53 protein-coding genes are annotated in these 54962 nt (G+C 60.9%); 24 read left to right on the top strand and 29 right to left on the bottom strand.

Annotated elements, in window-relative coordinates:
• Positions 1-62: 62 nt before the first annotated feature.
• The 4 genes from NA8A_RS06055 to NA8A_RS06040 form a co-directional block, all read right to left on the bottom strand.
• Positions 63-278 (bottom strand): cold-shock protein, encoded by a 216-nt coding sequence (locus NA8A_RS06055; RefSeq protein ID WP_009449766.1) that lies wholly within the window; start codon positions 276-278, stop codon positions 63-65.
• Between the two features lie 504 nt (positions 279-782).
• Positions 783-995, bottom strand: coding sequence for a cold-shock protein (locus NA8A_RS06050; RefSeq protein ID WP_009449764.1), 213 nt, complete (start codon positions 993-995; stop codon positions 783-785).
• A 144-nt stretch (positions 996-1139) separates the two neighbouring features.
• Positions 1140-1580 (bottom strand): DUF1284 domain-containing protein, encoded by a 441-nt coding sequence (locus NA8A_RS06045; protein WP_040671885.1) that lies wholly within the window; start codon positions 1578-1580, stop codon positions 1140-1142.
• The gene (locus NA8A_RS06040) at positions 1577-2173 is read right to left on the bottom strand and encodes a biotin transporter BioY (RefSeq protein ID WP_009449761.1); all 597 of its coding nucleotides are present in this window, start codon (positions 2171-2173) and stop codon (positions 1577-1579) included. Before NA8A_RS06040 ends, NA8A_RS06045 begins: the two co-directional genes overlap by 4 nt.
• A gap of 301 nt (positions 2174-2474) precedes the next feature.
• Between NA8A_RS06040 and NA8A_RS06035 the strand changes: the two genes are divergently transcribed.
• Positions 2475-4046, top strand: coding sequence for an OpgD/OpgG family glucan biosynthesis protein (locus NA8A_RS06035; RefSeq protein ID WP_009449760.1), 1572 nt, complete (start codon positions 2475-2477; stop codon positions 4044-4046).
• Between the two features lie 19 nt (positions 4047-4065).
• On the opposite strand, the gene NA8A_RS06030 is transcribed toward NA8A_RS06035, so the two are convergent.
• Complete coding sequence (locus tag NA8A_RS06030; RefSeq protein ID WP_009449759.1) at positions 4066-4731, bottom strand: GntR family transcriptional regulator; 666 nt, start codon at positions 4729-4731, stop codon at positions 4066-4068.
• 121 nt (positions 4732-4852) lie between these two features.
• Here NA8A_RS06030 and NA8A_RS06025 point away from each other — a divergent pair, with 121 nt between their 5' ends.
• Together NA8A_RS06025 and NA8A_RS06020 are read left to right on the top strand one after the other, a co-directional pair.
• Positions 4853-5407, top strand: coding sequence for a helix-turn-helix domain-containing protein (locus NA8A_RS06025; protein ID WP_009449758.1), 555 nt, complete (start codon positions 4853-4855; stop codon positions 5405-5407).
• Positions 5408-5413: 6 nt separating this feature from the next.
• Positions 5414-5965, top strand: coding sequence for a GNAT family N-acetyltransferase (locus NA8A_RS06020; protein ID WP_009449757.1), 552 nt, complete (start codon positions 5414-5416; stop codon positions 5963-5965).
• On the opposite strand, the gene NA8A_RS06015 is transcribed toward NA8A_RS06020, so the two are convergent.
• The 3 genes from NA8A_RS06015 to NA8A_RS06005 are packed head-to-tail and all read right to left on the bottom strand — an operon-like array spanning position 5946 to position 8259.
• Complete coding sequence (locus tag NA8A_RS06015; RefSeq protein WP_009449756.1) at positions 5946-7292, bottom strand: sensor histidine kinase; 1347 nt, start codon at positions 7290-7292, stop codon at positions 5946-5948. The genes NA8A_RS06020 and NA8A_RS06015 overlap by 20 nt on opposite strands.
• Positions 7289-7954, bottom strand: coding sequence for a response regulator transcription factor (locus tag NA8A_RS06010; RefSeq protein WP_009449755.1), 666 nt, complete (start codon positions 7952-7954; stop codon positions 7289-7291). The genes NA8A_RS06015 and NA8A_RS06010 overlap by 4 nt, the downstream gene beginning before the upstream one ends.
• Entirely contained in the window at positions 7954-8259 is a 306-nt protein-coding gene (locus tag NA8A_RS06005; protein ID WP_040671965.1) for a PepSY domain-containing protein, read from the bottom strand. Before NA8A_RS06005 ends, NA8A_RS06010 begins: the two co-directional genes overlap by 1 nt.
• A gap of 123 nt (positions 8260-8382) precedes the next feature.
• On the opposite strand from NA8A_RS06005, the gene NA8A_RS06000 reads away from it, so the two are divergent.
• Positions 8383-8670, top strand: a complete 288-nt coding sequence (locus NA8A_RS06000) for a PepSY domain-containing protein (protein ID WP_009449753.1) — start codon at positions 8383-8385, stop codon at positions 8668-8670.
• Entirely contained in the window at positions 8670-9260 is a 591-nt protein-coding gene (locus tag NA8A_RS05995) for a cytochrome b/b6 domain-containing protein (RefSeq protein WP_009449752.1), read from the top strand. The genes NA8A_RS06000 and NA8A_RS05995 overlap by 1 nt, the downstream gene beginning before the upstream one ends.
• Before the next feature lie 129 nt (positions 9261-9389).
• Here the strand turns inward: NA8A_RS05995 and NA8A_RS05990 are convergent, their stop codons facing one another.
• A complete protein-coding gene (locus NA8A_RS05990; protein WP_009449751.1) occupies positions 9390-9962 on the bottom strand; it encodes a DUF2239 family protein in 573 nt (190 codons plus the stop codon).
• 150 nt (positions 9963-10112) lie between these two features.
• Between NA8A_RS05990 and NA8A_RS05985 the strand changes: the two genes are divergently transcribed.
• Complete coding sequence (locus NA8A_RS05985) at positions 10113-10631, top strand: SixA phosphatase family protein (RefSeq protein ID WP_040671883.1); 519 nt, start codon at positions 10113-10115, stop codon at positions 10629-10631.
• 121 nt (positions 10632-10752) lie between these two features.
• On the top strand, positions 10753-13554 hold the full coding sequence (uvrB, locus tag NA8A_RS05980; protein ID WP_009449749.1) for an excinuclease ABC subunit UvrB: 2802 nt from the start codon (positions 10753-10755) through the stop codon (positions 13552-13554).
• Between the two features lie 254 nt (positions 13555-13808).
• Here the strand turns inward: uvrB and NA8A_RS05975 are convergent, their stop codons facing one another.
• Positions 13809-14915, bottom strand: a complete 1107-nt coding sequence (locus tag NA8A_RS05975; protein ID WP_143087879.1) for an autotransporter outer membrane beta-barrel domain-containing protein — start codon at positions 14913-14915, stop codon at positions 13809-13811.
• A gap of 357 nt (positions 14916-15272) precedes the next feature.
• Positions 15273-15509, bottom strand: a complete 237-nt coding sequence (locus tag NA8A_RS05970) for a hypothetical protein (RefSeq protein ID WP_009449747.1) — start codon at positions 15507-15509, stop codon at positions 15273-15275.
• A 249-nt stretch (positions 15510-15758) separates the two neighbouring features.
• Here NA8A_RS05970 and NA8A_RS05965 point away from each other — a divergent pair, with 249 nt between their 5' ends.
• The 4 genes from NA8A_RS05965 to NA8A_RS05950 all read left to right on the top strand — a co-directional run bounded on the left by NA8A_RS05965 (position 15759) and on the right by NA8A_RS05950 (position 19298).
• The gene (locus tag NA8A_RS05965) at positions 15759-16079 is read left to right on the top strand and encodes a BA14K family protein (RefSeq protein WP_009449746.1); all 321 of its coding nucleotides are present in this window, start codon (positions 15759-15761) and stop codon (positions 16077-16079) included.
• A 271-nt stretch (positions 16080-16350) separates the two neighbouring features.
• Positions 16351-17571: an NAD-dependent epimerase/dehydratase family protein gene (locus NA8A_RS05960; RefSeq protein ID WP_009449745.1), complete on the top strand. Its 1221-nt coding sequence runs from the start codon at positions 16351-16353 to the stop codon at positions 17569-17571.
• A gap of 24 nt (positions 17572-17595) precedes the next feature.
• Positions 17596-18405 (top strand): glycosyltransferase, encoded by an 810-nt coding sequence (locus NA8A_RS05955; RefSeq protein WP_009449744.1) that lies wholly within the window; start codon positions 17596-17598, stop codon positions 18403-18405.
• The gene (locus NA8A_RS05950) at positions 18402-19298 is read left to right on the top strand and encodes an NAD-dependent epimerase/dehydratase family protein (RefSeq protein WP_009449743.1); all 897 of its coding nucleotides are present in this window, start codon (positions 18402-18404) and stop codon (positions 19296-19298) included. The genes NA8A_RS05955 and NA8A_RS05950 overlap by 4 nt, the downstream gene beginning before the upstream one ends.
• A gap of 192 nt (positions 19299-19490) precedes the next feature.
• Here NA8A_RS05950 and NA8A_RS05945 read toward each other — a convergent pair whose 3' ends face one another.
• Positions 19491-20579, bottom strand: a complete 1089-nt coding sequence (locus NA8A_RS05945) for a zinc-binding dehydrogenase (RefSeq protein ID WP_009449742.1) — start codon at positions 20577-20579, stop codon at positions 19491-19493.
• A gap of 192 nt (positions 20580-20771) precedes the next feature.
• Here NA8A_RS05945 and NA8A_RS05940 point away from each other — a divergent pair, with 192 nt between their 5' ends.
• Positions 20772-21164, top strand: coding sequence for an acyl-CoA thioesterase (locus NA8A_RS05940; protein ID WP_009449741.1), 393 nt, complete (start codon positions 20772-20774; stop codon positions 21162-21164).
• Positions 21165-21186: 22 nt separating this feature from the next.
• Here NA8A_RS05940 and NA8A_RS05935 read toward each other — a convergent pair whose 3' ends face one another.
• The 6 genes from NA8A_RS05935 to NA8A_RS05910 all read right to left on the bottom strand — a co-directional run bounded on the left by NA8A_RS05935 (position 21187) and on the right by NA8A_RS05910 (position 27098).
• The gene (locus NA8A_RS05935; protein ID WP_009449740.1) at positions 21187-22482 is read right to left on the bottom strand and encodes a hemolysin family protein; all 1296 of its coding nucleotides are present in this window, start codon (positions 22480-22482) and stop codon (positions 21187-21189) included.
• A gap of 108 nt (positions 22483-22590) precedes the next feature.
• A complete protein-coding gene (locus NA8A_RS05930) occupies positions 22591-23451 on the bottom strand; it encodes an extensin-like domain-containing protein (RefSeq protein ID WP_009449739.1) in 861 nt (286 codons plus the stop codon).
• A 111-nt stretch (positions 23452-23562) separates the two neighbouring features.
• Positions 23563-24372, bottom strand: coding sequence for an extensin-like domain-containing protein (locus tag NA8A_RS05925; RefSeq protein WP_009449737.1), 810 nt, complete (start codon positions 24370-24372; stop codon positions 23563-23565).
• Positions 24373-24433: 61 nt separating this feature from the next.
• Complete coding sequence (locus tag NA8A_RS05920; protein ID WP_009449736.1) at positions 24434-24862, bottom strand: DUF3775 domain-containing protein; 429 nt, start codon at positions 24860-24862, stop codon at positions 24434-24436.
• A gap of 69 nt (positions 24863-24931) precedes the next feature.
• The gene (locus NA8A_RS05915) at positions 24932-25822 is read right to left on the bottom strand and encodes a DMT family transporter (RefSeq protein WP_009449735.1); all 891 of its coding nucleotides are present in this window, start codon (positions 25820-25822) and stop codon (positions 24932-24934) included.
• Positions 25823-25970: 148 nt separating this feature from the next.
• Positions 25971-27098, bottom strand: a complete 1128-nt coding sequence (locus NA8A_RS05910) for a PQQ-dependent sugar dehydrogenase (protein ID WP_009449734.1) — start codon at positions 27096-27098, stop codon at positions 25971-25973.
• A 277-nt stretch (positions 27099-27375) separates the two neighbouring features.
• On the opposite strand from NA8A_RS05910, the gene greA reads away from it, so the two are divergent.
• The 4 genes from greA to NA8A_RS05890 all read left to right on the top strand — a co-directional run bounded on the left by greA (position 27376) and on the right by NA8A_RS05890 (position 31408).
• The gene (gene greA / locus NA8A_RS05905; protein WP_009449733.1) at positions 27376-27852 is read left to right on the top strand and encodes a transcription elongation factor GreA; all 477 of its coding nucleotides are present in this window, start codon (positions 27376-27378) and stop codon (positions 27850-27852) included.
• An 11-nt stretch (positions 27853-27863) separates the two neighbouring features.
• The gene (locus NA8A_RS05900; RefSeq protein WP_009449732.1) at positions 27864-28946 is read left to right on the top strand and encodes a glycosyltransferase family 4 protein; all 1083 of its coding nucleotides are present in this window, start codon (positions 27864-27866) and stop codon (positions 28944-28946) included.
• The gene (locus NA8A_RS05895; protein ID WP_009449731.1) at positions 28946-29881 is read left to right on the top strand and encodes a glycosyltransferase family 4 protein; all 936 of its coding nucleotides are present in this window, start codon (positions 28946-28948) and stop codon (positions 29879-29881) included. Before NA8A_RS05900 ends, NA8A_RS05895 begins: the two co-directional genes overlap by 1 nt.
• 102 nt (positions 29882-29983) lie before the next feature.
• Positions 29984-31408 (top strand): glycosyltransferase, encoded by a 1425-nt coding sequence (locus NA8A_RS05890; RefSeq protein WP_240532743.1) that lies wholly within the window; start codon positions 29984-29986, stop codon positions 31406-31408.
• Positions 31409-31556: 148 nt separating this feature from the next.
• Here the strand turns inward: NA8A_RS05890 and NA8A_RS05885 are convergent, their stop codons facing one another.
• On the bottom strand, positions 31557-32033 hold the full coding sequence (locus NA8A_RS05885) for an Lrp/AsnC family transcriptional regulator (RefSeq protein ID WP_009449729.1): 477 nt from the start codon (positions 32031-32033) through the stop codon (positions 31557-31559).
• Between the two features lie 451 nt (positions 32034-32484).
• Between NA8A_RS05885 and trxB the strand changes: the two genes are divergently transcribed.
• Positions 32485-33456 (top strand): thioredoxin-disulfide reductase, encoded by a 972-nt coding sequence (gene trxB, locus NA8A_RS05880; RefSeq protein ID WP_009449728.1) that lies wholly within the window; start codon positions 32485-32487, stop codon positions 33454-33456.
• Positions 33457-33525: 69 nt separating this feature from the next.
• Complete coding sequence (locus NA8A_RS05875) at positions 33526-34416, top strand: LysR family transcriptional regulator (RefSeq protein ID WP_009449722.1); 891 nt, start codon at positions 33526-33528, stop codon at positions 34414-34416.
• Between the two features lie 259 nt (positions 34417-34675).
• Here NA8A_RS05875 and msrP read toward each other — a convergent pair whose 3' ends face one another.
• The 4 genes from msrP to NA8A_RS05855 all read right to left on the bottom strand — a co-directional run bounded on the left by msrP (position 34676) and on the right by NA8A_RS05855 (position 41023).
• The gene (gene msrP / locus NA8A_RS05870) at positions 34676-35653 is read right to left on the bottom strand and encodes a protein-methionine-sulfoxide reductase catalytic subunit MsrP (RefSeq protein WP_009449721.1); all 978 of its coding nucleotides are present in this window, start codon (positions 35651-35653) and stop codon (positions 34676-34678) included.
• A gap of 204 nt (positions 35654-35857) precedes the next feature.
• A complete protein-coding gene (locus NA8A_RS05865; protein WP_009449720.1) occupies positions 35858-37906 on the bottom strand; it encodes an elongation factor G in 2049 nt (682 codons plus the stop codon).
• A gap of 205 nt (positions 37907-38111) precedes the next feature.
• Complete coding sequence (locus NA8A_RS05860) at positions 38112-39647, bottom strand: putative bifunctional diguanylate cyclase/phosphodiesterase (RefSeq protein ID WP_009449719.1); 1536 nt, start codon at positions 39645-39647, stop codon at positions 38112-38114.
• A 173-nt stretch (positions 39648-39820) separates the two neighbouring features.
• Positions 39821-41023 carry a pyridoxal phosphate-dependent aminotransferase gene (locus NA8A_RS05855; protein ID WP_009449718.1) on the bottom strand — a complete coding sequence of 401 codons (1203 nt, stop codon included), beginning with the start codon at positions 41021-41023 and terminating at the stop codon, positions 39821-39823.
• 180 nt (positions 41024-41203) lie between these two features.
• Between NA8A_RS05855 and NA8A_RS05850 the strand changes: the two genes are divergently transcribed.
• Complete coding sequence (locus NA8A_RS05850; protein ID WP_009449717.1) at positions 41204-42160, top strand: EAL domain-containing protein; 957 nt, start codon at positions 41204-41206, stop codon at positions 42158-42160.
• 4 nt (positions 42161-42164) lie between these two features.
• On the top strand, positions 42165-43019 hold the full coding sequence (locus NA8A_RS05845; protein WP_009449716.1) for an EAL domain-containing protein: 855 nt from the start codon (positions 42165-42167) through the stop codon (positions 43017-43019).
• Positions 43020-43124: 105 nt separating this feature from the next.
• Here NA8A_RS05845 and NA8A_RS05840 read toward each other — a convergent pair whose 3' ends face one another.
• The 3 genes from NA8A_RS05840 to NA8A_RS05830 all read right to left on the bottom strand — a co-directional run bounded on the left by NA8A_RS05840 (position 43125) and on the right by NA8A_RS05830 (position 44912).
• Entirely contained in the window at positions 43125-43697 is a 573-nt protein-coding gene (locus NA8A_RS05840; protein ID WP_009449715.1) for a hypothetical protein, read from the bottom strand.
• Between the two features lie 152 nt (positions 43698-43849).
• Positions 43850-44071 (bottom strand): hypothetical protein, encoded by a 222-nt coding sequence (locus NA8A_RS05835; protein WP_177203368.1) that lies wholly within the window; start codon positions 44069-44071, stop codon positions 43850-43852.
• Between the two features lie 292 nt (positions 44072-44363).
• A complete protein-coding gene (locus NA8A_RS05830) occupies positions 44364-44912 on the bottom strand; it encodes a methylated-DNA--[protein]-cysteine S-methyltransferase (RefSeq protein WP_009449713.1) in 549 nt (182 codons plus the stop codon).
• 146 nt (positions 44913-45058) lie between these two features.
• Here NA8A_RS05830 and NA8A_RS25680 point away from each other — a divergent pair, with 146 nt between their 5' ends.
• The 3 genes from NA8A_RS25680 to NA8A_RS05815 all read left to right on the top strand — a co-directional run bounded on the left by NA8A_RS25680 (position 45059) and on the right by NA8A_RS05815 (position 47834).
• Positions 45059-45724 (top strand): lytic transglycosylase domain-containing protein, encoded by a 666-nt coding sequence (locus NA8A_RS25680; protein WP_009449712.1) that lies wholly within the window; start codon positions 45059-45061, stop codon positions 45722-45724.
• 272 nt (positions 45725-45996) lie between these two features.
• Positions 45997-47013: a daunorubicin resistance protein DrrA family ABC transporter ATP-binding protein gene (locus NA8A_RS05820; protein WP_009449711.1), complete on the top strand. Its 1017-nt coding sequence runs from the start codon at positions 45997-45999 to the stop codon at positions 47011-47013.
• Positions 47010-47834, top strand: a complete 825-nt coding sequence (locus NA8A_RS05815; RefSeq protein ID WP_009449710.1) for an ABC transporter permease — start codon at positions 47010-47012, stop codon at positions 47832-47834. Before NA8A_RS05820 ends, NA8A_RS05815 begins: the two co-directional genes overlap by 4 nt.
• Before the next feature lie 42 nt (positions 47835-47876).
• Here NA8A_RS05815 and NA8A_RS05810 read toward each other — a convergent pair whose 3' ends face one another.
• Positions 47877-49385, bottom strand: coding sequence for an ArnT family glycosyltransferase (locus tag NA8A_RS05810; RefSeq protein ID WP_009449709.1), 1509 nt, complete (start codon positions 49383-49385; stop codon positions 47877-47879).
• 302 nt (positions 49386-49687) lie between these two features.
• On the bottom strand, positions 49688-50308 hold the full coding sequence (locus NA8A_RS05805; RefSeq protein WP_009449708.1) for a cysteine hydrolase family protein: 621 nt from the start codon (positions 50306-50308) through the stop codon (positions 49688-49690).
• Positions 50309-50463: 155 nt separating this feature from the next.
• Between NA8A_RS05805 and NA8A_RS05800 the strand changes: the two genes are divergently transcribed.
• On the top strand, positions 50464-51477 hold the full coding sequence (locus tag NA8A_RS05800) for a GlxA family transcriptional regulator (protein WP_143087880.1): 1014 nt from the start codon (positions 50464-50466) through the stop codon (positions 51475-51477).
• Here NA8A_RS05800 and carB read toward each other — a convergent pair.
• A complete protein-coding gene (gene carB, locus NA8A_RS05795; RefSeq protein ID WP_009449706.1) occupies positions 51468-54962 on the bottom strand; it encodes a carbamoyl-phosphate synthase large subunit in 3495 nt (1164 codons plus the stop codon). The genes NA8A_RS05800 and carB overlap by 10 nt on opposite strands.

The following is a 54962-nucleotide window of genomic DNA, read 5'->3' as shown; positions in this document are numbered from 1 at the left end:
GGTAGTCGAAGTTGCCGCATTCGTGTCGCGGCAATGAGCCGCCGCCTTGGCGGCGTCGCCGATCAGGCGGTGACGGCCAGATTTACAGCCTTGGGGCCTTTGCCGCGTTTGTCCGGCTCGGTTTCAAACGTGACTTTCTGTCCGTCTTCCAGTCCCGCCAGGCCGGATGCCTGTACGGCGGAAATGTGAACGAAGATATCCTTCTGGCCATCATCCGGGGTGATAAACCCGTATCCCTTGGCCTGATTGAAGAATTTAACGGTACCACTCTGAGACATTAGAAGGAGTCCTTTCGCCCTTCATGCTGGTTTCGGCGGGCCACCTCTTTTCGGGTTCAGGCCCATGGCGTATCGGTCGTTTACTGGGGGAGAAGAAACAGTCAGCTTGCGTCACGAAGCCGAGACATGTGGCTGCAGAAGGAGCCCGCAACGGCATGTTTTTTTTCATCGGCCTCATCGCAACTTCCTGCAAATCCTTGAAATGCAAGGCTTTGCCAGGGCACGCCATTCCCGTCTCCGGGCCGGCAAATGCCCGAATGGACTAGACCTTCCCCGATTTTTTGAAGGTCGGCAAGCGAAAGTTTTATGAATGGGACGAATGGCTTATATCAAACAATCCGCAAATCCTGTCCGCGGAAAGAAGGCGCGGCGGCATTCGCGCCGCGCCTAGACGAGCCCACGCTCGTCAAGCAGAAATCAACGAGCCCAGGCTCGTCAAGCAGAAATCGACGAGCCTGGGCTCGTCAAACAGAGATCGGCGAGCCGGAGCTCGCCGAGCAGCAATCACATAGCCGAAAGGTTGACGGCCTTGGGGCCTTTGCCCATGCGGTCGGGCTCGACGTCGAAGGAGACCTTCTGGCCATCGTTGAGCGTGGTCATGCCGGAACGCTCGACGGCGGAAATGTGAACGAAAACGTCCTTTGCGCCATCGTCAGGCGTGATGAAGCCGAAGCCTTTGGTCGTGTTGAAGAATTTGACGGTGCCGGTCTGGGCCATGGGAACTCCTATCCCTTTAGATAATCGCGTCTGCGCGGGATGCACAGGTTCGCGGTCGTCGAGAACTGAAACCAAGTCGGGAAAGGGGTCGTCCAATAAACGTATCCAGCCTCCCGGGGCTGTGGTCACCCGAGCGCGGGGAATCTACCGTATGATGGATTCTTGCACAAGCAGGGCTGTGTCAGCAAATCTGCGATCCGCCACGCTGCTGCAAAGAGTGCTCCATTCGCATCCCAGGCAGGCCTTTCTTGTTCGCCCCTTTGCGAAGGCGGTTCGCATGCGCTCGAGGAGGGAGGCGTCGGGGGCGAGGCGAATTCCGGGTGCCACAGGGCGCGCCAGCACGCGCTGCAAGGCGGTTGCGGCATTGCGATCCCTTTCGGCCACGTTCTTGCGCAGGCAGTGCGGTGCTTTCTCCGCAAGAAGAGGGCTGCAAATGTCGTCGGGGCCGCAAACGATGAGGATTTCCTCTCCGTTTGAGATCCGCGACGCGATCCGGTCGTAGTTTTGCGTGAAGGCGGGGCTGTAGCCTCGCCCGACATAGGTCAGCATGCATAGGAGGTGGTGCGCGCGCAGCCTGACGGTCACGACCGGCGGGCCTTGCTGCTTGCGCGGTGCAGTGCGACGAGGCTGGCGGCGCCAAGCGCGGATTTCAGGATGGCGCCCAGGAAGAATGGCGTGACGCCGAAGGTGATGGCTTTTTCAACGCCGATCAGAGAGCTCAGCCAGGCGGCGCCCATCAGAAGGCATAGAGCGTTGGCGGCAAGCATGGATGCAAATGCAAGGAGCGGGCGATGGGCATCCCACCCGCGGCCGGCAAGAAAACCGACCATTGCGGCCATAACCGGGAAGGCCGCCAGGTAACCCGCCGTGGGGCCTGTGAAGTGAACGATGCCACCAGCGCCACCTGCCAGAACGGGAAGGCCCAACATCGCTTCGCCGAGCCAGGCCAGAACGGTGAGCGCTCCCAGGCGAGCGCCGAACAGGGCGCCGACCAGTGTCACCGCAAAAGTCTGCATTGTTACGGGAACGGGCACCATAGGTACTTCGATCTGCGATGACAGGGCAAGAAAGAGCGTTCCGACGATGACCGCGCCTGTCTTGAAGCCGGTCGAGCGTTCATCCAGGCGCAGCAGGGAGATGCTTTTGCCGGCGGTCGGATGGCTTGACGAGATGCTCATGGTGTTCCTTTCGGGAGGGTGGATTAAAATTATAGATAATTCTATGTATCCATCTATTATTGAATCCATATTGCCAGGCGGATTGCAAGCCTGCCTCGCAGAATAGCTTTATTCGTCTATCGCAAGGGACATCCGCGCCATTTTCAGGTTGCAGAATGGTTCCATCAAATCCTGTAACGCGGGACGCAGAATGTGATGGTTGAAACGGTTGAGCCGGCGCGCTCGAACGTTGCATGAGTGGGAAAGGGCGCACTACCTTTTGCCTGTTTCGCGGGGGCGCGCGAAATTCAGGAGTTCATTCATGACCGATACACCGACGCGGCGCACCGTCCTTGCAACGGGCTTCGCTGCCGGCGTTCTTTCGATGTTGCCCGGGGTGGCCGGAGCTGCGTCGGAAGGGTCCGTCAGATTGGGAAAACCGGAGCCGTTTTCCTTTGACGAGTTGAAGCGGATGGCAGAAGAGCTCGCCGCTGCGCCGTTCGAGCCGCCGGTTATCGGCGACAGCGATGTTCTGGAAAAGATCGATTACGACCGTCACAATCAAATCGCCTATCGCGCGGATCGCACCTTGTGGCGCAACGAGCCGGAGGGACCGGCGGTGCGTTTTTTCCATCCGGGCCGCTATTTCAAGGAACCGGTCGAGATTTCCGTGGTCGAGGATGGTGTCGCGCGGCGCATCGAGTTCAGCGAGGATTATTTCGACATGCCCGCCGAACACCCCGCGCGCAGCTTGAAGAAAGCCGGCGTGGCGGGCTTTCGGGTCATGAACGCGGATCAGAAGAACGACTGGATGGCGTTTCTCGGTGGCACGTATTTCCGCACCTCGGGACCTTTCGATCAGTTCGGCCTGTCCGCAAGAGGGCTGGTCGTTGATGCAGCGGCTAATGGCAAGCCGGAGGAATTTCCGCGTTTCACGCGGTTCTGGCTGGAGCGGCCGGGCGATGGCGGTATCGTCATTCATGCACTGATGGACGGGCCAAGCGTGACTGGCGCTTATCGCATCGAGAGCCGGCGCGAGAGCGGCGTGATCCAGGACGTCCGGGCCTCGATCATGCTGCGCAAGAATGTGGAGCGCCTCGGCATCGCCCCGCTCACCTCCATGTTCTGGTATGCCGAGAACAATCGCGAAGCCGCACATGACTGGCGACCTGAAATCCACGATTCCGACGGGCTGGAGATCTGGACAGGGGCGGGCGAGCGCATCTGGCGGCCGCTTGCCAACCCTCCGCAAGTCTGCGTCAACGCATTTGCCGACAGCGATCCCAAGGGGTTCGGCCTCATGCAGCGCGACCGTGATTTCGAGAATTATCAGGACGACGGCGTCTTCTATGAGAAGCGCGCCAGCCTGTGGGTCGAACCGTTGGACGGATGGGGAGAGGGGGCTGTGGAGCTTCTCGAAATTCCAACCGACGATGAGATTCACGACAATATCGGCGCCTTCTGGGTGCCGACCGGTAAGGCCCTGGCGGGAAGCCGCCATGACATGCATTATCGTTTGCACTGGGTGGCAGATACGCCGGGCCGCGATCAGGATACAGCGCGCGTGGTCGCGACGCGAACCGGGCTTGGAGGCGTTCCCGGGCAACCCCGTCCGCAGGGCGTCACGAAATTTTCCATCGATCTGGAGGGAGCGTCGCTTGCCGGCCTTGACCGCGAAAGCGGTGTGGAGGCCGTCGTCGAGGCCCAGCGCGGCAGGATCGACAATGTCGCGGCTTATCCGGTGGTGGGTACGAAGAAGTGGCGGGTGCTTTTCGACGTGAAGGCCGACGGTGGCGAGGCCGTCGATCTGCGCATGTTCCTGCGCCGGGAGGGCGATGCACTCAGCGAAACCTGGGTCTATCAGTTCTTTCCGCCGCAAGATCGGCAGAGCTGATATTCCGTGAGCAGCGCGGTCAGCCCTCGATGAGAAATGCTTCCCGGCGTTTGCCGGAGGCGGTTTCAACGGGGCGCTGGCCGATCCAGCGCACATGCCGCGCAAGCACAGCGCAGGCCGCGTCTGTCTCGCCGCGCCGCAAATGCATGAGTATGGCGCGGTGATCGCGGTCGGTACGGGTTTCCCAGTTGGAGCGCCATGCGGAAAAGAGAAAACGCGCGCTCGCAGCGTGAAGATCGTCTATCGCTGCCAGAAGGCGGGGCATGCCGCATGGTGTCACCAACAGGCGGTGAAAGCGACGATTGGCCTCCTCCCAGCTTGCGACATCGCGTGCCCGGTCACCGTCCTTCGTCGCTTCCTCGGCGGCGTTGAGAATGGCGGGGGTCAGGTGCTCGGCTGCATTGCGCAAGGCAAGTACTTCCAGCGCCGCCCGCATCTCGGCCACTTCACGCACCTGATTGAGATCGAAGGCGGCCACGCGAACACCGCGCCGCGGCTCGTTCACGGCAAGGCCCTGAGCCTCGAGAAGGCGAAAGGCTTCCCGCACCGGCACATGACTGGTTTCGAACTCTTCGGCAATATGATCCTGGCGCAGTCGTGCCCCGGGCTCCAACGTGCCTGAGACAATGCGTTCGGCGAGAATGCGGCTGATCTGCGCCGCCCTGGTTTCTTTGATTTCGGCCATGATTATAGATAATTTTTTGCGGGAGTTCTGTCGAGCGGTGAATGCTGGATTTCCGCCGATGCGAAATCCGAGTGCAGATCGGTATCTTGTGATTTTCCGTATTTGAGATATTTTCCCATATATGGAAAATAACCTTGACCATCGCATTGCCGACCGATTGCGCGCCATGCGTCTTGAGCGCAACTGGTCGCTGGACCGACTGGCATCGGAAAGCGGCGTCAGCCGGGCAACTCTGTCCCGATTGGAAAATGCCGAGATCAGCCCAACGGCTGCAGTGCTTGGAAAACTCTGCGGGTCCTACGGAATAACGCTGTCGCGGCTTCTTTATCTGGCGGAGGAAACCTTTCCTGCCCTGGTGGCAGCCAGCGACCAGAAAATCTGGGACGATCCTGAAACGGGCTTTCGGCGCCGCGTGGTTTCCCCGCCCGCTCAATCGCTTTCGGGTGAGGCGATCGAAGGAACGCTGCCCGCCGGTTCTCGGCTTGCCTATGATGTGCCGCCCAGGCCGGGGCTGGAGCATCACCTGATTGTTCTTGAGGGGAAGCTCTCCATGGAAATCGAGGGCGAGCGTCACGATCTCACGGCGGGCGATTGTCTACGCTATCAATTGCGCGGCCCGAACGTTTTTTCGACAGCTGAGGATACGGGGGCCCGCTATCTCGTCTTCATTGTGTGAGGAGCCATGAACGGCGACGGTGTTCCCATTATTCGAATTCTCGATGGAGATATGGCGCGCAGGCACCTGAAAAAGTTTGGTGCCCTGCTGCATGCCTGTGTTCTGGATGGCGCGAGTGTCGGCTTCATACTGCCCTTCACGCAATCCCAGGCGGAAGATTTCTGGCGCGAAAAGGTTTTTTCCTCGTTGGGGGAGGGCCGGCGCATTCTTCTTTCGGTATGGATCGGGGAATATCTGGCGGGCACGGTCCAGCTCGTCATTGACACGATGCCCAACCAGTCGCACCGGGCGGAAGCCTCCAAGCTGCTCGTCGATCCGGTATTCAGGCGCAGAGGCCTCGCACGTCTGCTGATGATCGCGCTTGAGGATGAGGCGCGCAGGCGCGGCCGCACCTTGATTACCCTTGATACACGCACAGGCGACAAGGCGGAGCCGCTTTATTCATCTCTCGGATTTGAAACGAGTGGCATCATTCCTGGCTATTGCCTCGACGCGCATACGTGCGTGCTCGATGCAACCACGATCATGTACAAGCATCTCACGCCGCAGGCAGGCTGAGGCAGGCGGTGAAGCCTGCCTCGGTGTTTTCCAGCGTGAGCCTTGCATCCCACGCTTCGGCGATGTCCTGTACGATGGCAAGGCCAAGGCCAGCTGCTCCTCCGGCTCGATCAAGACGCACGCCGCGCTTCAGCGCGTCATCGATTTTCGCCTCGGGTATGCCGGGACCGTCATCGATGATGCGAAGCAAAATCCGACCATCTTCTCGCCGGGCAGTAATCGCTATCGCCGTTCGCGCATGACGCGCGGCGTTTTCCATGAGATTGCCGAGCGCCTCGGCGAGATCGTCGGGGTCGATACGGGCGAACAGCCCTTCGGGCAGGGCCGGTTTCCAGGCGAGCCGCCCGCCCTCTGGCGTTCGCGAGGCCACCTTCATCACCTGCATGGCTGTGCGGGCGAGGTCAGAGCGCGCGTCGGGATTGCCTGCTGCCATCCGCGTGCGCGTCAACTCCCGGTCCACATGGCGGCGCATGCTCTCCAGAAGGGTTTCTATCTCGTCGGCCAGAGGGGTTTCATCGCGCGCGCGCAGGCGCTCCACATCGCCTGCCAGAACCTGGAGCGGGGTCTTGAGGCCGTGCGCGAGATCGGCGGCGCGGGCTCGTGCCTGCCTGATCTGAAGGTCCCGGGCATCGAGCAATGCATCGATTTCGGTGGCGAGCGGCTGGATTTCGCGCGGGAAGGAGCGATCCAGCCGCGTTGCCTTGCCGGCGCGGATTGCGGAGAGCCGATCGCGTATGGCGGTGAGCGGGGACAGTCCCACCGCCACCTGAGCATAGGCGGCGCCGATCAGAAAAAGCGCAAGCAGGCCGAGATAGGGCAGGAGGTCCGTCCGGAATGCGCGGGCGGCCTGATCGATCTCGCCGGCGTCGATGGCGACCGCGACCGTGACGGCTTCATTGCGAAGCCTTTGGGGCAGGGTGATCCGGCGTTCGATCACGATCAACGGCTCTCCCGCCGGGCCATCTGCGATGCGATGCCGGTGTTCTGCGCCATCGGGCGGGGCATCCTGAGGCAGGGAAAGCTCCGCGTCCCACAGGGAGCGGGAACGCAAGCGTGTATCCTCAGCCTCTACCTGCCAGTAAAGACCTGATAGCGGCTGCTCGAAACGGGGATCGGCTGCCGGCTTGGTCATGACGATCTTTCCGTCGGTATTGCGGTCGAGGCCGGCGACGACCTGGGTCAGGTCGGTGCGCAACTCCGCCTCGATGCGTCGTTCCACATGCCGTTCGAAAAGGAGCGTCAATCCGAGGGCAGAAAGGGCCAGGGCCGCGAGAACGGAAACCGCGCCGGCCAGAAGCAGCCGGAGGCGCAGGGAGCCGCCGCTCATGCCGGCGTGTCCACTATCGCGTAGCCGAAGCCGCGGCGCGTCTCTATCGCTTCGGCGCCGAGCTTCTTGCGCAGGCGTGCGAGCACGGCTTCCAATGCGTTTGCCTCACGGCTTTCATCATCGCCGTAAAGATGCTCGAGCAATTCGCCGGGCGGAACGACGCGGCCCTTGTGGTGCATGAGATATGCCAGAAGCCGGTATTCGAGGGGTGACAGGGTGAGGGGAACGCCGTCGCGCGACACACGCATCTGCCGCGTGTCGAGGGAAATGGAACCTGCCTCGATGATCGGAGCCCCGTGACCGCTCGCGCGGCGGATCAGGGCGCGCACGCGCGCCAGCAGTTCCTCCATGCGGAAAGGTTTGGGGAGATAATCGTCGGCGCCCGCATCGATGCCTTCGACGCGTTCTGACCAGGTGCCGCGCGCAGTCAGAACGAGGACGGGTATCGTGCGGCCCGCCGCACGCCACCGTTTCAAAACGGCGAGCCCGTCCATGCCGGGAAGTCCGAGATCGAGCACGACGAGATCGTAATCTTCCGTGTCGCCGCGAAACCAGGCGTCTTCGCCATTGTCAGTGGTCTCCACCACATAGCCGGCCGCCATCAGGGTGGCTGCGACATCGCCGGCGATCCTCGGCTCGTCCTCGACGAGCAAGACACGCATCAATCCTTCTCCAGCTTCAGAATCCGGGCTGTCAACGCGTCTACGTCCACTTCAAGAAGCCGCCCGCCGGTCGTCATGACCTTGAGTTCGTAGATATAGCGGTCGTGCTCTCGCTCCAGTTCGACATCCACCACCTCGCCGTCGATTTCCCTGCGCAGCTTCTGAAGTATTTCGGCGAGCGGCAGCGCCCGGCCACTTTCGAGCGCGCGGCGGGCCTCTTCGTGATCATCGCCATCGGCGCGGGCAACTCCCGAGAGAAGGCCGATGGTGAGAGGAAGAATGGCGGCAAATTGTCTGATGGTCATCGTAGCATCATAGGCAAGCGAAGCTGACAATTCCCTGACATGGATCAACGGCGGGGCGTCAGGAGGCTTCTGCCATGGTCGTGTTGTCCGGATCGTCCGGCCCTCAGACAAGGAAAACAGACCATGAAATCCCATCTCATCGCCTCCGCCGTCGTTCTGGCAATTGCCTGTGGCGCGGGTGTGGCGCAGGCCTCCGAAAGCCCCAATCTCAATGTGCCCAAGGATCAGTGGATGTCGATTGCCCAGATCAGCGACAAGTTCAAGACCGAAGGCTACGACGTACGGCAGGTCAAGATCGAGAAGGGCGTCTATGAAGTCTATGCGCTGGACAAGGATGGCAAGCGCATCGAAGCCCTGGTTCATCCCGCGACCGGTGAGATCATCGGCAGCGAAATGGATGATGACGACTGATGAGCGACATCCGTAACGGGGTTGAAGCCGGCGGCAGTGCTCCGCCGGCGCCAGCCGTCCCCGTGGAAGCGGCTGAAGACGTGCGCGTCTGGGACCCGCTTGTGCGGCTTTTTCACTGGCTTCTGGTGGCGGCCTTCATCACCGCCTGGGTAACGGGCGATGAACTGAAATCGGTGCATATCTACGCGGGGTATACGATCATCGGTCTTCTCGCAGTACGCGTTCTGTGGGGGCTTTTCGGGTCCACCCACGCCCGGTTCAGCGATTTCATCTATCATCCCGCGACCACGCTCGGCTATCTCGCCGACATGGTGCGGCTGCGGGCCCGGCGTTACCTTGGGCACAACCCGGCGGGCGGGATGATGGTGCTGGCGCTGATCGGAATGCTCTCGGCCATAACCGCTACCGGCTACATGATGACCACCGATGCCTATTGGGGCGTCCAATGGGTTCAGGAAACCCATGAAACCCTGGTCAACATCACCCTGGTGCTGATCGGCCTGCATCTGGCGGGGGTGGCCTTTGCCAGCCTCGAACATCGCGAAAACCTGGTCAAGGCGATGATCACGGGCCGCAAGCGGGCCGAATGACCATTCCGGGGCGGCTATACCGCCTGGCTTGAGATGGGGATGGCGGGGCTGTCGCCCCGCTATTTTCCGTTTCCTGAGTATTTGCGGTCAGAAGGGGCCAAATGACTGCACCGAATGACTGCCAATGCGCTAGGCAGGCTTTGCCGTGAAAGCGGGGGAGGCCAGACGCTCCACATGTTCGCGCAGATCCTTCGGCCAGGCGGCGATGCGTGTCTGGAAAGCCCTTTCATCTCCCGCATAAAGCGCGCGTGCGGCCTCTTCATAGCCCGGCTGGTCGCCCAGCATCGCCATCATGAAGCGATCGGCGGCCGCCTGCGCCTGCCGCATACGTTCACGCGGGGCACCAGCATTGCGTGCCGCATCAACGAGTTTGCGCAGGGTGGCCGACGCCCCTCCCGGCTGCTTGTTCAGCCATTCCCATTGGCGCGGCAAGAGGGTGACTTCGCGCGCGACGACACCGAGTTTCGGTCTGCCCGGAGAGCGGGGAGAGGCTGGCTTTTCAGGAGCCGGAGCAAGACGGGCTGCGACTTCCCAGGCCGAACCTGTCACGTTGAAGTCGACCTGTCTGCCGCTCTCGTCGTCGAACATCAGGATGCTCGCTTCAGGGCTGTTCTCAAGCTTCGTCTTGGCCGCAAGCGCGACCTCGGCAGCAGGGCCGGAGGCCAGATGCTGCTTGTCGCAAAAGGCTGTGTAGGTGCTCATCGCAATGCTCCATCTCAATTGGAGATGGGTTTTACCCGGGTGTAATATTCCTGTCAATATACCCGGGTAAAATAATCCGAATGGGCGGTATGCGGTGACATCTGCGCGTTTGTGGTGCAGGGAAAAAACTGCGGTTTTGGGAGTCTTTGCGTGAGAGAACTGATCCTTTTGCGGCATGCCAAATCGAGTTGGGACGATCCGCGGCTCGATGATTTCGACCGGCCGCTGGCCCCGCGCGGTCGCAGGGCGGCACCCTTGATGGGACGTGAGATCGCCCGGCGCGGCTGGCTGCCGGAGCAGGTGATGGTCTCGGCGGCGCGGCGGGCCTGGCAAACCTGGCGTCTCGTTGCGTCCGTGCTTGAGCAAGAAGAAACCGCGGCGAAGCCGGAAGAGGCGCTCTACATGGCCTCGCCGGAAACGTTGGTCGAGGCGCTGCGGCGGAGTGGCGGGCACGCGCAATCTATTCTTCTGGTAGGCCACAATCCCGGGCTTGAGACGTTCGCCGGGCGGCTTTGCGGGGCAGGTTCGGACGAGGATGCAAAAGAAGCGCTGCTGGACAAGTTTCCGACGGCGGCGGTAGCCCGTTTCGAAATTGAAGCGGGATGGGCGGAACTGGATTTCGGCGCGGGGCGGCTGACCCATTTCCTGCGGCCGAAGGATTTTTCCTGACGGAAGAATGTCATGGCTCCTGACAGCCTTCTGTCAGGAGCGGCGTGCGAACCGATGCCAGCGGGGGATTCCGGCGGGGACACCCCTTTCCATTTGGCACTCGCCAATCCATATTCGCTGCATGGCCAAAACATCCGACAAGAAACCTGGCGGCTTCGGCGAAGCCCCGCAGCCCGCGCTTTCGGGCACGCCGCTCACCGGCTCGATCTCCGGCTGGGCCGATGAGATCGCGCGAGAGGCGGAGGATGCGCCGCGAGCCGGCAATAAGAAGACGAAGATTCCCGAGCGTTCCGCCAGCGCGTCCAAGACGGCGCGCGGCACCTCCATGGGCGGCGCTGCTTCCGCCAAGGAGCGTGCGGCTGCCGGTTTGATGCCCGTTGCGGGTCTGGATGTCACGCTGGAAGAGGCTGAGGGCCTGTCTTCCTCCGGTGTCACGGCGACGGTCGCGGCGCTCTCCAGGCTGATCGAGGGAGGCGATCCCAATCTGAAATCCGGCTGGACGCCGCATCGGCCATCGCGTCCGGAGAAATCCGAGGGCGGCATTCCGCTGCGCATGATGACGGAATTCCAGCCCTCCGGCGACCAGCCGACGGCCATCGCCGATCTTGTCGCCGGCGCCAATGAGAACGAGCGCACGCAGGTACTGCTCGGCGTCACCGGTTCGGGCAAGACCTTCACCATGGCCAAGGTGATCGAGCAAACGCAGCGCCCCGCGCTCATCCTCGCTCCCAACAAGACCCTTGCCGCCCAGCTTTACGGCGAGTTCCGCTCTTTCTTCCCCGACAATGCGGTCGAGTATTTCGTCTCCTATTACGACTACTATCAGCCGGAGGCATATGTCCCGCGCTCGGACACCTATATCGAGAAGGAAAGCTCGATCAACGAGCAGATCGACCGTATGCGTCACTCGGCGACGCGCGCCCTGCTCGAGCGCGACGACGTGGTCATTGTCGCCTCCGTTTCCTGTATCTACGGTATCGGTTCGGTCGAGACCTATACGGCCATGACCTTTCAGATGCAGATCGGTGACCGGCTGGACCAGCGCCAGCTTCTCGCCGATCTCGTCGCCCAGCAATACAAGCGTCAGGACATCAATTTCGTGCGCGGCTCCTTCCGTGTGCGCGGTGATACGATCGAGATTTTCCCTGCCCACCTTGAGGATCGCGCCTGGCGCATCTCGCTGTTCGGCGACGAGATCGAGGCGATCACCGAATTCGATCCGCTGACGGGCAAGAAGACCGACGACCTGAAGTCGGTGAAGATCTACGCCAATTCGCACTATGTCACTCCGCGCCCGACGCTTAACCAGGCGATCAAGGGCATCAATACGGAACTCAAGCAGCGACTGGGCGAGCTGGAGCGGGCAGGGCGTCTCCTGGAGGCGCAGCGGCTGGAGCAGCGCACGCGCTTCGACCTGGAAATGCTCGAGGCGACAGGTTCTTGCGCGGGCATCGAAAACTATTCGCGTTATCTGACGGGCCGGGCGCCCGGTGAGCCGCCGCCGACACTGTTCGAATATATTCCCGACAACGCGCTCGTCTTCGTCGACGAGAGCCATGTCACCATTCCGCAGATCGGCGGCATGTACCGGGGCGACTTCCGCCGCAAGGCGACACTGGCCGAGTATGGTTTCCGCCTGCCGTCCTGCATGGACAACCGGCCGCTGCGCTTCGAGGAGTGGGACGCGATGCGGCCGCCGACCGTCGCGGTTTCGGCGACGCCCGGCGGCTGGGAGATGGAGCAGGCCGGCGGCGTCTTCGCCGAGCAGGTCATCCGGCCCACGGGACTGATCGACCCGCCGGTCGAGGTACGCCCGGCCAAGACGCAGGTGGACGACGTTCTGGGCGAAATCCGCGAGACGGCCAAGGCCGGTTACCGCACACTTGTCACCGTCCTGACCAAGCGGATGGCCGAAGACCTGACCGAATATCTGCACGAACAGGGCGTGCGGGTGCGCTACATGCACTCCGACATTGACACGCTGGAGCGTATCGAGATCATCCGCGACCTGCGCCTTGGCGCGTTCGACGTTCTGGTCGGCATCAACCTGCTGCGCGAAGGTCTCGACATTCCTGAATGCGCGCTCGTCGCGATTCTCGACGCGGACAAGGAAGGGTTCTTGCGCTCCGAGACCTCGCTGGTGCAGACGATCGGCCGCGCGGCACGCAATGTCGATGGCCGGGTGCTGCTTTATGCGGATCAGATCACGGGGTCCATGACCCGGGCGATGGAGGAAACCAACCGCCGCCGTGAGAAGCAGCTCGCCTATAATGAGGAGCATGGCATCACGCCTGCATCGGTGAAGAAGAACATCGCCGATATTCTCGATTCCGTTTACGAGCGCGACCACGTGCGGGCCGACATTGGCGGCGCCGGCAAGAAGGGCGAAGACCTCAACAATCTGGTCGGCAACAATCTCGCCGCACATCTCGAACATCTGGAAAAGGCGATGCGGGATGCCGCCGCCGATCTGGACTTCGAGGAGGCCGCGCGGTTGCGCGACCAGATCAAGCGCCTGCGTGAGACCGAGCTCGCCATCATGGACGACCCGCTGGCGCGTGATGCGGGCGTGGAGAACACGCAGAGGAGCCGCCGCGACGCCGCGCGGGGACGCAAGGGCAGCAAGCCGACCGGCGCTTCGGGCAGCGCTTCCCTGTTCCACAAGCCGGATCTGGACGAGATGGGTACTTCCGGAGCCCATGCGGTTCCAGCGGGGGAAGGGCTCTTCCGCAAGAATTCGCTCGATGAGATGACGGTCGGGCGCACCGAAAAGCCTGTCGGCAAGGCTCCCCCGAAAAAGCCGGTCGATAATGAGGCAAAGCCGTTGAAGCGCGGGAAGATCGGGGCAGGTTCCTATGAGGATCCCGGCGATGAACGACAGCGCAGCCGCCGATCGTCGAAGACAGGACGGCCGGGGCGGTAGGTCCAGGGCGCAAGGTGTTGTCAAAACGCCGGTCGGGCTGGTCGCTTTCCAAAGTGTGTCGCGATCTTTCAGATTCGCGCCCTACACTTTAAGTCCTTGATCTTACGCATGTCCTTATCCCGGAACTGGCTCCCACTTCCGGGAGACATGCGTTAGAGTGGTTCATCGTTTCATGGAAATCCCGAACCGCTCTATCTCTTTGTTTTTCCGCATTTATGCAGACGTCAGGTGATTCCACCTGACTGCAAAATGCTCTAGAAGCGCAGGGAGAAACGTGCCTTCACGGTCTGCTCCGGTGTGGAGGTGTTGCGACCGGCGGAAATACCGTAATTCGCCTTGACCGTGGCGCGTGGATTGAGCGTCAAGTCAAGGCCGGCCTTCGCCGTGAGGCGTGCATCATCTGATGCGCTGTAGGTGGCCTCATGGTTCGCGCCGGGGCGGGTCGAACGGGTTTGCGAGATGCTCCATTCGAACCCCGCATGCGGACGGATGCGTCCACGTTCTGTGCTGTGGGGCGCTTCGCTGGAGAAGCCGACCGTCAGCCGCGCCGTATCATTCCCGTATCCGGTGGTGGCACCACCGAAGCGTGTGCTGGACAGGGTTCCCTGTCCATAGCCGCGCATCTTCACTTTCCCCGTTGCGAAGCTTCGGCTTGCCCGAAGCAGGGCGAAAACCCTGTCGCCGGAAGCGTTCGGTGTGTGGAGGCTGTTGGCCGCACGCCCGGAATAGGCACTGCGCATGCCTCCGAGTGCGAAATCGAGATAGGTCTGCGGAGCGGTAAAGACCGTTCCGTATAGGGTGGTTGATACGGTGCTTGCCGAATAGGTGAGGTCGGTGGAGAGCGGTGTGCGGTCATAGGCTACGCCCATCAATGCGCCGATCAGGAGGCGAGGGCTGAGGCGCATGTCAGCGCCGATGGCAAGACCCTGGGTCGAGAAGGCCGAAGACCGGGAATCGTTGGCGCGTGCCTCGCTGATGAGGGCTTCGCCTCCCATCCAGGCGGCCACGCGCGGCGTGCGCCGCAGCTTCTCCTGCGCCTGGATGCTGCGCGTGTCGAGAACCCTGGTGCTGACCTGGGAGCCGGAACCACGCCGAAACTGAAGCTTCACCATGCTGGATGCGGCGTTGCCGCCCTTGCCGCGCAGGTTGCGTGTGTTGTCCAGTCGCTCGCCGAGGATCGATAGCTGACGCGCCTCACCTGATGCCGCGCGGGCTTCCTGGCGGCTCACCACAGCCGCGAGGTCATAGACCTCCTGCGCGGCAGCGCTTTGTGCCGCGCCGAAAACACAGGCAACAAGGACAGGAGCAACAAGGATAAGCCAAACCGCAGCAATCGCGGCCCGGTCGGGACGAAACGGCATCTCGGAAAGCTCCGATGTTTTCGGGAGAGCGCCGGCCGCCAACGGGTTTCAGGGACGCTCGGTTACAGCCCGTTCATCGACGCTTCGAAAGCCACTTGTAGCAATAGCGCGAAATCACCCGAACAGGACGATCCAAGAATAGGGGATGGATTTCGTCATGCAATATTACAGCCGGTAACATTTTGTTTTCGTCGGCCAGTGTTGTCGTTTTGCAATAGGCGAATGGGAGGGGAATGGGGGCGTACTCAAATGTGTGCCGGCTTCGAAAAGCGTGGCGCGGCACACGCATATTATATGCGCCTCTGAAAGAGGCGTTCCGGTATGTCGGGTTCAAGCATTTCTCAATGCTGCAGGCTTTCAAGCTTCCAGGCGAATACTGCCGCCGTCGAGCCCTGCCTGCACCAGGTTGAGGGGCATCCTTCTTCCATTGGCCCAGGAACGCATGACGTGCCCTGCCACCCGCTCACGCGTCTTGGCATCGCTGTGTCTGATGCCCAGTTCGTCGCAAACGGCCTCGATGGCCTGCTGCATCGCCATGATTTCGTCGGCCTCATAGATGCCGGTACGGATATATGGTACTCGAGACTTGGCCATTGTCCGGCCCTCCTCTGCCGTGCGCGGTGCAGGTCGGCATTTCTTCCCTCCCTATGCCGCTATCCCGACCGCGCACTGTAACGGTAACACGTTTATTTCCCCTGTCTATTATGGCGAATCTTTGTTGCGGGTGCGTAACGACCGCTGCCGTAAAAAAAATCGTCCTTGCGGTGAACCTTTCCCATCGCCGCAGCGACCCATGGTCATCGGGCGGCCGAGAGGGCCGGCCTTCATCGCAAGGAGGATGACATGACCATGAAACGTATCGTCACCGCTGGCCTGTTGGCCGTCACCATTGTTGCCGCCGCTCTTTCCTCGACCACGGTCGAAAGCCGCGCCGGAAGTCTTTCGCCCGGTGAAGCGGCTGCGATTGCAGGCGTCGGCGGCCTGATCGTCGGCGGGCTGATCGCGGATTCTCGTGCCCGCTACTATGCCCCGGCGCCGGTCTATGGCCACGCGCATGCCTGGGATCGCCATGTGGCACGCTGCTATGCGCGCTATCGGTCATACGACGCCTATAGCGACACCTTTCTCGGATATGACGGCTTCCGCCACCGCTGCCTTCTGTAGAGCGCCGGCGCGGCACGAATACATCGTTTTCTGAACCGAGCAGAAAGGAGGACCCGCCACCCCAACAGGTGGCCGCATCTTCCGCCACCTATCCGTTGCGGCCATCTGCGGGCCGGTGCAGCCCCCCTGCGCCGGCCTATCCACGTGTTCTGTCGCGGGCAGAAGCGTTTTGCCGCAAACTGTCACAAATGTCTGCTAAAGGGCTTTTCAGAATGGAATCAATCCGCTTTTCTGAAAAAGCAAGCACCGAGCTTACCTGAAGGAGACCTTTATGAAGATTGCGGTTCTCGGCGGAGACGGCTTCGTTGGTTGGCCCACCTCGCTTCATCTTTCCGCCCGTGGGCATGAGGTGCATATTCTCGACAATCTCTCACGGCGCTGGATCGATACCGAGCTCGGTGTGCAATCCCTGACGCCCATGGATTCCATTCAGGAACGCACCCGCATCTGGCATCAGGAAACGGGAAGGCGGATCCGCTTTCACCTTATCGATCTGGCGCGCGACTATGATGTGCTCAAGGCGTGGCTGGCTGAACACCGGCCAGATGCCATCGTGCATTTCGCCGAGCAGCGCGCCGCGCCCTATTCGATGAAGAGCGACCGGCACAAGAACTACACGGTCAACAACAACACGAATGCGACCCATAACCTGCTAAACGCCATGACCGAGATCGGCCTCGACGCGCATCTGGTGCATCTCGGCACCATGGGCGTTTATGGCTATTCCTCGGTTGGAGCGGCGATCCCGGAAGGTTATCTGCCGGTCGGCGTCGAGACGCTCGGCGGCGACACGGCAACGCTGGAAGTTCTTTACCCGGCCAATCCGGGCTCGATCTACCACATGACCAAATGCCTCGATCAGCTCCTGTTCCAGTTTTACGCCAAGAATGACGGTGTGCGGATTACGGACCTGCATCAGGGGATTGTCTGGGGCACCCATACGGAAGAGACCAAGCTGCACCCGCAGCTCATCAACCGTTTCGATTACGATGGCGATTATGGGACGGTGTTGAACCGGTTCCTGATCCAGGCGGCTATCGGTTATCCGCTGACCGTGCATGGCACGGGCGGCCAGACGCGCGCCTTCATCCATATTCAGGATTCGGTGCGCTGCATCGAACTGGCGCTCAACAATCCTCCGAAGCGGGGCGACCGGGTGGAGGTCTTCAACCAGATGACCGAAACGCACCGGGTGCGGGACCTGGCCGAGCTCGTGGCCCGGATGACGGACGCGAAGGTCGCCTATCTGCCCAATCCGCGCAAGGAAGCGGCCGAGAACGAGCTGGTCGTCAAGAACGACAAGTTCCTGGCGCTCGGCCTCAATCCTATCACGCTGGCCGAAGGGCTTCTGTCGGAGGTGATGGATGTGGCGAAGAAATTCTCCTATCGCGTCGATCGAAGCCGCATTCCGGCGGTCTCCGCGTGGACGAAGGACATTGCGCCCACTGTCGAGCGCGATCCCGAAGGCAAGCGTCTGAAGAGTGTGAGCTGAGGCTGGCCTCGCGCCGGTTCGACCATGCCGAAATATGCCTACGCAACCCTCGTCACCAACGCCGACTATGCGACGGGCGCGCTGGCGCTCGTCCGCTCGCTGAAGCGTACCGCGACGGATGCTGACATCGTCGTCTTGCACACGGGCGGGACACCGCCGGAGGCGCTTGAGCCTCTGGCTGCCCTCGGGGCACGGCTTCAGCTGGCAGAATTGTTGCCGACTTCGGAAGCCTTCAACGAACGCCATCAAAGGGCGCGCTTGCATGCGAACGCACCCTTCACCAAGGGCAAGAAGCCGGCTTTCCATACGCCGCTCGATAATTTCGCCAAGCTGCGGCTGTGGCAACTGACGAACTATGAGCGGGTGGTTTTCATCGATGCGGACGCGCTGGTGGTGCGTAATATCGACCGGTTGTTCGGATATCCGGAGTTCTCCGCAGCGCCGAATGTCTATGAAGGCCTTCAGGATTTCCACCGCCTGAACTCGGGCGTCTTTGTCGCGCAGCCCTCCATGGCGACTTTTGAGCGGATGTTGAAGACACTGGATCAGCCAGATGCATTCTGGCCACGCACGGACCAGACCTTTCTGCAGAGCTTCTTTCCTGATTGGCACGGCCTGCCGGTGTTCTTCAACATGCTGCAATATGTCTGGTTCAACCTGCCGGAATTATGGGATTGGAAGTCCGTCTCGGTCGTTCATTACCAGTATGAAAAGCCATGGGAGGAAAACCATCCCAGGGTCGAGCGCTTGCAGCCATTGATCGAACTATGGCGAGCCTATTATTCGGGCGAGGCCATTCCCGATACCGATCTCCTGGAAAATCCCGTTCCATGAGCGGCCCGACAAGCATCGTTTCGGGCGGAACCGGTCTTGTCGGACGTTTCATCGTCGAAGCGTTGCTGGAGGCGGGACACAAGGTTTGCGTCATGGGGCGGAAGCCACCCGCCGATGGGTTTTTCTCAAAATCTGTCGATTTCCTGCCCGGCACGCTCGAACCGCCGCTGGTACGGACTGCGGCTTTTGAGGGGGCGGACTTTTTCATTCACGCGGCCTTTGCGCACGAGCCGGGCAAATACCGGGGCGGGGAAGGCAATGACCCGGAGCGGTTCCGGCGTCTCAATCTGGAGGGGAGCGCTGCGCTCTTCGATGCAGCGCGGACGGCCGGGGTGAAGCGCGCGGTGTTTCTGTCGACGCGGGCGGTCTATGGTCCGCGTGCCGATGGCGTCATGCTGGACGAGGCGGATGCATGCCGGCCCGATACGCTCTATGGAGAGGTGAAGCTTGCTGCGGAGAATGGTCTCGCCGGGCTTTCGAATGAGAGTTTTGCGGGCATCAGTCTGCGGGTGACCGGCGTATATGGCCCGGCAGGGCCGGGGCAGGCGCACAAATGGGCTGGCCTGTTCGAGGACTTTCTTGAAGGGCGCCCGGTGGCGCCGCGGGTGGCGACGGAAGTGCATGGGCGCGATGTGGCCGCTGCGGTCATGCTGGTGCTCGATGCTCCCATGCAGGCCGTGTCTGCGCAGACATTCAATGTGTCGGATATTGCGCTGGATCGTCACGACCTTCTGGCGCTCGTGGCGCGGGAAAGTGGCCTCAATCTGCCGCTTCCAGAATATGCCGATGCGGGCAAGGTCAATGCCATGCGCACGGAGCGGCTTCAGGCACTTGGCTGGAAACCTGGAGGCTATGAATTGCTCGAAAGGACCCTCCCGGCGCTTCTTTCGTAGATGAAGAATGCGAAGAAACAGGACGATCGAGCGCTGCGCGTTCCTTCGAAGCGCTGTCGTCTTCATGAAGTGATTCAGCTGGTTGAGAAATTGAATCTCATTTTTCTATTAAGTATGTGAAATAAATAAATTTTTCTATGTGCGTAGGCTGGGATTCGTGCCGATGCAATGTCGTTTTTTGCCTGTCTTCGCTCAATCGAAGAGAATGACATTGCGCAAGGCCTTGCCGCTGTTTGCTGCGGCCATCGCTTCGTTGATGTCTTCCAGCCGATACCGGGCGGTGATGAGTTCGTCGAGTTTCAGGCGGCCTTTGCGGTGGTGCTCGATGAGGAGAGGGATGTCGTGGGTGATACGCGCTTCGCCCAGTCTCGAACCTATGATCTTCTGGTTCATGGCCGCGAGCCTGACGGGGTCATAGGCAATGCTTGAGCCTTTCGGTGGCATGCCGACAATGATGATCGCACCGTTCCGGCTGATATAGCGCGGCGCGTCTTCGAGAGCCTGCGGGGTGCCTGCCGTAACGAATACGAAATCGACGCCGCGTCCGGCGGTCAGACGTATTGTCTCCCGGATGTGTTTTGGTTCGGCAGGACTGAAGCAATGGGTTGCGCCAAACGCTTCTGCGGCAAGACGCTTTTCCTCGAAAGGGTCGATAGCGATGACGGGGCTCGCTCCGGCCAGTGCTGCACCCTGTATGCTGTTCAGGCCAACCCCGCCGCATCCGACGACCGCCACCGCATGACCGGGGGCAACTCTTGCCGTGTTCGCAACTGCGCCGAAGCCGGTGATCACGCATCCCGCAAGCAGTGCTGCGGCATCGAAAGGCATATCCTGAGGGATGCGTTCAATCTGGCTCTCATGCACGAGGACCTTTTCGGCGAAGGCACCGGTCTTCAATCCCTGTCCGCAGACGGTGCCGTCATTGAGCTTAAGGGGGCTTTCCTGATCGAGGGCGAAGACCTCCTCGCACAGGACGGGGCTGTGGCGAACGCAATAATGGCAATGACCGCAAGCCCGGATGGGCGTGACGATAACATGATCGCCCAAGCCGGCGGATTGCACGCCCGGACCCGTGGCAGAAACGACACCGGCTGCCTCATGGCCGTAAATTGCGGGCAGCCTTCCATCCCAGGCGCCGTCGGTGTGAGAGAGATCGGCCTGACCGATGGCACAGGCGCGAATATCGACCATGACCTCGCGATGCGAAGGAGACGCAAGCTCAACGGTTTCGATGGTGAGCGCTCGCCCGAATTCCCGGCACAGGGCGGCTTTGATCTTCATGATAAGCCTCTTGGGTCTTGGAGCAGGGATTTGGCGCAGGGAATTAAGCCGCAAAAGCGCCGGGTGTTCAACGCGTCGAGGGGGAGACGAGTTCCCGCATCCTTGCAACCGCGATATGCGGCTTTGCTTGGTTGACCTTATCGGGGGGCAGGGCTACGCCAGAGACATCGCGACAACAAGGATATCTGCATCATGGGCCAAACAGTCGAAAAACCCGCCGGCGATCTGACGCTGCGCACCCAGGCCATGCCGGGTGACGCCAACGCGGCAGGGGATATTTTCGGTGGCTGGGTCATGGCGCAGATGGATCTTGCCAGCGGCATACGGGCAGCGGAGCGCGCGCATGGCCGCGTCGTCACGGCTGCGGTGAAGGAAATGGCATTCGCAAAGCCGATGAAGGTCGGTGATACGCTTTGCATCTACACCCATGTCGAAAGCGTGGGACGCACATCCATGAAGCTCAAGGTCGAGGCCTGGGCGCAGCGTTATCTTTCTCCGAAGATGGAGATGGTGACGCATGCGGATTTCATCATGGTTGCCCTCGACGCCAATGGGAATCCGACGCCGGTTCCGCCGGAATCCTGATCAACGGTTGCAGGCCTCGCACTTAATCGTCCGATGGCGCCACGCGCGAGGCCATGACCTTGTCGATGCGGCGTCCGTCCAGATCGAGAATCTCGAAGCGCCAACCCATGGTCTCGATGCACTCGCCTGTTTTCGGCAGGTGGGTGAGCTGAGTGAGGAGAAAGCCTGCCAGGGTGGTGTAGCCGCGCTCTGCCGGTAAGGTGAAACCGAGATGGTCGGCCATTTCGTCGGCGGGCATGGCGCCGGGCAGGAGCCATGAGCCATCCGCCCGCTCCACGATATCCATCTCGCCTTCCTCCGCATCCGCGCGAAAAACGCCGGCGATTGCTTCCAGAATATCGGAGGGGGTGACGATGCCCTCGAAGTGTCCGTATTCGTCATGAACGAGCGCCATGGGCACATCGGCCTGACGCAAGACGGACAGCACGTCGAGCGCCGGTGCAAAGTCATGCACCACCGGAGCCTTCAGCACATGGCCGGGCACGTTCAGGTCGTGACCGGCGAGATCGGCGGCAAGAAGGTCGCGCAGTTTCACGACCCCGACGATTTCATCCACCGAGCCGTCACCCACGGGCAGCAGCGAGTGACCCGAGCCCTTGAGGCTTTCGGCCAGCGCCTCCTCGTCTGCGGATAAGTCCAGCCAATCTACCTCTCCGCGTGGGGTCATGATCGCGCGGGCGCGCCGGTCGGCCAGGCGCATCACGCCGGCGATCATCCGTCGCTCGTCGGATTCGATCGTGCCGGCGCTTTCGGCCTCGGCAATCAGGGTGCGGATTTCCTCGTCGGTCACGCGCTGGCTGGATTCGGCGCTCTGACCGATCAGCGCAAGAACCGTGCGGCCCGAAATGTCGAGAAGCCAGACCAAAGGCAGGGCAATCCGCGAAAGAAGAACCATGAAAGGGGCGACACGGATTGCAATCGCCTCGGCATTCTTCAGAGCAAGCTGTTTTGGTACCAGTTCGCCGATGATCAGCGAAACATAGGTAATGAGCGCCACCACAAGGCCAACGCCGAGAGGGTTGGCCATGGAAGGCGCCATTCCTCCCGCGATCAGCCACTCGGAAAGCCGCGCACCGAGCGTTGCGCCTGAGAACGCGCCGGAAAGAACGCCGACAAGCGTGATGCCGATCTGAACGGTGGACAGGAAGCGTCCTGGATCAGCTGAAAGGGCGAGAGCGCGTGCGGCGCTCTTGTGGCCTTGATCGGCACGCGTTTTCAGGCGCGCGGGACGCGCCGAGACCACGGCCAGCTCGGACATGGCCATGAAGCCGTTGAAAAGGATGAGGGCGAACAGGATGGCGATTTCGACGAACAGCATGATGATCGCTGTTTAAAGCATTTTGCTGCGGGACGGAATCATTTGCTTCCACGCAAATGCGGTTGCTCGCGCCAGCCGTTGTGAAGACGACGCGCCCCGAAGCCACCTCTAGCGGCAGGCGCGATAGCCGTTGCGGCGGCCCTTCAGGTCGAAATGGAAGTGATTGCGGTGATCGTAATTGTAACCGGGGCCCAGAACGGTGGTGAAATAGTCGCATCCCTCGGCGCGCACCGTATTCAGCAATCCACGTTCGCGGAAAGCGAAGAAGCCGGGCTTGCGCACGTCGATCTCGCGGCCGTTCTTCAATTCGACGGCCATAACATCCAGCGCATTGCCCTTGGAATGTTCGGAGGCGACGCTGGTGCCGGCGATGCGGCGGCACGAATAGCTGGAACCCTGCTTGATCTTGCCGATTCCGGTCAGATAGCGTTTGCGTGCAGCAGGTGCGAGCTCGTTCTTCGTCCAGCGGGCGAAGGTCTCCGCCATCTGGCAGTTGAGCGTGGCGGCCGGCGACATCTCGATGTTTCCGGACAGGCCGCTTACCTGAACCGGCCAATCGATGCGACAGGACCCGCCGTCATTGATCGGCGCAAGATCGCGATACTGAACCCCCAGCCGTTTCAGGCGCTGACGGCAGGCGATCTCTTCCTGCGGCATGGAGGTGCTGGTAGCGGGATCCTGCGGCATGGTGAAACGCGGATAGGAAACCATCATGGGGTTGGAGGGCACAAGCGCCTGAAGCCCCTGTGAAGGAGCAGGCCCCGGGGCCTCCTGCACTGGTACGGATACTGGTGCTGGCACAGGCGCAACGGCGGCAGTGCTGAAACCGACATCGATTTCAGGGCGAGGCGACATCACGTCGCTTACCGAACAGGCGCTCAGGCCGAAAAGGGCGGCCATGTAGATTGCGGCCCGCACAGCCTTGCGCCGTGCCGGCAAGCGCCAGTTTCCGCTTTGCACACCCACCATCAAATGCTCCCGTCGACCCACGACCTACCAGAGAGAAGCGTAAAATCTAACCGGACAGGGTAAAGGAAAGGTCAGCGCGGTGTTCAGACCTGTGGCGCGAATGTGGCGGAGCTACTGGCAGAAGGCGTAGTCGTTGCGCCGGGCTTTCATATCGAGATGGAAATGGTCAGCGTGATCGGCATCGCTGCCCGGACCGAGAACGGTCTTGAAGGGGCCGCACGCGGCCTTGCGAAACGCATCCAGGAATTTCGCCGCACCGCTTTGCGCATCCGCCTGGGCCTGCACCGGAAGGGGCTTGCCGTCCTCAAGGATGAAGGCACCGATATCGAGCGCGTTTGCGAAGGCGTGTTCGGAGAGTTTCTGCGTTCCCCGCCGCGGGCGGCAGACATAGGCGGAGGCATGCTGCACGCCGCGTATCTTCTTTTGCAGGTGCTGTTTGGCCATGTCAGGAACATTCGTTGCAAAGAAACGGGCAAGCGCCAATGCTGTGGTGCAGTTGACAAGGGCATCGGGTTCAAGGGCGATGTCGCGCGACAGCCGGTCGATGATGATGGGGTGAGGCACTTCGCAGCCATTTTCCTCCCGGATCGGCTTCTGTTCTCGAAAATCGATGCCCAGTTTCGTGAGCGATGCGCGGCAGGATGCTTCCTCATCTGGCAGCGGGGCATTGTTCGCCGAGGATGATTCCGATTTTTTATCTTCCTGCAGCTGCTCTTTCTGCTCAGGCGGAGCGGGTCTTGGCGAGGGGATGGGCACGGGGACGGAAAGTTCCTGCTGACGTAGACCCGTACGAACCAGCGGCACGCCCGCCTCCATGGACGAACCGCTTGGCGACGCCATCGGGGAGGCAGGATGTGCAAAGAGAAAGGTTGCGAGCAGGGCGCGATGAAGAAACGTGAATTTGGGCCATAAGCGGGTCATGGCCGTGTTCTGAAATCTATCTGGCTTATTCAGAAATAAGCATGCGGATTGTCTCATCCGCTCAGTCGATCCCCAGGGCCTCGAGCCCGTCCTCCAGCCAGTCTGCGAGCATCGGCATGCCAAGCAGGTAGGATGCAATCCGCTTTCTGCCGCGCTGGCGCGCATCGCTCACGGCATCGTCCCATTCGCCCACCTCGAAATCGCCGCGGCCGATCCAGGCCAGGGCAATCAGTTCGGCGGTCTCGTCCACATTGAGGTCGATCACCAGCTCGCGAAATTCCTCGCGGGTCAGGTCCTTGCTTTCCTCTTCGGCCAACCCGTCATGGTGGTGCGGATCGTGCGCGTCGCCATCGATCTCGACCTCGTGTTCCTTTCCGTCATCATAATCCTCGTTGATGGCAGCGCTGATGGCGCGGGCCTTCTCCGCCAGAAGACGTACCGTCTCGGGGTCTATGGTCAGATCCCACTCGCGTTCGACAGGTTTCTGCACGGGCTACCTCCGGGAAAGACAAGGGCATGATAACGCAGAACATGGCGAAGGGGAGAGGGCATCTTCCTGTCAGGGAACCGCCCGCCGTGCCGGGCGCAGCGCAGGCACGATCTCCACGGCCAGAATGGCGGCGAAGATGAGCGCGCATCCCGCAAAGCCGGTGGAGGGAAGCCGCTCGCCAAGGAAGAGCGCGCCGAACAAGGCAGCAAAGACGGCTTCGGTGGACATGAATATGGCAGCCTGCGGCGCGGTGGTGTAGCGCTGGCCGACCACCTGCAGCGTGAAGGCGATGCCGCCTGAAAAAATGCCGGCATAGAGGATTTCAGGCAGCGCGGCACGGATGGCGGAAAGATCGAAGGGCTCCATCACCAGCGCAATGGCAAGCGCCAGAACGGCTGTGATGCCGAACTGGGTCACCGCGAGCGTTACGGGTCTGCCCGTATGGGTGGCGCTGCGGGCAATCATGATCACCTGCAATGCCCAGAAGAGGGCGCACAGGATGGTCAGCCAGTCGCCCGGCTGCAGCGAGACTTCGCCTGCGCCCGACAACAGCCATATGCCGGCAAGCGCCGACAAGGCTGCGGGCCAGACCACCCGGTGCGGCCATTGGCGGAACAGCAGGACCACGAGAAACGGCACCATCACGACATAGAGCCCGGTGAGAAAACCGGAATTCGTCACTGTCGTGGTGAGGAGGCCGATCTGCTGGGCGGCCATGCCGGTCAGCAAAAGCAGGCCGATCAGGCCGAAATTCCGCCAGTCCCGCGGGGCGAGACGCGCCGTGCTCGCACGGCTTTCCCAGATCGCGAAAGGCAGCATGGAAATGCAGGCGATGGCGAACCGCAGGCCGATGAAAAGGAACGGGCCGATTGCGTCCATGGCTGTCGACTGGGCGACGAAGCCCATGCCCCACATGGCACCGGCGAGCAGCAGAAGTATGTTGGCCTGGATGCGCGACATGAAGGAAATGGCCCGGATTGCTTTGAGAAGAAGGATTTCTTCTTAGAAGTGCGGCAGCCTGCGGGCAATAGCATGCCGGCAGGCACCGTCTTGGTCCAGGACTGAGGACGGGAAGCAAGGCCTTGCCAACGGGGAAGGGCGCAAGGCGTCAATCCTCGCGGAAGATGCGGATGATCGCGCCGTCGCGTTCGTCCGTCAGAAGCCAGATCGAGCCGTCCGGCGCGACATTGACGTCTCGTATCCGCCCGAAGGCGCCTTCGAAGAGGCGTTCCTCACCGACGATCTGCCCGTTCTCGTCGCGGTCAAGACGGGAGACGAGGTTGTATTTCAAGGCGGCTACCAGAACATCGTCCTGCCATTGCGGGAACATGGCTCCCCGATACACATCGGCGCCGGAGGGGGCTATCGAGGGGTCCCAGTAGTGAAGCGGCTGCTCGTAGCCGGGTGCCTGCGTTCCCTCACCGATCTTCAGGCCGCTATAGTGGCGGCCATAGGAAATGACGGGCCAGCCATAATTCTTCCCTGCCTCCGGGCGATTGACTTCATCGCCGCCGCGCGCGCCGTGCTCGACTGTCCAGACGGCCTGCGTCATCGGATCGTAGAAGGCTCCCTGCGGATTGCGGTGGCCAATCGACCAGATTTCAGGCGCTCCGTTTTGATCCCTGGCGAAGGGATTATCTTCCGGGATCGTCCCGTCGGGATTGATCCTCAATACCGAGCCTGCGTGATCCTTGGGGTCCTGCGCCCGTTTGCCGTCACCGCGGTCTCCGATGGTGAAGAAAAGCGTTCCATCGGGATGAAGCACGATCCGCGAGCCGAAATGCTGCGTCGTGGCCGTCTTGCGGTTCATCGAGAAAATCGTTTTGACGTCTTCCAGGCGCGCAGTGCCGGCGTCGCGGATGAGCCGCGCACGAGCGATAGCTGTTCCCGCACCGCCTTCTCCGGGTTGCGAATAGGACAGGTATATAGTTCCGCTTTGCGCGAAATCCTCAGCCACCGCGATGTCTAGCAACCCGCCCTGACCATTGGCCGCAACCTCGGGAACGCCCTCGATCGGGGAGGACAGGGTTTCTCCCTCGAGGAGCCGCAGACGGCCTGCGCGTTCCGTCACAAGTGCAGCACCATCGGGCAGGAATGCCAGCCCCCAGGGGTTTTCCAGGCCGCGGGCAAGAGTTTGTGCGGAAACAGGACCGGCTTGCGTCTTGAAGGTCTGCGCAGCCATCGCCGTCCCGGACTGGGAGAAGGCAAAGCTCATTGCGAGAAGCAGGCATTTCATGTGGATGCTCCCTTGTGGCCGTCTTTTGAACATAGGAGCGCGATGGGATCGTGCAAGGCAGACCGGTCTGTCGGGATGCGTGTGGGGCATCGAAAAATTTTGGTGAAAATCGTTGCAGTCTTGTTATATTCATAAGAGTCATACGAAACGGTTCCGTAGGCAGCAGCTCTCGGACCGTTTCTTTTTATGTCTGCAGCGGCGGCAAGGTGATGCTCCAAGCGCTTCAGGCGCTGCCGTATGGTTTTGCCTTGTCTCCAGGTCTGGAAGGTGAAGTGAAATGAACAAGGTCCCGATGACGCTTGCCGGAGCTGCGGCGTTGAAGGAAGAGCTGCGCTGGCGCCAGCAGGAAGAGCGGCCGCGCATCATCGAGGCGATTGCGGAAGCGCGCGCCCATGGCGACCTTTCGGAAAACGCCGAATATCACGCCGCAAAGGAGGCGCAGAGCCTCAACGAGGGACGTATCGGCGAACTTGAGGATTTCATTGCCCGGGCCGAAGTCATCGACGTCACGAAACTTTCGGGCGATACGATCAAATTCGGCGCGACCGTGATGCTCGTCGATGAGGATACGGAAGAGGAAAAGACCTATCAGATCGTCGGCGATCAGGAAGCCGATGTGAAGGCCGGTCGCATTTCCATTTCCTCGCCCATCGCGCGTGCGCTGATCGGCAAGACGGTGGGCGATACCATCGAGGTCAATGCTCCGGGCGGTGCGCGGGGCTATGAGGTGGTCGAAGTCCGCTACGGTGGTTGACGGTTCCCGTCATGCCCGCAGGAACCCAGCAGGGAATCGAGCCTCCCCGTCCGGTCAGGGACGTGGAGGTCATCGCTCCCAATTTCAAGCGTCGTCTTTCAGGCGTCACCAGCACCATCGTGCAGTTGGTGCCTGAGCAGGCTCAAACGCTGGGCATTGCAACATTCGGCCCGGGACTTCCCGAAACGCTTCCGAAAATTCGCTGGTGGCAGCTTCCTGCTCTTTTCAGGCGTCCGGGAGGGCGGCGCTTTCGCATCTGGCATGCGCGCCGCAACACGGAGATGCTTGCCGGCATCATCCTGCGCGACGTGTTGCGCATGCCGATGAAGCTCGTCTTCACCTCGGCGGCGCAAAGGCATCACACGGCCTATACACGCTGGCTTATCGGCCGCATGGATGCGGTGATAGCCACCAGTGGTCGTTCCGGTTCGTTTCTGGAGGTGCCGCATATGGTCGTGCGGCACGGCATCGACACGCAGCGCTTTCATCCCCCGCAGTCCGATGACGATGAATGGCCGGCCAGCGGTTTGCCGGGGCACTATGGAATCGGGTGTTTCGGCCGCATCCGCCATCAGAAGGGAACCGATCTCTTCGTGGATGCCATGATTGCGCTTTTGCCGCGCTATCCCGGCTGGACGGCGATGATCTTCGGAAGGGTTACGGCGGAGAACAAGGCATTCGCCGATGCGTTGAAGGAGCGGATCGAGGCAGCGGGACTTTCGGAGCGCATCCGGTTTGCTGGCGAAGTGCCCGATATCCTGCCGTGGTTCCGTCGGGTGCTTCTGTGCGTTGCGCCTTCCCGAAATGAAGGGTTCGGGCTGACCCCGCTCGAAGCGATGGCGTCGCGAACAGCGGTGGTGGCCAGCGATGCCGGGGCTTATGCCGAGCTGATCGTCCAGGGAGAGACAGGAGCGGTCGTGCCCGCCGGGGACGGAACGGCCCTTGAACAGGCCATTGCTCCATATCTTGCGGACCCGGCTGCCACGCTTCGGCAGGCGGAAGCTGGGGTCGAGCATGTTCGCCGCAATTTCGCGCTTGCCCGCGAGGCGGATGGTGTGCGAGCGGTGTATGAGGGGCTTTGGAGCAAATCATAATGCGCGCCCTCATTATCGCCCGCAACAATTCCTATGGACTGACGCAGGACACGGCCATCCTCAAGGATGCTCTGGAGGCTTGCGGCGTCGAAGTCGAGACGGCGACGCCGAAACGGGGTTTTCTCGACCGGCTTTTCAGAAGGCGGCATGCTGACGTCGCCATCCATATGGAACGCGCCTTTCCCGCCTGGTTTTCAGGCGCCGAACGCAACATGCTGGTGCCGAATCAGGAGCGGTTTCCGCGCCGCCAGCTCAGCCGGTTGAGACGTATCGACCTTGTGCTCGCCAAATCTCTCCATGCAAAGGTGATTTTTTCCGCGCTTGGCGCGAACTCGGTCTATTGCGGGTTTTCCTCGCCCGACAGGGCTCTGCCGGGGGTGTCCAAGGACTGGAAGCGGTTCTTCCATCTGGCCGGCGGAAGCACCTTGAAGGGGACGGAGGACGTCGTTGCCCTTTGGGCAAAGCATCCCGAATGGCCCGAACTCGTCCTGGTCCAGAAATCCGACAATGCACCGAAATCGGTTCCTGAGAATGTCCGGCTGATTGCCGGTTACATCGACGATGCGGCGCTGCGCGAATTGCAAAACGGCTGCGGCGTGCATCTTTGCCCGTCCCGCTCCGAGGGGTGGGGTCATTATATTCTTGAAGCCATGTCCAGCGGTGCCGTTACCGTGGTGACGGATGGCCCGCCGATGAACGAGCATATCAAGCCGGAGGCAGGCATTCTGGTCGATGTCAAGCGTACGGAGCCGCGTCATCTCGGGATCAACTACCATGTCAGCCCGGAGGCGCTGGAGGCTGCGATCGAACGGGTTCTTTCAATGCCCAAGGCCGAGGCAGAGGCGATGGGGCGGAATGCCCGGGCGCTTTATGAGGAAAAAGCAGAGGCCTTTCACAAGGCCATCGCTTCGGTGTTTTCCTCGGTCCAACCTTGATTTCCCCATAAAGAACGTGAAAAGCCGGTCAGGAAATTCCTTGCCAAACCGGCCCTGATCCAGTCGCCGGAGGATGAAATCCGGATTCAAATGGACGAAGGTGTGAGCGAAACGGAAACGAAAAGCTGGATCGACGTCGCTGGCGTCATTCGCTGGGGCGCGCAGCCGCCGACCGGCATTCAGCGCGTCGAGACCACGATCTGCAAGCGCGCGCTTGAAACCGGCGCAGCCGATTTTGCGATCTTCGATGTGATCGGCAGCCGATACCGGCCGTTATCCCGCCGTGAGCGGGCGTTTTTCAACTACATCATCGAAGGGCAATGGCCGAGTGATACGGCACCCCATGCGGAGCGGCTGAAGAGCGCGTTCGCCTATCTGGATATCCAGCTCTCGCACCCCGATAACGAGACCGCCCGACGGCTTGCCTTTGCGCTTTCGGGGTTCCGCCGCCGTTCCGGCATCGCCTATGCGCTGGCGAAATACGGGCTGCGCATCATGCAGTTCTTCATGCTTCTGTTCAGCTTCCTGCGGACACGGCTTGGTGCGATGGCGGGCAAGCTTGCCGGGGCATCTGAACGCTGGGCGCCGGAGGGCGCCGTCGTGCTCGTTTCTCATGAGGTCAATCGAGACCGCTTCATCGACCGGGGACTGGCTCACGCCGGGCTTCGGGGCGTGCACATCGTCCACGATCTCATCCCGGTCTTGATGCCGGAGCTTGTCACCTCCCGGTTCCATGCGGGAATGAACGGTTTTCTGCGGCGCATCCTGGCAAAGCCGGAGCCGATCATATCGGTCTCGCATGCCACTCGCGACGACCTCGTTGCCTGGAACAGGGATGTGGTGAAGGCGCCTTATCCTTTCGCCGTGAAGGTGTGTCCCCTGGGGGCCGCGCTTGTGTCCACGGAAGGCGAAAGCGAGCGCATTCCCGATCTGCCGGAGCGATCCTATGCAGTGTTCTGTTCGACCTTCGACATCCGCAAGAACCAGCATCTTCTGGTGTCGGTCTGGGCGGAGCTCGTGCGATTCCTGGGACCGGAGAGGGTGCCGGATCTTCTGTTGATCGGCCGCCCCGGCAATTCCAGTTCTCTGGTCAAGGAAGAGCTGGAGAAGGCTCCTCATATCGCCGACAAGGTGCATATCCGCTCCGGCATCAGCGACAAGCAACTGCGCTGGGCCTATCGCAACGCCTTGATCGGGCTGTTTCCCTCAAGCGCAGAAGGGTGGGGGCTTGGCGTTTCGGAATGCCTGGCAAACGGCCTGCCCGTGGTGCATGCGGATGTTCCGGCCCTCCGGGAAGCTGCGCAGAACCTCATGCCGGTTCTGCCGGCGGGCGATTTCGAAGCCTGGAAAACGACATTGCAGGACCTTTTCGAACACCCTGAAAAGGTCGCCGAACTGCGCGCAGATGTGGCGCGAGACTACGACCGCAGCACGCCCGATGGTTTCGCGGGTTGCGTTCTGTCCTATCTTGGGTTTCTGGCGCGGGACGGCTTCGATGCTGCGAAACCCGGAGGCAATCCAGCCTGACCCGAGGATGCCATGCCCGGGTGCCCACTCCGTCGAAGGCGCTCAGAAACGGGGCTTCATTGCGGTTCCGGCAGATATGGGTCTTCTATCATTTCGCTTTGCCGCATTTATGCGGAAGTCAGGTGACCTCACCCGATTGCAATATGATCTAGCTGTCGATGGCCACGAGGCCCTCGTCCTTGACCTGCCGGATTGTCAATGCGGTGCGTACCGTGTCGACATTCGGCGCGGAGGTCAGTTCTTCTATGACGAAGGTCTGGAATGTGCTGAGGTCGGTCGCGACGCAATGCAATATGAAGTCGGAATCGCCCGAGACCATCCAGGCGCGCCGTACGATGGGCCAGCCGCGCGTGCGTTCGGCAAAGATCTTCAGTTCAGCCTCCGACTGGTAGTGGAGCCCCACGAGGCAGAAGGCGACGACATCCAGGCCCAGAGCGGGCGAATTCAGAAGCGCACGGTAGCCGCGGATGATGCCGCTTTCCTCCAGGCGCTTCACACGGCGAAGACAGGGCGGGGCCGAAATGCCGACGCGCCTCGACAGTTCGACATTGGTCATCTTGCCGTCGGCCTGAAGTTCGCGAAGAATCTTCCAGTCGATTGCGTCAAGATCGGCCTTGAGCGGCATGAGTTTCCCTATTGCTTGGCAGGCGCCCGATATGGACAGCCGGCGATCCCCGAAATCTAGCGCATCGGCCTGAAAACCGGAATCGGTTTTCCATCGCGCGACCCGCAGATGCACCAACCTACAGCGATCCATGCGCCGCCAAAAGGAGGCGAGGGGCTGAAGAGCATTTTCTCACCGGGTGGAATCACCCGGCATTTGCCCAAATGCTCCAGATATCCTTGTGTCTGGCAATCGGTAATTGTTGGAAACCGATTCCTCGCCTTGCACAACGGGGTGGTGAATACTTAGATCATGGCGCTGGAAGATGGATGGTGGGGAAGCTCCGCCGTCCATGGTGGCTTTTGGATGCGTGCGATGCGCGCCGTCCAGGGCCTCCCGGCAGGATTGTTCATGGCGCGCTGGCGAAATCGGCGGGCGCTGCCAGCAAGGTCATAGGAAAGGACCAGGTCTCATGACACGTCACGCGCCCGTTCTCATCATCGGATCGGGGCCGGCCGGTTACACGGCGGCGATCTATGCGGCGCGCGCCATGCTGAAACCGCTTCTGGTTGCCGGCATGGAGCAGGGCGGTCAGCTCATGATCACCACCGAGGTAGAGAACTATCCGGGCTTCGCAGAGCCTATCCAGGGGCCTTGGCTCATGGATCAGATGCGCGCGCAGGCGGAGAATGTCGGGGCGGAAATCGCCCACGACCTGATCGTGGATGTGGATATTTCCACTCGCCCTTTCCGCCTGAAGGGCGATTCGGGCACGGAATATACCTGCGACGCGCTCATCGTTGCGACCGGCGCCAAGGCCAAGTGGCTGGGGTTGCCGTCGGAACAGACCTTCATGGGCTTCGGGGTCTCGGCCTGCGCCACCTGCGACGGGTTTTTCTATCGCGGCAAGGATGTGGTGGTGATCGGCGGCGGCAATACGGCTGTCGAGGAAGCGCTTTATCTGTCGAACTTAGCCAAGAGCGTGACGGTGGTGCATCGGCGCGACAGTTTCCGCTCCGAGCGCATACTGCAGGAGCGCCTGATGGCGCGCGAGAATGTTAAGGTTCTGTGGGATACGGTGATTGACGAGATTACCGGCACGCCGGCCAAGCCGCCGATGCCACCGTCGGTGACGGGCGTGCGGGTGAAGAATGTGAAGAGCGGCGAGACGACGGATCTTGCGGTCGATGGCGTTTTTGTTGCCATCGGTCATGCGCCGGCGGTCGAACTCTTCAAGGACAAGCTCAAGCAGAAGCCGAACGGCTATCTGTGGACGGTTCCCGGCACGACCCAGACGGACGTGCCGGGTGTATTCGCGGCCGGGGACGTCGCGGACGACATCTACCGTCAGGCGGTCACGGCTGCCGGTCTGGGCTGCATGGCAGCGCTTGAGGCGGAAAAATATCTGGCAGGTCTCGAAACGCATAAAGAGGCCGCCGAATAAGGGGACGGGAACAAGCACGGAGGCAAAAAGCCTCATAACGGTACACGCCTGACAGAGGAGAACGAGGCGTTGGACTGGGACAAGCTCAGGGTATTTCACGCCGCCGCAGAGGCCGGCTCGTTTACGCACGCCGCTGAAACGCTGCACCTGTCGCAGTCGGCCATTTCGCGCCAGGTAAGCGCGCTGGAGCAGGAGGTGGGCGTTCCATTGTTTCACCGCCATGCCCGCGGCCTCGTGCTCACCGAGCAGGGCGAAATGCTCTATCGCACGGCCCATGACGTGCTCATGCAGCTCGAAAGCGTCCGGGTTCGGCTTACCGAGGCCAAGGACAGGCCTTCAGGCCTGCTCAAGGTCTCGACGACCGTCGGGCTCGGTACCGGCTGGCTGACTGAACGGGTTCCTGAGTTCCTTGAACTCTATCCCGATATCCAGCTTCAACTCATCCTGGACAATGAGGAGCTGGATCTCACCATGCGCCAGGCCGATTGCGCGATCCGCATGCGCCAGCCGCAACAGCCGGATCTCATACAGCGCAAGCTGTTCACGGTGCATTTCCACCTGTTTGCCTCGCCTTCCTATGTCAACCGGTATGGAAAGCCGACCTCGGTGGCCGATCTCGACAATCATCGCATCGTGACCTTCGGTGAACAGGTGCCCATTCACCTGAGCGACATGAACTGGCTGGAGACGGCCGGCCGGCCGGAAGGCTCGAAGCGAATCACTGCGCTCCAGATCAACAACATTCTGTCGATAAAGCTCGCCGTTCAGCGCGGAGCGGGCATTGCAATGCTGCCTGATTATATGGTGGGCAAGAGCAACGACCTTGTGCAGATCATGCCGGAAACAGCAGTGCCGTCTTTCGATACCTACTTCTGTTACCCAAATGTCATGAAAAACCAGGCGAAACTCCATGCATTTCGAGACTTTTTAATCTCGAAATCACGCAGTTGGGCGTTTTGACGACGTTTTTCTGTTCAAAAAAGTGCGGTCATGCATTTTTGCATGGGTGAATTGCAAAAACATGTGGTTGTTATTTAGGCGGGCATTGCCCATATGAGGGGCACTCCCGGGGGTGTTCTCCTCCCATTTGCCCCCGCGAGTGTTCCCCTCTGGAGGTTTCGCCTATATGGCACTTCCAATGACTTGAGCCGGGTCTTCGTGATCCGGCTTTTTTTTTTGATCTCATCTTCCGGCGTTTCAGCAGGCTGCCCATCCGCCCTTAACGGTAGAGCATTTCATCCTGAAGGCTTGCGTAGAGGGAGGCGACTTCCTCGGCATAGCCATTGTAGAGCAGGGTCGGTATGCGTTCTCCGGTGTCGAGCACCTGCTCCTGCGCCTGGCTCCACCTTGGGTGAGGCACGTCTGGATTGACGTTTGCCCAGAACCCGTATTCCGAAGGCGCGATCTTTTCCCAGAAGCTCTGCGGGCGTTTGTCGGTGAACGAAATCCTGCGGATCGATTTGATGGACTTGAAGCCGTATTTCCAGGGAAGGGCGAGACGTAGCGGCGCGCCGAACTGTTTGGGCAATGATTTGCCATAGACGCCAGTCACGAGGAATGCGAGCTCGTTGCCCGCTTCCGCCATGGTCACACCCTCCGTGTAGGGCCAGGGATACCAGACCTGTTTCTGGCCGCTGGCCATGCCGGGATCGTTGAAGGTTTCGAAAACCACATATTGCGCCGAACCAAGGGGGCGGGCGAAGGCGAGGAGGGACGCGAGCGGAAAACCGGTCCATGGCACCGTCATCGACCAGGCCTCGACGCAGCGGTGACGGTAGACCCGTTCTTCGAGTTTCATGCGCCGCACCAACTCATCGAAGCCGAGAGTGATCGGTTTTTCCACCATTCCGTCTATGGTGATCGCCCAGGGATCGGTGACAAGCGATTGCGCAGCACGCCATATCTGCTTGTGGGATCCGAATTCGTAGAAATTGTTGTAGATGCCGGTGATGTCTTCCGGGGTGATTGCGCGCTCAACCTTGTAGGTATCGTTGCGACCGGCGGGGTAGAGATCGGCAGTTCTGCCGGCGGCGCTCCCGTCCTCTGCGGCGGCTGCCTGCAAGATGGGCAGGGCCGAGCCGGCAATAGCGCCCGCACCCATGGCTTTCAACAGGGTTCTGCGGCCGATAAATGCCGCCTCGGGCGTCACTTCCAGCTCGGAAACGGACCAGCGGGGACGGCGGTGAATTGTGGGCATGTATTCCTCCCTGACACCGTGCGTGCCTCCAGGCGGATGGCAAGGTGCCGTGCTTGTGTCTGGCCGCGATGATGCGTTGTTCTGCCGTTCGCGCGAACGGCAGGACAGCCACTGCCCGGCCTGCATGATAGCTAGCCCGGGCCGCTCCTTTGGTAAAATCACGCCCATTCACAATGCTGTGGCGCCATCAGCCGATTTCGCTTTTCAGGCTGCCTTTCCCTGAGCGTTCAGGACATCGTCCGCCAGCCGCCCTGTCAGTTCGGCCATATGGTCGAAAGCTGCCCGATAGCTCGCCACGCCTGCGGTCGCGGAACGCAACTCGATGATCAGGTCGGCAATCTCGGCTTCGGGCAACATCGCCTCCACCACATCCCAGCCGCTCCAGCCGGGACGGGCGTCGAAGCCGAGAATCTGTCCACGGCGCTGCGAAACGATCGCCGTGACGCGGGCGGTCGCATCCGATGGTGTGTGAATTTCAACTTTCAGCACCGGTTCCAGGAGCACGGGGCTGCAACCTGGCATGCCTTCCTTCATGGCGAGGCGTCCGGCGAGCTGGAAGGCCATGTCGGAGGAATCGACCGAATGATAGGAGCCGTCTGCGAGATTGACGGTGAGGTCCACCACGGGGAAGCCGAGGGGGCCGCATTTCAGGTAATCGCGAACCCCAGCCTCCACCGAGGGAATATATTGCTTGGGCACAACGCCGCCGGTGATCGTGTCGGTGAACTCGAAGCCGCTGCCGCGCGGCAAGGGCTTGATATCAAGCACCACGTCACCGAACTGGCCATGTCCGCCAGACTGCTTCTTGTGACGCCCGCGCTGGGTAACGTTCTTGCGGATCGTTTCGCGATAAGGCACCGAGGGCGCGCCTGCCTCGACGGGAATCTGATATTTGCCTTCAAGGCGCTCCCGCGTAACGCGCAGATGCATCTCCCCATGACCGGACAGGATCGTTTCTCCACTTTCCTGCCGCTGCTCCAGCGACAGGGAGGGATCCTCCTCCATCAGCTTCTGGAGGGCCAGGGAGAGCTTGGCTTCATCCTTGCGCTCCTTCGGACGCAAAGACACGGCAAACACCGCCTGCCCACCATCCAGGCCGGCCAGCGAGGGTATTGCAGCCTTGGCCCCGGTCAGCGTATCGCCGGTCCGCACCTCGTCGAGCTTCCCGAGGGCGACAGTCTCGCCGGCTGCGGCTGCCGGGCGCTTGTTCTGCGTCTTTCCCAGAAGATCGTAAATGCCCGAGACCTTGGCCGTGATGGCGGAAGAACGCAGTTCCATGCCGTCATTGACCGTGCCGGTCATGATGCGGGATACCGAAAGCTTGCCTCCGTGCGGAGTGTGGATCGTCTTCAAGACCTGAATCGCTGTTTCGCCCCTGTCTTCGAGACCCAGCCTTGCGCGTGTGGCTTCGATATCGGGGGCGTCATGGCGGATGGCCTTGAGAAGGCGCAATATGCCGTTGCCCTTTTCTGCCGAGCCGATCAGGACCGGGGTCACCGTGCCTTCACGCAGGTCCGCGGCAAGATCGTCGAAGATGGCGTCACGCGGGGGTTCGATCTCTTCGAGCAATTGTTCCATCAACGCGTCGTCGTGGTCGGCCAGCGTTTCGAGCATGGAAAAGCGGGCTTCCACCTCGCGCGCCTTGTCGTCGTCGGTGATTGGAGCGATCTCGCTGGTGGCGTGCTCGCGATAGATATAAGCCCGCTCCAGCGCGAGATCGATGGACCCCATCACGATGCCGTTCTTGCGCAGCGGTATCTGGCGCAACAACAAGGGCACGGAACTGGTCGGCTGAAGGATTTTCAGCATGTCGCGCACGCCCATCGTGGCGTTTTCGATCTTGTTCAGGAAGATCATGCGCGGAATGCCGAGCGCATCGAGTTTGTGCAGGATCAGCTGCAGGGCGGCAATCTTGCGCTCGTCCGGCTCGGTCACCACGATTGCGAGGTCGGCGGCGGCCAGAACGGGATCGGTTTCGGCCGCGAATTCCACCGAACCGGGGCAATCGACGAAGGTGATGCTCTCATCCAGAAAACGGGTGGTGGCAATGGAAGCCTCCACGCTCATCTGGTGTGCCTGGGCTTCTGCCGAATGATCCCCGACGGTCGATCCCGAGCCGGTCGGCGCTTGCTTCTGGATGGCGTCCGTGCGTTCCAGAAGCGCTTCAAGAAGTGTGGTTTTTCCACTTGCGAAGGGACCGACAATGGCAATGCATTTCGGTCCCGTTGCTCTCGCACCTGAGCGTTTTCCCATGGCAATCGGCCTCCTCTCACGCGTTTCCATGAGCGGCGGCCGGCCCTGCGGCCGTCGCGAGGTTCGGCGTTTTGACCAAGGTCCCATTATGGGCGGCCGGGGTGCTCCACTCCTCACGGAAACCCGTGCCTGACATGCCTCATGCCGTTGCGCCGATTTTTCCTGAAAATATCGTCACACGGCTTTGGCTTTTGGGCAAGGGGCCTCAGGCGATGAGAGCGAGCTCGGGGCGGGGAAGGCGGTGGGAAGACTGGCGGAAGGAAGCAAGCGGTTGCGGGCGTCCGAGAAGATAACCCTGGAAGCGGTTGCAGCCGGCCGCACGCGCCAGGGCAAACTCCTCTTCCGTCTCGATGCCTTCCGCCACGATTACAAGGCCCTGGATGCGAGCGATCTGGGTAAGCGCGGAAACGAACACCTGCGCGATACGGTCGCTGCCAAGATTGCGGATGTAGCTGCGGTCGATCTTGATGGCATCAATGGGCAGCGTCTTGATGTAGTTGAAGCCGCAATGGCCGGTGCCGAAATCATCGAGCGCGATGTGGAAACCCATGGCACGCAGTCTTTCGATACGGGCGATGATCTCGGGCGTGGCTGCGGTCGCGACGGTTTCCGTTATTTCAAGGATGAAGCGGTTCGCGTTTGCGCCGGTCTCCAGAAGCACGTTCTCGAAGACATTGACGAAGCTGTCGCGCTTGAGCTGTTCGCCCGAAACGTTGATGCTTATGCGGATTCCGGGAAAATTGTGAAGATCGAGGCAGGCGCGGCGGAAAACCCACTCACCGACCATGTCGATAAGGCTTGAACGTTCAGCAACGGGAATGAATTCGGCGGGCGAAATCATGCCGCGTACGGGGTGACGCCAGCGCAGAAGTCCCTCGACGGCGACGCAATTTCGATCCGTGTCGGTGACGGCCTGATAATGAAGTTCAAGTTCGTTCAGGAACACCGCGGCCCGCAACTCGCGTTCGAGAAAACGCCTCTGGCGCTTCTCGGAAAGCATCTCCGGGTCGAACACCGTCACGCACCCGCGGCCCGCCCCCTTGCTCTCATAGAGCGCCAGATCGGCAAGGAGCGGCAGTTCCTTGTGGCTGCTTGCATGCTGAGGGGCCACGGCAATGCCGATGGAAGCACCGAGCGGCACCTGATGGCCTTCGCAGGCCCGTCCGTTCTGAAGCATGGTGAGCAGTTTTTGAGCGCGCGAGCGGCAGCGGGAAAGGTCGTTGCCGTACATCAATATGGCAAACTCGTCACCACCCAGCCGACCGATGGTCGAATCGGGAAAGCACTGCCTGGCGCAGGCCACCAGATGGGCCAGTGCCTCGTCGCCGAATTTGTGGCCGAACCCGTCGTTCAACTGCTTGAAGTGATCGAGATCGACCAGCAGAAGCATGATGCGGCGCGGTTTGGACAATGTCCCGATACTCGCGTTCAGTTCGTCGAGAAACCGTCCTCGGGTGAGCGCTCCAGTCAGGAGATCCGTTTCGGAGAGCTTGTGACGCTCGGTCTCGATGCGCACAGCGTCCTTGAGCTGGTCGGAAACGGTGCGCTTGAGATATTCCAGAAGGCTCAAGCCGGCTGCGCTCAGCACGAGGCAGGCAAACAGCAGCCAGTTGGTCATGGTGCTTTCGCGCGCCGCCATAAAATAGGCGGCGGCAGCCATCGTCGTCCCGGAAACGAGCAGCGCCTGAACTCCGACATAAACGCGGCCGCCGTTGCGCCGCACGGTGGAGAGGATGCTCATGCCCCCGCCGTCTCCCCAAGCTCATTAGCCAAGCCCATTGGCCAAACCCTTTGGCCAATCTTGCCGGCCAAGTTTTCTGGCTAAGAAAAAGACAGAGGGAACGTTTAAGAGGCGTTAAGAGTATTGCGCCGCAAAAGAATTTTTGCGGCGCAAGGAATATTTTTTAGCTGGCTTTATTTCAGCGAGGCGGTGAAGCGCTGGATGCGCTCGCATGCCTGCTCAAGAAGCGTCTCGGACGTGGCGTAGGAAATGCGGAAATTCGGGCCGAGGCCGAAGGCAGAGCCATGAACCACCGCAACGCCTTCTGCTTCCAGGAGCTCGGAGACGAAATCTTCGTCGGTGGCAATCACCTTGCCCGTGGGGGCTGTTTTGCCGATCAGTTCCTGACAGGACGGATAGACATAGAACGCGCCTTCCGGCACCGGGCATTTGATGCCCGTGGCCTGGTTCAGCATGGAGACGACGAGATCGCGGCGGCCCTGGAAGATCGCCTTGTTCTTGCCGATGAAATCCTGAGGTCCGTTGAGCGCTTCGACGGCAGCCCACTGCGCGATGCTGCATGCGCCCGAAGTCTGCTGGCCCTGGATCATGTCCATGGCCTTGATGAGTTCGATCGGACCCGCCGCATAACCGATGCGCCAGCCGGTCATGGCATAGGCTTTCGACACGCCGTTCATGGTGAGCGTACGGTCGTAGAGCTTCGGCTCGATCTCGGCGATGGTGGCGAATTTAAAGTCGCCATAGGTCAGGTGCTCATACATGTCGTCGGTCAGGATCCAGACCTGCGGGTGAGCGAGCAGAACGTCGGCGAGCGCTTTCAGCTCGTCGCTCGTATAGGCCGCGCCCGACGGGTTGGACGGCGAGTTCATGATGAGCCATTTCGTCTTCGGCGTGATTGCCTTTTCGAGGGCGGCCGGCGTCAGCTTGAAGCCGTTGTCGATGCTTGTCTCGGCAAAGGCCGGCGTGCCGCCGCAAAGGGCAACCATCTCCGGGTAGCTGACCCAGTAGGGGCTCGGAATGACGACTTCATCGCCAGGGTTCAGCGTCGCCATCAGAGCGTTGAAGAGAATCTGCTTGCCGCCCGTGCCGACGATGGTCTGCTTCCAGTCATAGTCGAGATTGTTCTCGCGCTTGAACTTGGCGGAGATCGCTTCGCGCAGTGGCTGGATGCCGGAAACCGGCGTGTATTTCGTCTCGCCGCGATTGATCGCGTCGATGGCCGCCTTCTTGATATTGTCCGGTGTGTCGAAATCCGGCTCTCCCGCACCAAGACCGATCACGTCGCGGCCCTGCGCTTTCAGCTCACGCGCTTTCTGGGAGACCGCGATGGTGGCTGAAGGTTTCACGCGAGAAAGGGCATCGGCAAGGAAAGCCATTTGGAAGAACTCCGGTTTCGGTGGGATCTACGCTGATATCAGCGTGTCCCTTCATGTCCGAAAGTGCGAAAAATCGCAAGGCGGAACCCGTATCTGGACCTTATTGAAAGTCATTAACGGCCAATAAACGCGTTTGATGCGACTGTGCCCTTCAGAAACTCAGGTTTGGGAAGCGCAGGAATGGCGCGCAGCATTGGCTTGGCTCACATCATCCGCAAGGAAGATGGAACAGCGGTAGGCATTTGGGGTGCCTACACGCTGAAGAGTGCCTTTCAGCCGATTTTTTCCTTTCGTGACGGTCGCCTGAGACCCTCTTCCTATGAGGGGCTGGTGAGACCTTTTCGAAATGAGACGCCGGTCAGTCCGGGCGCCTTCTTTTCAAGCGTTCCCGATGTCGACCGTTTCCATGTGGAAACCCTGGCGCGCACGGTCCATATCCTCAATGCGGGTGTTGGGCTCGATCCGACAGCCACGCTTTTCGTGAATTTCGACCCTTCCCATCTGATCGACGAAGATGCGGTCAAAAGCGCATTGCGCGACACGCAGCTTGTGTTGAAAGAGGCCGGACTCTCCGCCGACCGCGTGGTCTGCGAGATCACCGAACAGGAAACCCGCTCAGAGCGGCCATTGCGTGATTTCGTGACCGAACTGAAGGCGTGCGGATATCGTGTGGCCGTTGATGATTTCGGTGCTGAAAGCTCCGACATGCGCCGTATCGAGGCGCTTGGGCCGGATATCGTGAAATTCGACGGCCAATGGACGGGGAAATTGCTCGGCACGGGACCCGGGATCGGCCTGCTTACGGATATGGTGGCGGAATTTTCCGCCAAGCGGATCCGAACAGTGTTTGAAGGCATTGAAAACGGCAAGCAGCTTGAAGCGGCGGAACAATGCGGGGTTTCGATGGTGCAGGGGTTTGCCCTTGCACGGCCCCAGATCGTTCCGCTGGCCTTCCAGCAATTTCGCGCCGCGCTAGAAGCGGCCGCACGGCGACCCACAGTCGCTTCCGCGCCATCCGCGCGGCCACGGGATGTGACGGTGGAGCGTTCGCCGGCTGCAGTTCAGGCACCGCCCCAGGAGCAGCCCTCCCGCCAGGGGGCTCGTCCGGCGAAGGTTTTCGGCCGGCGCGGGATTTGAGCCGATGACTGTCTCCAATGTGCCCGGCCTGCCGGGCGGCTCCGTCCTGGTGGACGAAATCGGCATCGAAACCGGGCGGTATGGCTCATTTCATCTTAAGACAGCCTACCAGCCGATCTATGCCGTTGCGGGCGATGTTCTGGCTCCACACGGCGTCGAGGGCTTCGTGCAGCCTTTGATCGATTTCGAGCCGGTGGAGCCGGCGACCTTCTTTTCAATAGTCGAACCGGAGAAGCTCGGCCCGGTCCGGTCGCTGTGCCGATCGCTGCATATGGGCAATTACCATCACCTCGGCATTGAGGGGCTTATGCTGCATCTCAATTGCGAAGCGGGAAAGCCCGGCGAGCGCGGGGATGCGTTTGCCCAGATGGACTTTCTGGCCGAACGGGCAGGAGAGGTGGAACTCGATCCGAGGCTTGTCGTTTGCGGTTTCATCGCGCGCGATGTCCTTGAGGATGATGTTCCGGACAGTCTTGCACGTGCCATGCGGGCCGCGGGTTTCAGGCTTGCGGTGGACGATTTCGGGCCCGGCCATTCCGTTCTTGACCGTATTCAACGCATTCGCCCCGAAGTGGTGAAGATCGATGGCGGGTGGTTTCGGCGCATCGCGGGCTTTGAAAGCGCGGTGCGGCTTCTGACAAAACTGATTGCGGGCCTGAAGGGGGATGGCGCGGCAGTGCTGATCAGGGGCATCGAAACGCAGGCGCAGCTGAATGTTGCACTCTCGGTCGGTGCCGATTTCGTTCAAGGTTACCTGCTTGGCAGGCCGGTGCGCGCGGGAACGGTGTTCGACCCCCAGGCCGTTGAGATTTCCCAGTTTTTCCGGGACCCGGAGAAGGTCATCATTCCTCTGCGGTAAGGCTTTCGGCACTCGGTGCAGGGAAGAGGCTTTTTTCTTGCGAATTCGCCGCCTGACCTTTCGATCAGGCGGCGAGTGTTTTTTCAGTGCAATGTTTTAGCGATATCAGGCGGCTTGAAGATCGGAGCCAAAGTCTGCCGGATTGCCTTCGCCGTTTTCGCGATAGGCGGAAAGGACCGATTGCAGATCGGTGCCCGAGCTTTCACGCCCGCGCATGAGAGCCAGGTTCCCGGCAGCCTCCGGCTGGCTCATCTGCTGGATCATGGAAGCCAGGCGCTCGTTCCGCTGGGTCGCCAAAGCCGCCTCGCGTGCCCAATCCGAAGGCGTTGCCTCTTCATTTGCGGCGGTTTCAGCCGTCTTTGCCGATGCAGCGGTCGCGTTGACCGCCTTGCTGGCGTTGGCAGTTCCGGCGGACGAGGCGGCTGCGCCCGTAGACGAAGCCGCGGAGGCATTCGCGTTTCCTGTCTGCTGGGGCGGAGGAGCCGTTTCATCCTCGTTTCTTGCAGGTGTTTCGCCTTGCTCTTCTTCTGTTGGCGGAAGAAGAACCTCCGAGGTTTCTTCAACGGGTTCCTGCGCATCGATAAGGTTTACCGGCGCGGTTTCCTGATTGGAACCGGCGGTCGACGGCGAACGGTTGCTGGAACCGCCGAAAAGCGGACTGAGAATGCTGCCGAGCATTATTGATTACCCCCATCTTTGGTTGAGCCGCCTGTCGAATGACAGGTTGTATTGAATGGAGGTGTTTCTACCGATGATGTGTATCGATTGAGTGATCCGCTTCGTTGCAATTTTAGGTAAGCGTCGGTTTTGGGGCTCGCATCGGACAGCGATCAGGCGGCCGCAGCCTTTCTGTCCGGCAAGGTCGCTTCCTGTGCTTTTCGCTTTTCCAAGGCCGCTCTTTTGAGGCCTTGCAAGACCTGTTCGCGCTTGTCCATGGCGCGTAATACGGCGTTCAGCAGATCGATATCGACGTAGAAAATACGGGAGAGTTCCACGGCGACCTGATCTTTCTCGACGCCGGAAGCCATGAGCCGCATGACTTCCGCGATCATGGGCGTCGGCTCCACGAGACGATTCTTGATGTCGCTGTCAGCGCTGTGACGCATTAAAACGCTCTATCGGTTGTTTGGCAAAACCCGCAAACACGCCTGACGCTGAACCGAAAAGCCGCCGAGAACTTGACTGATTAGCGGCAACATCATGGCTGTTCACGCTATGCACAACCATGAGAAGAATCGGTTCTTACAGTGGTTAATTATGCGTGTCTTGTCAGACGACGCAAGGGAAGGTTTGCAACCAATGCGCTAGTTGGCCGGTGCCTTGTCCATTGAAGAGCTTGCTGCCTCAGAAGCTGAAGGATGCCTGATCCGATATTGGGTTCGGGGAACGGGCATTTTCAAGCGCCAGCATGCGCCGCTTCGTATCCAGGCCGCCATGGGCGGAAAAGCCGCCGATCCTGCCGCCAGCCGCAAGCACCCGATGGCACGGGATGATCAGCGGCATCGGGTTGCGCCCCATGGCGACACCAGTCTCGCGTGTGGCCGTGGGATGACCGACCTTGGCGCAGAGCATTCCATAGGTCGTGGTTTCACCATAAGCGAGTTCACGCATGGTCAGATAGAGAGAGGTGTGAAATGGGCTTTGCCCTGACAGATCGACCGGATAGTGCGAAAAGTCCTCCCGGTTCCCTGCAAAATAACGGGTGGCGGCGGCAATGAGATCGTTTATGGCGCCTGTGGGCATTCTTGCTGCGGATGCAGGCATATGCTTTGCAAGACGCTCGGTAGCACCGCCGGGATGGGGCATGGGCAAGACAAAATGAGTGAGCCCGGCATCGGACCAGCCTGCACCGCAAAACCCGAATTCCGTCTCGAAGATGTGGTGCCCATTCATGGCAAACGTCCCTTCGCGCAGCCTATGCTTCTAACATGGAAACGCAATGGTACGAAGAGTGAACGCGAATTCTCCTGACGGATGATTGTCATTAAGGGTAGGGCACTGTAAAAGCGCGCCGGGTGGAGGCTTTACGATTTTGAGGGATGGCCTTGCCGTTTTCGACCCGTCGACTTCTTGCAGTTGGTGCCGTTATCGCATTCCCGTTTGTCTCGGGTTGCACTGCCACGAACGGCGCTCTTGCCGATGCGGGCAAGGCCAGCGTCGCGACGACTGCACCGCAACCGGATGAGAGTGATACGGATGCGGCGACGGTCGCAAGCAGCCTCGTTGCCGAACAGGATGCCCAGATAAGCCGTGAAGCCGTGAAGCCGGATGCATTTGCCGGTTCGCGACCTGCCCCGGCAGCGCTGACGGCGCTCGAGGCCGGTGCGCCTTCGGGCCCGGTTGCTGCACGCAGCCCAGAGCTCGATGCTCTCATCAGCCGCTATGCAAGGCATTACGAAGTGCCGGAAAGGCTCGTTCGCCGCGTGGTCAAGCGGGAAAGCAATTTCGATCCGGCCGCACGCAATCGTGTCTATTGGGGGCTTATGCAGATCCGTCACGATACCGCCCAGACGATGGGCTATCGGGGTTCTGCTTCGGGGCTCCTCGATGCGGAGACGAACCTGAAATATGCCGTGAAATATCTGCGCGGAGCCTATATCACGGCCGGCGGAAACGAGGATCAAGCGGTGCGTTTTTATGCGCGGGGCTATTATTACGACGCCAAGCGCAAGGGCCTTCTGAAGGAAACCGGCCTGCGCAACTAGAGCGCCGTGCGTCTCTTTGGCCGCATGAGGAACCCTCTATCTTTTTGTGTTTCGCGTTTATGCGGACGGAAGCTCTCATCTGATTGCAGAATGCGCAGATGCGTTGTGTGCCGATGGACTGCAGCGGGGCCGGTTGAGGCCTTCGGCGGTAGATGTCAGCAGTCCTTCTTGCCCGGTTAGCCGGAAGCAATTCGTTGGTGTATGTGTCCGCGCTGTCGGATTTTTGGAGGCTGGTTCGTCCTTGAGGGGAAACCATGTCCTGGAGGAACATCATGAATGATGCAATTTCACCGGCGGATGCATTGCTGGTGCAAGAAACGGTGCCGCTTGCGATTTCGGCGCGCGGCCTTGCCAAGCGTTTCGGCGAGGTGAGGGCCCTCGACGGGATCGATCTCGACGTGCCGCGCGGCATGATCTTCGCGATATTGGGCCCCAACGGTGCGGGCAAGACCACGCTGATCCGTGTGCTTGCCACGCTCATCAAGGCAGATTCCGGTTCTGCGCTGGTGATGGGCAATGATCTGGCTGTCGATCCGCAGGCGGTCCGTGGCGCCATCGCGCTGACCGGGCAATTCGCATCGCTGGACGAGGATCTAACGGGGCGTGAGAACCTTGTGATGTTGGCGCGGCTCTGGGGATTTCCGGGACGTCGCGCCAAGGACCGCGCTGACGAACTCCTTGCCGCTTTCGAACTCTCGGAGGCCGCGGCCAAGCAGGTGAAGTCCTATTCAGGCGGAATGCGCCGGCGGCTCGACATCGCCGCTTCCCTGATCGTGACGCCGGGTGTCCTCTTCCTCGACGAACCGACCACCGGGCTTGACCCCAAGGCGCGGCAGGGTGTGTGGCGAATGATCCGGCAATTGGCCCAGTCCGGGGTCACCATCCTTCTGACCACGCAATATCTCGAAGAGGCGGATCAGCTGGCCGCGCGGATCGCGGTTATCGATCATGGGCGGAAGATCGCGGAAGGTACGAGCCGCGAACTGAAATCCGCCATCGGCTCCGGCTTTTTGCACGTGGCGCTGGCGGATGCGACGCCGGCCCGTCTGGATGCGGCGGAAACCATACTCGCCGCCCGGCTGGGCACGACGGTACAGCGAAGCCCGGAAGGAGCACAGCTTTCAGCAATTGCGGCCTCTGCCGGAGTGGCAAACGAAGCGATCGCCGCGCTGATCGCGCAGGGCATCGAGCTTTCGGATTTTTCTATGGGGTCGCCAAGCCTCGATGAGGTGTTCTTTGCCCTCACGGGGCAGCCCATGGATGAACAGGACGAGGAGGAAACGCGATGAACGGCGCCGACAAGGGCAGTGTGGCCGCAACACCTGCGGCTCTTTCGAATGTCGCGCGGCCGCCCCGGCCTTCGGCCTTCTCCAACGCGCTGGTTTTCGGCTGGCGGGCAATGCTGAAATTCAAGCATGTGCCGGAACAGTTGTTTGACCTGATCATGACACCGCTCATGTTCACACTGTTGTTCACATTCGTGTTTGGCGGTGCGCTTGCGGGCTCGACGGGCGATTATCTGCAATTCTTTCTGCCGGGCATTCTCGTGCAGACGGTCGTGTTCAATTCCGTCTATTCCGGCATGGGGTTGTCGACCGATCTCTCGAAAGGGCTGTTCGAGCGTTTCCGCTCGCTGCCCATCTGGTCGCTTTCGCCCTTTGCCGGGCTCATGGTGGGTGATGTGCTGCGGCATACGATTGCCGGCATGATCATCCTGACCGTGGGGCTCATTCTTGGCTATAGGCCTGAAGCGGGGCTCATCGGAGTGATCGCCTCTTTCCTGCTACTGATCGCCATCGGCTTCGGTACAGGCTGGATTTTCATCGTGCTCGGATTGCTGATCCGAACGCCGATGACCGTGATGACCATCGGCTTCACCTTCATCTTCCCGCTGGTGTTTGCCTCCAACATCATGGTGCGGCCAGAGACCATGCCAGGCTGGCTGGAAGCTTTTGTGGTGCGCAACCCCGTCTCGCACATGACGACGGCGCTGCGCGGGTTGATGGCCGGTACGGCAAGCAGTGGTGATGTGTTGCTGGCGCTGCTGGCTCCGGCACTGCTGACCGTGGTGCTGTCACCGGTCGTGCTTTGGCTCTACCGGCGTGAGTGAAAGTCGCTCGCCCCTCGATCCCAGGCAAAGTCTGCTCCGATCTTAGTAGGCGAGGGCTATTGGCGTGTGTTCGCCGTCATGGGGAGCCTTCATGCGGTGCACATGCAATAGCTCGTATTCGCCGAAGCGGCCGAGGTCGTATTCGATTTCCAGATCATCCGGCTTCACGAATTTGGCCATGAGGCTGGCCGGAACGGCAAGGTAGCCGCCGGGGCTGGCAAGATTTGCCGCGATGTCACCCATCGCGCTGACGAGCCGTGCGTGATCGAGCGTATAAAAACCTGCTGAAAACGGTCTGTGAGTCACGAAGAAAAGGGGCTGATCCGGTTCGTATTTGTAGCGCATATAGGCCTGAGCGACTGATTTGGCCGTGGAACGCTCGAGCAGGTTCGGAAACAGGGCCAGACCAACGCCCGCGCCGGCCGTCAGACAGAAGACGATCGAGAGGCCGGCAATGGCCCAGATTTCCGATTTCTGCGACCGTTGCGCCATCCAGCCGCCGAGCAGAAGTGCTGCGGCTGGCAATGAGGGAAGCGCGTAGGTCCAGATAATGTTGCGCGCGGCGGTGAAGAAGATCAACGGCAGCAAGGCCCACAGGAGCAGATAGCGGGTCCATGAGGCATCGGCGGGCTTCTCGTCCGGCTGCGTTTCACCGCGCGACTGCCAGGCGCCCACAAACAACGAAATCGACCAGGGCAGGAGAGCCAGCAGGCTGAACAACCAGATCGTGCCGGGCGGATAACGGTGCGCGGTGCCGTAGAGGTCTCCCTTCCAGCCGGGCACCATGAAGCGGCTCCAGTGTTCCCCGATAATGAAGTAGTCGAGGAAGCCCGGCGTTTTTTGCTCCGCGAGGATGTACCAGGGCAGGACCAGAGCTGCCACGAAGAGTGTGCCCAGAATCCAGGGCAGGTTCCGGAAGGTTTCCTTCCATTTGCGCGTCAGGGTGACCCAGATGAAAAGCGGCAGACCGGCGAGGACGAGTGTAAGCGGACCCTTGGCGAGGAGGCCTATGGCGACACCGATGAAAAACACCCAGGCGCCACGCTGGCGCAGTGTGGGGGATGGATCATTGAGCGCGAGCCAGAAGCCGTACATTGCAGCCGTAGTGCCAAGCACGAGGGCGGTGTCGGTCATGACGGCGCCCGAGGATACGAGGAACAGGGCGGAGCCCGTCAGGACGGAGGCGGACAAGAGTGCCGCGCGCGCTCCATATTGCCGGCGTGCGAGGTCCCACACCATGGCGCCGATGAGCAGTGCACAAAGGAAATGCGGCAGACGGGCAGTGAACTCGGAAACACCGAACAGGCGAAAGCTCAGCGCGGTAATCCAGAAGGAAAGTGGTGGTTTACCCCAGAATGGCACGCCATCATCAGCCCAGGGCGTTATCCAATCGCCGAGGAGGGCCATTTTGCGGGCCATTTCCCCATAACGCGCTTCCGTCGTATCCATCAGCGGAAAAAGCGCCATATCGGCCAGTCGGGCGACAAGTATCGCCGCGATCAGCAGAAGAATGACGTGCGGTGCCCTGAGCTTCGCGAGGGTGTTCCTCATGATCGTTTGTCCCGGCGCATCGCTGGCGATTATCGGCCCGGGAGAGGATGCGCTTCGACCAGGCTCGTTTCCAGAGTGCCGGTGTCTGCCCCGCCCCCGGTTGCAGTCCAAATCATCCGTATCGGTTCCAGACACTCAGGCTGAAGTATATGAAACAAACGGAAATATATCGTGACTGCATGGAGCCTCTCCTCTCTTCCTGTCAAATTTGAGGCGGCGATTGGGCGTGCTGCGCTTCGTCGCAGCCTGAACGAGCCGGGAGGTGCCCGGCTCGCTTGGTTGGCAAGCACTGCCTGGACGTGTCACGCGCCTTCAATGGGCAGGGAGAGGAGGGCGTCTGTGTCGAGAATCTCGGCAAACGTGTCGGACAGGGTGACGAGCGACGCGTTGTGCAAGGTCTCATGCGGAATGGTTTTGCCGTCCGGGCCGGTGATGTCGCGCGTTGCGCAGGCATCGGAGGCGATGACCACCTCATAGCCGAGCGGAACGGCGTCCCTGGCCGCGCCAGACACGCAGGCATGGGTCATCAGGCCAGAGATGATAAGAGTTTCGATTTTCGCGTTCTTGAGCTGTGCGTCGATATCCGTTGTCGGAAACACACTCACAGAGGTCTTGCGAACGGTTTTGTGATGGGGGGCTGGAGCGATATCGGGATGGAATTCCACCGTGCTGCTGCCGTCCGCGAATATCGGCGCGCCGGGCGGCGTCACGTGCTGGACGTGATAGACCGGTATGCCGTGTTCATCCGCCCATTCGATCAGGCGCTTGGCATTCGAAAGAGCTGCCGGGCCGTTCGGGATCGGCATGCGGCCGGAGAAATATTCGTTCTGAAAATCGATGACCATGAGAGCGGTCTTCGTGGTGCCGAAGCTGGTTCTGGCCTTGGCGCCGGTCATGGTGCGGATCGTGTCATGTGTCTTCATTTTGCTGCAAACGTCCTTGTTGTTGCGGTCAATTGTGCCCGTTCACGGATCTTGAACCAGGAAAGTTGTCGTCAAAGGCAAAATCGACTAGGAAGCCCTTCGCCACAACTGGCCTGAATGACAAAGAGCGATGGAAACGGGCCATGTCCCATTGCATGAGCACACACAGGGTCGCTGTCGTCGCCTATGACGGTGTAAGCCCCTTTCACCTTTCGGTACCGTGCATGGTTTTTGCTGACGATCTGCCACGGCTCGGCGCGCCGCGCTATGCACTCACGGTCTGTGCCGAAAGGATCGGGAAGGTTGAAACTCTTTCGGGGTTTTCATTGCTGATCGAGCATGATCTTGGCGCGCTTGAGGATGCGGATACCGTTATCATTCCTGCCTGGCCGAATCCGCAGACGGTCCCATCGACACATCTTCTGGAGGCGTTACGGGCAGCGCACAGTCGTGGCGCGCGCATGGTTGGTCTTTGCGTCGGGTCATTCGTGCTGGCAGAAGCCGGTATTCTGAACGGGCGGCGGGCATCCACGCACTGGGTGTTCGCGGAGGATTTCGCCCAGCGTTTTTCGGATGTAGAGCTCGATCGTGCGGCCCTCTACGTGGATGATGGGGATATTCTGACGTCGGCGGGAACTGCAGCGGCCATCGATTGCTGTCTTCATCTTCTGCGCAGGGATCACGGAGCCGCGGTCGCCAACCAGGTGGCGCGCCGCATGGTGGTTGCTCCGCATCGAAGCGGCGGGCAGGCGCAATATATCGAGCAGCCGCTTCCTGACGCTTTTTCAGGCGGACGCTTTGAGCAGACCCTGCAATGGGCGCTCGAAAACCTGCATGAAACTCTGGGTCTGGACGATCTTGCGGCGAGGGCCGCGATGAGCCGCCGCAATTTTTCCCGTCGCTTTCTGAAAGCGACGGGCAGCACTGTTTCGCAATGGGTGCTGACGCAGCGCCTTGGAATGGTGCAGCGGCTTCTCGAAACGACCGATCAGAGAATTGAAGCGGTTTCGGATGCGGCGGGCTTCGGCTCGCCGGTCACCATGCGTCAGCGCTTCATCGAGGCGTTTTCGATTTCGCCGCTGGCCTATCGCAGGCAATTTCGCGCGCATGGTAGGGCCGAGGGGGCGGGGCCGGGGGAGCAGCCCCGGCCCGATACCGATCAGAAGTAGCTCTGAAGCGGCCTGACTTCGAGGCTGCCGGCCTTCAGAGCCGCAATGGCCTCGGCAACGGCTTCGGCGCCGGACATGGTCGTGTAGTAGGGGACTTTCTGCATCAGCGTGGCGCGGCGCAGCGACTTGGAGTCCGACATGGCCTTCTGGCCGTCCGTCGAGTTGAAGACGAGCTGCACCTGGCGGTTGCGGATCGCATCCTCGATATGCGGGCGGCCTTCAAGCACCTTGTTGATCTTCTCCGCCTCGACGCCGTTTTCGCGCAGGTAGCGCGCCGTGCCGCCGGTGGCCAGCACATGCCAGCCCATATCGGCCAGACGTTTGACCGCGGGCAGGACACGGGCCTTGTCCTCGTCGCGGACCGACACGAAGAGCGTTCCCGAACGGGGCAGATCGACGCCGGCGCCGAGCTGTGCCTTGGCGAAGGCCAGTGCGTAGTCGGTGTCGAGACCCATCACCTCACCGGTGGACTTCATCTCGGGGCCGAGCAGCGTGTCGACGCCGGGGAAGCGGGCGAAGGGGAATACGGCCTCCTTGACGGCGATGTGACCCGGATTGCGGATGTCGGGCATCGCTCCGTAATGGGCGAAGGCATTTTCCAGCGCCTCGCCGGCCATGATGCGCGCGGCGATCTTGGCAATCGGCTTGCCGATGGTCTTGGCGACGAAGGGCACGGTGCGTGAGGCGCGCGGATTGACCTCCAGCACATAGACCTCGCCATTCTTGACGGCGTACTGGACGTTCATGAGGCCGCCCACATGGAGCGCGCGGGCGAGTGCCTTGGTCTGACGCTCCAACTCGTCCACCAGTTCGGGGGCGAGCGAATGGACCGGCAGCGAGCAGGCGGAATCGCCGGAGTGGATGCCGGCTTCCTCGATGTGCTCCATGATGCCCGAGACGAACACCTCCTTGCCGTCACTGAGACAGTCGACGTCCACCTCGATGGCTTCGGTCAGATAGGTATCGAACAGTAGCGGATTCTTGGACAGGAGCGTGTTGATCTGGCCGGTCTTGTCGGCCGGGTATTTCTGGCGGATTTCCTCCGGAACGAGGCCCGGAACGATGTCCAGAAGATAGGTCTGGAGCATCTGCTCGTTATGGATGATCTGCATGGCGCGGCCGCCAAGCACATAGGAAGGACGCACAACCAGCGGGAAGCCGAGTTCGGAGGCGACCACGCGGGCCTGCTCCACCGAATAGGCAATACCGTTTTTCGGCTGCTTGAGACCGAGCTTGATCAGAAGCTTCTGGAAACGGTCGCGATCCTCGGCAAGGTCGATCATGTCCGGCGCGGTGCCGAGGATCGGGATGCCTGCTTTTTCGAGCGCATCGGCGAGCTTGAGTGGCGTCTGGCCGCCGAACTGGACGATAACGCCGTGGAGCGTCCCGGCCTTCTGCTCGGCACGCAGGATTTCCAGCACGTCTTCGGGCGTCAGTGGTTCGAAGTAGAGGCGGTCGGAGGTGTCGTAGTCGGTCGAGACCGTTTCGGGGTTGCAGTTGATCATGATCGACTCGTAGCCCGCGTCAGCCAGCGCAAAGGCGGCATGACAACAGCAATAGTCGAACTCAATGCCCTGGCCGATGCGGTTCGGGCCGCCGCCGAGGATGACCACTTTCTTGCGGTCGGAAACGCGCGCCTCGTCGGCCACCTCGCCGGCGAAGGGCGTCTCATAGGTGGAATACATATAGGCCGTAGGAGCGGCGAACTCGGCAGCGCAGGTGTCGATGCGCTTGAAGACAGGATGGACGCCGAGCGTGTGGCGCGCCTTGCGCACGTCTTCTGCCTCCTGCTTCGTCAGCGAGCCGAGGCGGGCATCGGAGAAGCCCATGGATTTCAGCATGCGCAGGTTCTGCTTGTCCTGCGGCAGGCCATGTTCGCGGATGCGTGCTTCCATGGCGATGATGGCTGCAATCTGCTCCAGGAACCAGGGATCGATCTGGCACATGGCGTGAACCTCCTGGAGGCTCGTGCCCAGACGGATCGCCTCGGCCACCATGCGCAGGCGGTCGGGCGTTGGCCTGCCGAGGGCGGCGCGGATGGCATTCTTGTTTTCGGACGGGTCGCCGCCGGCCACATAGCCGGGGATCTCGATCTCGTCGAGACCGGTCAGGCCCGTTTCAAGACCGCGCAGCGCCTTCTGGAGCGATTCGGCGAAGGTGCGGCCGATGGCCATGACCTCGCCGACCGATTTCATCGCGGTGGTGAGAACCGGATCGGAGCCGGGGAATTTCTCGAAGGCGAAGCGCGGGATTTTCGTCACGACATAGTCGATGGACGGCTCGAAGGAGGCGGGAGTGGCACCGCCGGTGATGTCGTTCTCCAGCTCGTCGAGCGTGTAACCGATGGCAAGCTTTGCGGCAACCTTGGCGATGGGGAAACCCGTCGCCTTGGACGCGAGCGCGGAGGAACGCGATACGCGCGGGTTCATTTCGATCACGACGAGGCGGCCGTTTTCAGGGTTGACGGCGAACTGTACGTTCGAGCCGCCCGTTTCCACCCCGATCTCGCGCAGCACCGCGATCGAGGCGTTGCGCATGATCTGGTATTCCTTGTCGGTCAGGGTCAGGGCAGGAGCCACCGTGATCGAATCGCCGGTATGCACGCCCATCGGGTCGACATTCTCGATGGAGCAGATGATGATGCAGTTGTCCGCACGGTCGCGAACCACCTCCATCTCGTATTCCTTCCAGCCGAGCACGCTTTCCTCAACCAGCACTTCGGTGGTCGGAGAAGCATCGAGGCCGCGTTCGACGATCTCGAAGAATTCGGACCGGTTGAAGGCAATGCCGCCGCCGGTGCCGCCCAGGGTGAAGGAGGGGCGGATGATCGCGGGCAGGCCGACCTGGTCGAGCGCCTGCGCGGCCACCCCCATGGCGTGGTTCATGTAGCGTTGCTTGCGGTCGCCTTCGCCCTGGTTCCACTCGTTTTCCAGGCTGTCGAGAGCCGCATCCAGCGCCTCGCCGGACAGGGTGTTCTTCAATTCCTTGCGGCGCGTCTCGTGCGCCTGCCGGTCGGCATTCTTCACGTCCGTGGCGTTGGCCAGCATGGAGCGCGGTGTTTCCAGACCGATCTTGGCCATGGCCTCGCGGAAAAGGGCCCGGTCCTCGGCCTTGTCGATGGCGTCCGGCTGGGCGCCAATCATCTCGACATTGTAGCGCTCCAGGACACCCATGCGGCGCAGGCTGAGCGCGGTGTTGAGCGCGGTCTGCCCGCCCATGGTCGGCAGAAGCGCGTCAGGGCGCTCCTTCGCGATGATCTTGGCGACGACTTCCGGCGTGATGGGCTCGATATAGGTGGCGTCGGCAAGCTCCGGGTCGGTCATGATCGTGGCCGGATTGGAGTTGACGAGGATGACGCGGTAGCCTTCCTCCTTCAGTGCCTTGACCGCCTGGGTGCCGGAATAGTCGAACTCGCAAGCCTGGCCGATGACGATGGGGCCGGCGCCGATGATCAGGATAGACTTGATGTCGGTGCGTTTTGGCAT

It is taken from the genome of Nitratireductor indicus C115 (assembly GCF_000300515.1).
Lineage (GTDB): Bacteria > Pseudomonadota > Alphaproteobacteria > Rhizobiales > Rhizobiaceae > Nitratireductor > Nitratireductor indicus.
This window is presented reverse-complemented; position numbering and strand designations above follow the sequence as displayed.

What these genes read in the sequence shown, in the direction of transcription:
- NA8A_RS06055 (WP_009449766.1), bottom strand. Translation starts at nt 278, where the DNA reads ATGTCTCAGAGTGGTACCGTTAAATTCTTCAATCAGGCCAAGGGATAC.
- NA8A_RS06050 (WP_009449764.1), bottom strand. Translation starts at nt 995, where the DNA reads ATGGCCCAGACCGGCACCGTCAAATTCTTCAACACGACCAAAGGCTTC.
- NA8A_RS06040 (WP_009449761.1), bottom strand. Translation starts at nt 2,173, where the DNA reads ATGAGCATCTCGTCAAGCCATCCGACCGCCGGCAAAAGCATCTCCCTG.
- NA8A_RS06035 (WP_009449760.1), top strand. Translation starts at nt 2,475, where the DNA reads ATGACCGATACACCGACGCGGCGCACCGTCCTTGCAACGGGCTTCGCT.
- NA8A_RS06030 (WP_009449759.1), bottom strand. Translation starts at nt 4,731, where the DNA reads ATGGCCGAAATCAAAGAAACCAGGGCGGCGCAGATCAGCCGCATTCTC.
- NA8A_RS06025 (WP_009449758.1), top strand. Translation starts at nt 4,853, where the DNA reads ATGGAAAATAACCTTGACCATCGCATTGCCGACCGATTGCGCGCCATG.
- NA8A_RS06020 (WP_009449757.1), top strand. Translation starts at nt 5,414, where the DNA reads ATGAACGGCGACGGTGTTCCCATTATTCGAATTCTCGATGGAGATATG.
- NA8A_RS06015 (WP_009449756.1), bottom strand. Translation starts at nt 7,292, where the DNA reads ATGAGCGGCGGCTCCCTGCGCCTCCGGCTGCTTCTGGCCGGCGCGGTT.
- NA8A_RS06010 (WP_009449755.1), bottom strand. Translation starts at nt 7,954, where the DNA reads ATGCGTGTCTTGCTCGTCGAGGACGAGCCGAGGATCGCCGGCGATGTC.
- NA8A_RS06005 (WP_040671965.1), bottom strand. Translation starts at nt 8,259, where the DNA reads ATGACCATCAGACAATTTGCCGCCATTCTTCCTCTCACCATCGGCCTT.
- NA8A_RS06000 (WP_009449753.1), top strand. Translation starts at nt 8,383, where the DNA reads ATGAAATCCCATCTCATCGCCTCCGCCGTCGTTCTGGCAATTGCCTGT.
- NA8A_RS05995 (WP_009449752.1), top strand. Translation starts at nt 8,670, where the DNA reads ATGAGCGACATCCGTAACGGGGTTGAAGCCGGCGGCAGTGCTCCGCCG.
- NA8A_RS05990 (WP_009449751.1), bottom strand. Translation starts at nt 9,962, where the DNA reads ATGAGCACCTACACAGCCTTTTGCGACAAGCAGCATCTGGCCTCCGGC.
- uvrB (WP_009449749.1), top strand. Translation starts at nt 10,753, where the DNA reads ATGGCCAAAACATCCGACAAGAAACCTGGCGGCTTCGGCGAAGCCCCG.
- NA8A_RS05975 (WP_143087879.1), bottom strand. Translation starts at nt 14,915, where the DNA reads ATGCCGTTTCGTCCCGACCGGGCCGCGATTGCTGCGGTTTGGCTTATC.
- NA8A_RS05970 (WP_009449747.1), bottom strand. Translation starts at nt 15,509, where the DNA reads ATGGCCAAGTCTCGAGTACCATATATCCGTACCGGCATCTATGAGGCC.
- NA8A_RS05965 (WP_009449746.1), top strand. Translation starts at nt 15,759, where the DNA reads ATGACCATGAAACGTATCGTCACCGCTGGCCTGTTGGCCGTCACCATT.
- NA8A_RS05960 (WP_009449745.1), top strand. Translation starts at nt 16,351, where the DNA reads ATGAAGATTGCGGTTCTCGGCGGAGACGGCTTCGTTGGTTGGCCCACC.
- NA8A_RS05955 (WP_009449744.1), top strand. Translation starts at nt 17,596, where the DNA reads ATGCCGAAATATGCCTACGCAACCCTCGTCACCAACGCCGACTATGCG.
- NA8A_RS05950 (WP_009449743.1), top strand. Translation starts at nt 18,402, where the DNA reads ATGAGCGGCCCGACAAGCATCGTTTCGGGCGGAACCGGTCTTGTCGGA.
- NA8A_RS05945 (WP_009449742.1), bottom strand. Translation starts at nt 20,579, where the DNA reads ATGAAGATCAAAGCCGCCCTGTGCCGGGAATTCGGGCGAGCGCTCACC.
- NA8A_RS05940 (WP_009449741.1), top strand. Translation starts at nt 20,772, where the DNA reads ATGGGCCAAACAGTCGAAAAACCCGCCGGCGATCTGACGCTGCGCACC.
- NA8A_RS05935 (WP_009449740.1), bottom strand. Translation starts at nt 22,482, where the DNA reads ATGCTGTTCGTCGAAATCGCCATCCTGTTCGCCCTCATCCTTTTCAAC.
- NA8A_RS05930 (WP_009449739.1), bottom strand. Translation starts at nt 23,451, where the DNA reads ATGGTGGGTGTGCAAAGCGGAAACTGGCGCTTGCCGGCACGGCGCAAG.
- NA8A_RS05925 (WP_009449737.1), bottom strand. Translation starts at nt 24,372, where the DNA reads ATGACCCGCTTATGGCCCAAATTCACGTTTCTTCATCGCGCCCTGCTC.
- NA8A_RS05915 (WP_009449735.1), bottom strand. Translation starts at nt 25,822, where the DNA reads ATGTCGCGCATCCAGGCCAACATACTTCTGCTGCTCGCCGGTGCCATG.
- NA8A_RS05910 (WP_009449734.1), bottom strand. Translation starts at nt 27,098, where the DNA reads ATGAAATGCCTGCTTCTCGCAATGAGCTTTGCCTTCTCCCAGTCCGGG.
- greA (WP_009449733.1), top strand. Translation starts at nt 27,376, where the DNA reads ATGAACAAGGTCCCGATGACGCTTGCCGGAGCTGCGGCGTTGAAGGAA.
- NA8A_RS05900 (WP_009449732.1), top strand. Translation starts at nt 27,864, where the DNA reads ATGCCCGCAGGAACCCAGCAGGGAATCGAGCCTCCCCGTCCGGTCAGG.
- NA8A_RS05895 (WP_009449731.1), top strand. Translation starts at nt 28,946, where the DNA reads ATGCGCGCCCTCATTATCGCCCGCAACAATTCCTATGGACTGACGCAG.
- NA8A_RS05885 (WP_009449729.1), bottom strand. Translation starts at nt 32,033, where the DNA reads ATGCCGCTCAAGGCCGATCTTGACGCAATCGACTGGAAGATTCTTCGC.
- trxB (WP_009449728.1), top strand. Translation starts at nt 32,485, where the DNA reads ATGACACGTCACGCGCCCGTTCTCATCATCGGATCGGGGCCGGCCGGT.
- msrP (WP_009449721.1), bottom strand. Translation starts at nt 35,653, where the DNA reads ATGCCCACAATTCACCGCCGTCCCCGCTGGTCCGTTTCCGAGCTGGAA.
- NA8A_RS05865 (WP_009449720.1), bottom strand. Translation starts at nt 37,906, where the DNA reads ATGGGAAAACGCTCAGGTGCGAGAGCAACGGGACCGAAATGCATTGCC.
- NA8A_RS05860 (WP_009449719.1), bottom strand. Translation starts at nt 39,647, where the DNA reads ATGAGCATCCTCTCCACCGTGCGGCGCAACGGCGGCCGCGTTTATGTC.
- NA8A_RS05855 (WP_009449718.1), bottom strand. Translation starts at nt 41,023, where the DNA reads ATGGCTTTCCTTGCCGATGCCCTTTCTCGCGTGAAACCTTCAGCCACC.
- NA8A_RS05850 (WP_009449717.1), top strand. Translation starts at nt 41,204, where the DNA reads ATGGCGCGCAGCATTGGCTTGGCTCACATCATCCGCAAGGAAGATGGA.
- NA8A_RS05845 (WP_009449716.1), top strand. Translation starts at nt 42,165, where the DNA reads ATGACTGTCTCCAATGTGCCCGGCCTGCCGGGCGGCTCCGTCCTGGTG.
- NA8A_RS05840 (WP_009449715.1), bottom strand. Translation starts at nt 43,697, where the DNA reads ATGCTCGGCAGCATTCTCAGTCCGCTTTTCGGCGGTTCCAGCAACCGT.
- NA8A_RS05835 (WP_177203368.1), bottom strand. Translation starts at nt 44,071, where the DNA reads ATGATCGCGGAAGTCATGCGGCTCATGGCTTCCGGCGTCGAGAAAGAT.
- NA8A_RS05830 (WP_009449713.1), bottom strand. Translation starts at nt 44,912, where the DNA reads ATGAATGGGCACCACATCTTCGAGACGGAATTCGGGTTTTGCGGTGCA.
- NA8A_RS25680 (WP_009449712.1), top strand. Translation starts at nt 45,059, where the DNA reads ATGGCCTTGCCGTTTTCGACCCGTCGACTTCTTGCAGTTGGTGCCGTT.
- NA8A_RS05820 (WP_009449711.1), top strand. Translation starts at nt 45,997, where the DNA reads ATGAATGATGCAATTTCACCGGCGGATGCATTGCTGGTGCAAGAAACG.
- NA8A_RS05815 (WP_009449710.1), top strand. Translation starts at nt 47,010, where the DNA reads ATGAACGGCGCCGACAAGGGCAGTGTGGCCGCAACACCTGCGGCTCTT.
- NA8A_RS05810 (WP_009449709.1), bottom strand. Translation starts at nt 49,385, where the DNA reads ATGAGGAACACCCTCGCGAAGCTCAGGGCACCGCACGTCATTCTTCTG.
- NA8A_RS05805 (WP_009449708.1), bottom strand. Translation starts at nt 50,308, where the DNA reads ATGAAGACACATGACACGATCCGCACCATGACCGGCGCCAAGGCCAGA.
- NA8A_RS05800 (WP_143087880.1), top strand. Translation starts at nt 50,464, where the DNA reads ATGAGCACACACAGGGTCGCTGTCGTCGCCTATGACGGTGTAAGCCCC.
- carB (WP_009449706.1), bottom strand. Translation starts at nt 54,962, where the DNA reads ATGCCAAAACGCACCGACATCAAGTCTATCCTGATCATCGGCGCCGGC.